Annotated in this window: 53 protein-coding genes (1 of these 53 cut by a window edge); 25 read left to right on the forward strand and 28 right to left on the reverse strand. The window is 71.4% G+C overall.

The annotated features are described in order from the left end of the window. Positions 1-168: 168 nt before the first annotated feature. The 3 genes from ME121_RS19370 (at position 169) to ME121_RS19380 (ending at position 4,229) form a co-directional block, all read left to right on the forward strand. Positions 169-1,308, forward strand: a complete 1,140-nt coding sequence (locus tag ME121_RS19370) for a helix-turn-helix transcriptional regulator (RefSeq protein ID WP_012329695.1) — start codon at positions 169-171, stop codon at positions 1,306-1,308. 59 nt (positions 1,309-1,367) lie between these two features. Continuing rightward, a complete protein-coding gene (locus ME121_RS19375) occupies positions 1,368-2,648 on the forward strand; it encodes a cytochrome P450 (protein ID WP_059409463.1) in 1,281 nt (426 codons plus the stop codon). 198 nt (positions 2,649-2,846) lie between these two features. After that, complete coding sequence (locus tag ME121_RS19380) at positions 2,847-4,229, forward strand: peptidoglycan-binding protein (RefSeq protein ID WP_059409464.1); 1,383 nt, start codon at positions 2,847-2,849, stop codon at positions 4,227-4,229. 27 nt (positions 4,230-4,256) lie between these two features. Here the strand turns inward: ME121_RS19380 and ME121_RS19385 are convergent, their stop codons facing one another. From ME121_RS19385 to ME121_RS19440, 12 genes are all read right to left on the reverse strand, one after another. Next, the gene (locus ME121_RS19385) at positions 4,257-4,457 is read right to left on the reverse strand and encodes a hypothetical protein (protein ID WP_089230950.1); all 201 of its coding nucleotides are present in this window, start codon (positions 4,455-4,457) and stop codon (positions 4,257-4,259) included. Next, positions 4,454-5,662 carry a PepSY-associated TM helix domain-containing protein gene (locus ME121_RS19390; RefSeq protein ID WP_059409466.1) on the reverse strand — a complete coding sequence of 403 codons (1,209 nt, stop codon included), beginning with the start codon at positions 5,660-5,662 and terminating at the stop codon, positions 4,454-4,456. Before ME121_RS19390 ends, ME121_RS19385 begins: the two co-directional genes overlap by 4 nt. 12 nt (positions 5,663-5,674) lie before the next feature. Next, positions 5,675-8,332, reverse strand: coding sequence for a TonB-dependent siderophore receptor (locus tag ME121_RS19395; protein ID WP_059409467.1), 2,658 nt, complete (start codon positions 8,330-8,332; stop codon positions 5,675-5,677). A gap of 116 nt (positions 8,333-8,448) precedes the next feature. After that, positions 8,449-9,396 carry a FecR family protein gene (locus tag ME121_RS19400; RefSeq protein ID WP_012329689.1) on the reverse strand — a complete coding sequence of 316 codons (948 nt, stop codon included), beginning with the start codon at positions 9,394-9,396 and terminating at the stop codon, positions 8,449-8,451. A 72-nt stretch (positions 9,397-9,468) separates the two neighbouring features. Continuing rightward, positions 9,469-9,978 carry an RNA polymerase sigma factor gene (locus ME121_RS19405; RefSeq protein WP_012329688.1) on the reverse strand — a complete coding sequence of 170 codons (510 nt, stop codon included), beginning with the start codon at positions 9,976-9,978 and terminating at the stop codon, positions 9,469-9,471. Positions 9,979-10,259: 281 nt separating this feature from the next. Continuing rightward, positions 10,260-10,442 carry a hypothetical protein gene (locus ME121_RS19410; RefSeq protein ID WP_012329687.1) on the reverse strand — a complete coding sequence of 61 codons (183 nt, stop codon included), beginning with the start codon at positions 10,440-10,442 and terminating at the stop codon, positions 10,260-10,262. Between the two features lie 27 nt (positions 10,443-10,469). After that, entirely contained in the window at positions 10,470-11,171 is a 702-nt protein-coding gene (locus tag ME121_RS19415; RefSeq protein ID WP_012329686.1) for a GntR family transcriptional regulator, read from the reverse strand. Positions 11,172-11,455: 284 nt separating this feature from the next. Beyond that, a complete protein-coding gene (gene oxlT, locus ME121_RS19420; protein ID WP_012329685.1) occupies positions 11,456-12,757 on the reverse strand; it encodes an oxalate/formate MFS antiporter in 1,302 nt (433 codons plus the stop codon). A gap of 997 nt (positions 12,758-13,754) precedes the next feature. Next, positions 13,755-15,173, reverse strand: coding sequence for an FAD-binding oxidoreductase (locus ME121_RS19425; RefSeq protein WP_029358903.1), 1,419 nt, complete (start codon positions 15,171-15,173; stop codon positions 13,755-13,757). Between the two features lie 221 nt (positions 15,174-15,394). After that, complete coding sequence (locus ME121_RS19430; protein WP_059409468.1) at positions 15,395-16,696, reverse strand: MFS transporter; 1,302 nt, start codon at positions 16,694-16,696, stop codon at positions 15,395-15,397. 132 nt (positions 16,697-16,828) lie between these two features. After that, on the reverse strand, positions 16,829-18,001 hold the full coding sequence (locus ME121_RS19435) for an alpha/beta fold hydrolase (protein ID WP_012329682.1): 1,173 nt from the start codon (positions 17,999-18,001) through the stop codon (positions 16,829-16,831). A 188-nt stretch (positions 18,002-18,189) separates the two neighbouring features. Further along, the gene (locus tag ME121_RS19440; RefSeq protein ID WP_012329681.1) at positions 18,190-18,399 is read right to left on the reverse strand and encodes a hypothetical protein; all 210 of its coding nucleotides are present in this window, start codon (positions 18,397-18,399) and stop codon (positions 18,190-18,192) included. A gap of 260 nt (positions 18,400-18,659) precedes the next feature. On the opposite strand from ME121_RS19440, the gene ME121_RS19445 reads away from it, so the two are divergent. After that, the gene (locus ME121_RS19445) at positions 18,660-19,574 is read left to right on the forward strand and encodes a manganese catalase family protein (protein WP_059409469.1); all 915 of its coding nucleotides are present in this window, start codon (positions 18,660-18,662) and stop codon (positions 19,572-19,574) included. Positions 19,575-19,625: 51 nt separating this feature from the next. Here the strand turns inward: ME121_RS19445 and ME121_RS19450 are convergent, their stop codons facing one another. Continuing rightward, entirely contained in the window at positions 19,626-19,916 is a 291-nt protein-coding gene (locus tag ME121_RS19450; protein ID WP_012329680.1) for a hypothetical protein, read from the reverse strand. A 324-nt stretch (positions 19,917-20,240) separates the two neighbouring features. Between ME121_RS19450 and ME121_RS33835 the strand changes: the two genes are divergently transcribed. The 3 genes from ME121_RS33835 to ME121_RS19460 all read left to right on the forward strand — a co-directional run bounded on the left by ME121_RS33835 (position 20,241) and on the right by ME121_RS19460 (position 21,350). Then, the gene (locus tag ME121_RS33835) at positions 20,241-20,408 is read left to right on the forward strand and encodes a hypothetical protein (RefSeq protein WP_012329678.1); all 168 of its coding nucleotides are present in this window, start codon (positions 20,241-20,243) and stop codon (positions 20,406-20,408) included. Beyond that, a complete protein-coding gene (locus ME121_RS19455) occupies positions 20,401-20,748 on the forward strand; it encodes a hypothetical protein (RefSeq protein WP_043074692.1) in 348 nt (115 codons plus the stop codon). Before ME121_RS33835 ends, ME121_RS19455 begins: the two co-directional genes overlap by 8 nt. Before the next feature lie 368 nt (positions 20,749-21,116). Next, positions 21,117-21,350: a hypothetical protein gene (locus tag ME121_RS19460; protein WP_012329676.1), complete on the forward strand. Its 234-nt coding sequence runs from the start codon at positions 21,117-21,119 to the stop codon at positions 21,348-21,350. Positions 21,351-21,991: 641 nt separating this feature from the next. Here the strand turns inward: ME121_RS19460 and ME121_RS19465 are convergent. Then, entirely contained in the window at positions 21,992-24,082 is a 2,091-nt protein-coding gene (locus ME121_RS19465) for a prolyl oligopeptidase family serine peptidase (RefSeq protein ID WP_059409470.1), read from the reverse strand. A gap of 465 nt (positions 24,083-24,547) precedes the next feature. On the opposite strand from ME121_RS19465, the gene ME121_RS19470 reads away from it, so the two are divergent. Both ME121_RS19470 and ME121_RS19475 read left to right on the forward strand, forming a co-directional pair. Next, positions 24,548-25,054 carry a lipocalin-like domain-containing protein gene (locus ME121_RS19470; protein WP_244413350.1) on the forward strand — a complete coding sequence of 169 codons (507 nt, stop codon included), beginning with the start codon at positions 24,548-24,550 and terminating at the stop codon, positions 25,052-25,054. A gap of 66 nt (positions 25,055-25,120) precedes the next feature. Further along, positions 25,121-25,555, forward strand: a complete 435-nt coding sequence (locus tag ME121_RS19475) for a YybH family protein (protein WP_012329671.1) — start codon at positions 25,121-25,123, stop codon at positions 25,553-25,555. Positions 25,556-25,601: 46 nt separating this feature from the next. Here ME121_RS19475 and ME121_RS19480 read toward each other — a convergent pair whose 3' ends face one another. From ME121_RS19480 to ME121_RS19490, 3 genes are all read right to left on the reverse strand, one after another. Next, complete coding sequence (locus ME121_RS19480; protein ID WP_043342480.1) at positions 25,602-27,008, reverse strand: MFS transporter; 1,407 nt, start codon at positions 27,006-27,008, stop codon at positions 25,602-25,604. Between the two features lie 83 nt (positions 27,009-27,091). Then, positions 27,092-28,615 (reverse strand): aldehyde dehydrogenase, encoded by a 1,524-nt coding sequence (locus tag ME121_RS19485; RefSeq protein ID WP_012329669.1) that lies wholly within the window; start codon positions 28,613-28,615, stop codon positions 27,092-27,094. An 84-nt stretch (positions 28,616-28,699) separates the two neighbouring features. Further along, positions 28,700-29,332 (reverse strand): GntR family transcriptional regulator, encoded by a 633-nt coding sequence (locus tag ME121_RS19490; protein ID WP_059409471.1) that lies wholly within the window; start codon positions 29,330-29,332, stop codon positions 28,700-28,702. A 126-nt stretch (positions 29,333-29,458) separates the two neighbouring features. Here ME121_RS19490 and ME121_RS19495 point away from each other — a divergent pair, with 126 nt between their 5' ends. Both ME121_RS19495 and ME121_RS19500 read left to right on the forward strand, forming a co-directional pair. Next, positions 29,459-30,244 (forward strand): alpha/beta fold hydrolase, encoded by a 786-nt coding sequence (locus ME121_RS19495; protein WP_012329667.1) that lies wholly within the window; start codon positions 29,459-29,461, stop codon positions 30,242-30,244. Between the two features lie 96 nt (positions 30,245-30,340). Continuing rightward, on the forward strand, positions 30,341-30,580 hold the full coding sequence (locus ME121_RS19500; RefSeq protein WP_012329666.1) for an Lrp/AsnC ligand binding domain-containing protein: 240 nt from the start codon (positions 30,341-30,343) through the stop codon (positions 30,578-30,580). A gap of 61 nt (positions 30,581-30,641) precedes the next feature. Here ME121_RS19500 and ME121_RS19505 read toward each other — a convergent pair whose 3' ends face one another. Next, the gene (locus tag ME121_RS19505; protein ID WP_012329665.1) at positions 30,642-31,250 is read right to left on the reverse strand and encodes a helix-turn-helix domain-containing protein; all 609 of its coding nucleotides are present in this window, start codon (positions 31,248-31,250) and stop codon (positions 30,642-30,644) included. Positions 31,251-31,465: 215 nt separating this feature from the next. Here ME121_RS19505 and ME121_RS19510 point away from each other — a divergent pair, with 215 nt between their 5' ends. The 5 genes from ME121_RS19510 (at position 31,466) to ME121_RS33840 (ending at position 35,729) form a co-directional block, all read left to right on the forward strand. After that, positions 31,466-32,794 (forward strand): MFS transporter, encoded by a 1,329-nt coding sequence (locus ME121_RS19510; RefSeq protein ID WP_024827310.1) that lies wholly within the window; start codon positions 31,466-31,468, stop codon positions 32,792-32,794. Between the two features lie 93 nt (positions 32,795-32,887). Next, a complete protein-coding gene (locus ME121_RS19515) occupies positions 32,888-33,277 on the forward strand; it encodes a RidA family protein (protein ID WP_024827311.1) in 390 nt (129 codons plus the stop codon). Next, complete coding sequence (locus ME121_RS19520) at positions 33,274-33,843, forward strand: MOSC domain-containing protein (protein ID WP_012329662.1); 570 nt, start codon at positions 33,274-33,276, stop codon at positions 33,841-33,843. Before ME121_RS19515 ends, ME121_RS19520 begins: the two co-directional genes overlap by 4 nt. Positions 33,844-33,857: 14 nt before the next feature. Then, a complete protein-coding gene (locus tag ME121_RS19525; protein ID WP_058606882.1) occupies positions 33,858-34,805 on the forward strand; it encodes a PDR/VanB family oxidoreductase in 948 nt (315 codons plus the stop codon). A gap of 654 nt (positions 34,806-35,459) precedes the next feature. Next, a complete protein-coding gene (locus tag ME121_RS33840; RefSeq protein ID WP_234742334.1) occupies positions 35,460-35,729 on the forward strand; it encodes a helix-hairpin-helix domain-containing protein in 270 nt (89 codons plus the stop codon). Positions 35,730-35,847: 118 nt separating this feature from the next. Here ME121_RS33840 and ME121_RS19535 read toward each other — a convergent pair whose 3' ends face one another. From ME121_RS19535 to ME121_RS19550, 4 genes are all read right to left on the reverse strand, one after another. Next, a complete protein-coding gene (locus tag ME121_RS19535; protein WP_012329659.1) occupies positions 35,848-36,261 on the reverse strand; it encodes a thioesterase family protein in 414 nt (137 codons plus the stop codon). Positions 36,262-36,471: 210 nt separating this feature from the next. After that, positions 36,472-37,251, reverse strand: coding sequence for an alpha/beta fold hydrolase (locus ME121_RS19540; protein ID WP_043074698.1), 780 nt, complete (start codon positions 37,249-37,251; stop codon positions 36,472-36,474). Positions 37,252-37,424: 173 nt separating this feature from the next. Continuing rightward, positions 37,425-38,333 (reverse strand): ABC transporter substrate-binding protein, encoded by a 909-nt coding sequence (locus ME121_RS19545; RefSeq protein ID WP_012329657.1) that lies wholly within the window; start codon positions 38,331-38,333, stop codon positions 37,425-37,427. Positions 38,334-38,336: 3 nt separating this feature from the next. After that, positions 38,337-39,644, reverse strand: a complete 1,308-nt coding sequence (locus tag ME121_RS19550) for an MFS transporter (RefSeq protein ID WP_029358921.1) — start codon at positions 39,642-39,644, stop codon at positions 38,337-38,339. A gap of 272 nt (positions 39,645-39,916) precedes the next feature. Between ME121_RS19550 and ME121_RS19555 the strand changes: the two genes are divergently transcribed. From ME121_RS19555 to ME121_RS19580, 6 genes are all read left to right on the forward strand, one after another. Beyond that, positions 39,917-40,882, forward strand: a complete 966-nt coding sequence (locus tag ME121_RS19555; protein WP_059409474.1) for a LysR substrate-binding domain-containing protein — start codon at positions 39,917-39,919, stop codon at positions 40,880-40,882. A gap of 142 nt (positions 40,883-41,024) precedes the next feature. After that, positions 41,025-41,561: a thiamine pyrophosphate-binding protein gene (locus tag ME121_RS19560; RefSeq protein WP_029358924.1), complete on the forward strand. Its 537-nt coding sequence runs from the start codon at positions 41,025-41,027 to the stop codon at positions 41,559-41,561. After that, positions 41,549-42,145, forward strand: coding sequence for a thiamine pyrophosphate-dependent enzyme (locus tag ME121_RS19565; RefSeq protein ID WP_053622042.1), 597 nt, complete (start codon positions 41,549-41,551; stop codon positions 42,143-42,145). Before ME121_RS19560 ends, ME121_RS19565 begins: the two co-directional genes overlap by 13 nt. 158 nt (positions 42,146-42,303) lie before the next feature. Continuing rightward, positions 42,304-43,443: an NHL repeat-containing protein gene (locus ME121_RS19570; RefSeq protein WP_012329652.1), complete on the forward strand. Its 1,140-nt coding sequence runs from the start codon at positions 42,304-42,306 to the stop codon at positions 43,441-43,443. 155 nt (positions 43,444-43,598) lie between these two features. Next, positions 43,599-44,627, forward strand: a complete 1,029-nt coding sequence (locus tag ME121_RS19575; RefSeq protein WP_029358926.1) for an amidohydrolase family protein — start codon at positions 43,599-43,601, stop codon at positions 44,625-44,627. 383 nt (positions 44,628-45,010) lie between these two features. Next, the gene (locus ME121_RS19580; protein ID WP_012329650.1) at positions 45,011-45,283 is read left to right on the forward strand and encodes a hypothetical protein; all 273 of its coding nucleotides are present in this window, start codon (positions 45,011-45,013) and stop codon (positions 45,281-45,283) included. Between the two features lie 1,075 nt (positions 45,284-46,358). On the opposite strand, the gene repB is transcribed toward ME121_RS19580, so the two are convergent. The 5 genes from repB to ME121_RS19605 form a co-directional block, all read right to left on the reverse strand. Beyond that, a complete protein-coding gene (gene repB / locus ME121_RS19585; protein ID WP_306419124.1) occupies positions 46,359-47,381 on the reverse strand; it encodes a plasmid partitioning protein RepB in 1,023 nt (340 codons plus the stop codon). Next, on the reverse strand, positions 47,366-48,592 hold the full coding sequence (repA, locus tag ME121_RS19590) for a plasmid partitioning protein RepA (RefSeq protein WP_024827318.1): 1,227 nt from the start codon (positions 48,590-48,592) through the stop codon (positions 47,366-47,368). Before repA ends, repB begins: the two co-directional genes overlap by 16 nt. Positions 48,593-48,819: 227 nt before the next feature. Beyond that, complete coding sequence (gene repC, locus ME121_RS19595; protein ID WP_059409472.1) at positions 48,820-49,950, reverse strand: replication initiation protein RepC; 1,131 nt, start codon at positions 49,948-49,950, stop codon at positions 48,820-48,822. A gap of 181 nt (positions 49,951-50,131) precedes the next feature. Further along, positions 50,132-50,356 carry a hypothetical protein gene (locus tag ME121_RS19600; protein WP_012329646.1) on the reverse strand — a complete coding sequence of 75 codons (225 nt, stop codon included), beginning with the start codon at positions 50,354-50,356 and terminating at the stop codon, positions 50,132-50,134. 488 nt (positions 50,357-50,844) lie between these two features. After that, the gene (locus ME121_RS19605) at positions 50,845-51,447 is read right to left on the reverse strand and encodes a sigma-70 family RNA polymerase sigma factor (protein ID WP_245297853.1); all 603 of its coding nucleotides are present in this window, start codon (positions 51,445-51,447) and stop codon (positions 50,845-50,847) included. A gap of 530 nt (positions 51,448-51,977) precedes the next feature. Between ME121_RS19605 and ME121_RS19610 the strand changes: the two genes are divergently transcribed. Continuing rightward, positions 51,978-52,232 (forward strand): hypothetical protein, encoded by a 255-nt coding sequence (locus ME121_RS19610; protein ID WP_024827320.1) that lies wholly within the window; start codon positions 51,978-51,980, stop codon positions 52,230-52,232. 87 nt (positions 52,233-52,319) lie between these two features. On the opposite strand, the gene ME121_RS19615 is transcribed toward ME121_RS19610, so the two are convergent. Then, entirely contained in the window at positions 52,320-52,646 is a 327-nt protein-coding gene (locus ME121_RS19615; RefSeq protein WP_012329644.1) for a helix-turn-helix domain-containing protein, read from the reverse strand. A 365-nt stretch (positions 52,647-53,011) separates the two neighbouring features. On the opposite strand from ME121_RS19615, the gene ME121_RS19620 reads away from it, so the two are divergent. Continuing rightward, positions 53,012-54,775: a type I secretion system permease/ATPase gene (locus ME121_RS19620; RefSeq protein ID WP_059409473.1), complete on the forward strand. Its 1,764-nt coding sequence runs from the start codon at positions 53,012-53,014 to the stop codon at positions 54,773-54,775. Positions 54,776-54,778: 3 nt separating this feature from the next. Then, positions 54,779-55,795 carry the 5' portion of an HlyD family type I secretion periplasmic adaptor subunit gene (locus tag ME121_RS19625; RefSeq protein ID WP_024827322.1) on the forward strand. The gene runs 348 nt beyond the window's last position, so only the first 1,017 of its 1,365 coding nucleotides appear in the window; the start codon lies at positions 54,779-54,781; its stop codon lies beyond the right edge, outside the window.

Consider the following 55,795-nt stretch of genomic DNA (forward strand, 5'->3'; position numbering starts at 1 on the left):
GGCGCCCGCCGCAGACCGAATCTCCACATCACCAGTATTGATTTGCATCTCAACTGCATCCGTAATGGAAGACCCGGGTTCGACACCTATCGGTCCGATCGGAATCCTGGAGATCTGAGGACACTCAAGACGCGCACTCACCACTCGCACTCACCGCGGAGCGTGGCCATGCAGGATCTCGAGGCGTATTCGGTACTGGTGGGGTCGATCTACGACCGCGTCGGCCAGCCGGAGGAGTGGTCGGCGCTCCTGGAGGATCTGACCGACTTCGTCGGCGGCCGGGTCGGGCAGCTCGCCGTGTTCAGCCTCGACGGGAACCGCAAGCCGCTCTGGGCGGTGTCCGGCTTCGAGCGGGCGCGGTACCGCGAGTTCCTCTACCGGCACGCCACCGAGGATCCGCGCCTCCCCTACATCCTGTCGAACCAGGGCAAGGTCATCCGCGCCGAGGAGGGCGTCGACGCGGTGCAGTTCCGCGAGTCGGCCCTGTTCAAGGAGGTCGTGCAGCCCTTCGAGATCGAGCACAGCCTCGTCACCTACTTCGCCAAGGAAGCCGACGTGATGGCGACGCTCGCGGCGATGCGCGGCGAGGACGGCGGCCCCTTCCGGTCCGACGAGGTCCGGCGCCTGGCGATGCTCGTCCCGCACCTGCGCCGGGCCTTCGAGCTGTACGCGCTGATGCGCCAGGCATCCGAGCGCACGTCCGACCTCGCCTCCGCCCTGGACCTGCTCGACGCCGCCGTGATCCTCACCGATTCCGACCTGCGCGTCGCGCACGCCAACCGCGCGGCGGAAGCGCTCGCGCGGTCCCGGGCCGGCCTGTCCTTCGTGAAGGGCAGCCTCGTCCTCAAGGACAGCCAGACCGGGCGGCGGATCGCCCGCGCGGCCGGCGAGGCGCTCGCGGCCGCGAGCGGCGACGTGGCGATCACGCAGGCCGACCACATCGCGGTGACCTGCGGCGAGAGCGGCGTGCCCTACCGCGTCTCGTTGCACCCGCTGTCGAAGCGGCCGGCTGGCACCGGGTCGAAGGTGCGGGCCGAGCTGGCGATCGTGATCCGGACCGGGACCCAGAAGGTCCAGGAGAGCAACGCCGCGCGGCTGCAGAAGCTGTTCGGGCTGACCGTCGCCGAGTCGAACCTCGCCAACGCGGTGGCTTCGGGGCGGTCCCTCGACGCCCACGCCCGGGACCGCGGCATCGCGATCTCGACCGCCCGCACCCAGCTGCGCGCGCTGTTCGCCAAGACCGAGACCCACCGGCAGGGCGAGCTCGTGGCGCGCCTGCGCGAGGGGCTGGACGTCTCGCTCAACTGACCACCGCGCGTCGGGCCGGACGGCCCGCGCCTCTCCGCGAAGAACCTTGGAGGTCGTGCATGCGCGCCGCCGCTCCCGAGACGCCCTGCCTCGCGTTCCTGGAGGCCCTGCCGGTGTCGGAGCGCTGGCAGCGCGCCCGGGACTGGATCGCCCGCGCGCCGCGGCCCTTCTTCGCGCAGCTTCGCGCGCGGCGGACCGCGCTGGATTGCGGCGCGGCCATCCTGGTCGCCGGCCGCGCGGAGGTCGAGGAGATCCTGTCCTTGCCGCAGGTCTTCTCCGTCGCGCTCTACAAGCCCAAGATGGGCGAGTTCATGCTGGCGCTCGACGGCACGGAGGTGAATTACCGCGACAAGGCGGTCATGCGCGCCGTGCTGTCCTGGCGCGACCTCCCGGCCATCCGCGATCTGGCGGGCGCCGTCACCGACGCGGCCCTCGACGCGGGCGAAGGATCCATCGACGTCGTGGCGTCGCTCTCGCGCCTCGTGCCGCTGCGGATCGTGCAGCGGTTCTTCGGCTTCGCGGCCCCGGATGCCGACCTCCTGCGCTGGTCGTACGCGAACCAGTTCGACCAGTTCAACAACCTTCCCTTCGACGCGCGCCCGGATGCCGAGGCGATCCACGCGGCGGCGGATCGGGCGCGCCAGGAGATGCGGGCGGCGTTCGCCAGGATCATCCCGGCGCGCGTCGCGGCGATCGAGGCCGGCGCCGACCTGCCCGACGATGTCCTCACCCGCCTGCTCCGGCTGCACCTGCCGGCGGCGGCCGGCTTCGGCATGGACCGCGTCGTCATCAATGTCGGCGGCCTGCTGATCGGGGCCATCGAGACCACGTCGGAGGCCGTGGTGAACGCCCTCGCCGAGCTCCTCGGCCGGCCGCAGGTCCTCGAAGCCGCGCGCGCGGCCGCCCGGACCGGGCCCGCCGCCTTCGACGGTTACGTGTGGGAGGCGCTGCGCTTCGCGCCGATCGTCGCCTTCATGTTCCGCCAAGCGGAGACCGACCACGTGCTCGGCCGGGGCAGCCCGGCCGAGAGCCGGATCGCGAAGGGCCGGATCGTCCTGCCCCTCAGCCTCTCGGCGATGTTCGACGCGACCGGCGTGCCCGAGCCGGACCGTTTCGACCCGACCCGCCCGGATCAGACCTACCTCCATTTCGGCCGGGGCCATCACGAGTGCCTCGGCCGCTACGTGGCCGGCGCGATGATCCCGGAGATCGTCCGCCGCATCCTGCTGCGCGACGCCGTGCGGGCCGAGGGCGCGGTCGAGGACGGGGGCACGCCGTTTCCGACCGCGTTCCGGATCTCCTACGCCGGACGGTCGGCGGGCGCCGCCGCGCCCGGTTAGCCCGGCGCGCGGGCAGGACGTCGCCGATACCGGGCGCCCGGCCCCTCCGTCGGGAGCCCGCGCCGCGCGACCGCGCGTCCGGATCCGGGGCGTCGCGTGCAGACCCGCCCGATCGGCGCCCGGCCGCGTGGGGGCTCCGGCCGCGCCGCGCGGACCGTCCCGTCAAGGCTTCGTCACCGCAGATCCCGGAGCATCGACATGGCATCCTTCACGGATTTTCAGGACGGCTACGAGCGGACCTGGGCGTCGCTTCAGATCCGGCCGGAGAAGCTCGCGACCGTGCGCGAGCTCGCGCAGCAGCTCGCCGCCGGCAAACCGCGCTACCGGGAGATCGAGGCGCGCACGGGCGTGCCCTGGTGGTTCGTCGGGCTCTGCCACTACCGGGAATCGGCCTTCGACTTCGACACGTATCTCGGCAACGGGCAGACGCTCGGACGACGGACCACGATCGTCCCGAAGGGGCGCGGTCCCTTCACCGGGCCGCAGGCCTTCGTCGAAGGGGCGGTCGACGCGCTGCGCCTCCAGGGCCTGATCGGGGTCGGCGACTGGAGCGTCGCGCGCGCCCTCTACCGGCTCGAGGGCTTCAACGGCTACGGCTACCACGGCCGGGGCGTGAACTCGCCGTATCTCTGGGGCGGGTCGACGGCCTACGGGCCGCCGGGCGCGCGCGGCGGCAAGTTCGTGCGCGACCACGTCTTCGACCCGAACGTGGTCGACACGCAGATCGGCACCGCGGTGATCCTGCGGAGCCTCATCGACATCGACGCCACGGTCGCCCTCGCGGCGCCGCGCGCCGTCGAGGCTGCCGTGTCCCGCGAGCCCGACGACGAGCTCGCCGACAGCACGCTCTGGGTTCAGCAATCCCTCAACCGCCTCGGCGCGGCGCCGCCCCTCGTCGAGGACGGCCGGAACGGACCGCGGACCATGGCGGCCGTGGCGATGTTCCAGGAACGGTGCGGCCTCGACGATACCGGCCTCGCGGATGCGCGCACGATCGCGGCGATCCAGGAGGCGCTGCGGCCGGCGCCGGACAGGGCGGTGCTGGCGCGGATCCAGGACCTGGAGCGCCAGGTCGCCGCGCGGGCGGCCAGCCCGACGCAAACCGCCCCGCTGCACTCCGCACCGCTGCAACCCGCCCCGATGCACCCGGCGGTGATCGCGCCGGCCGCGCCCGTGCCGGCCGCGCCCCCCGCGGATGCCGCGGCACGGCTCGACGAGCTTCTCCAGGCCCTGCGCCGGCAGATCGACGGCGCGCGCCTGCCGACCGCCCAGATCCGGCCCGGCCCGCCGGCAGCGCGCCCCGCCGGCACGGTCCTCGGGCCGGTCAACGGCGCCCTCGGGCAGACGATCGGGCAGCTGCTCTCCGGCAAGAAGTCGGCGATCGGTATCGTCGGCGCGGTCGTCACGCAGATCCTGTCCCAGGTGCCGGCCGGCACAGGTCTGGGCCAGGTGCTCGCCCAGCTCACGCCCGCCTTCGGGCTGAGCCCCTACACGATGCCGATCTTCATCGCGCTGACGGCGTGGGGCGTGCTCGGGAAGTTCGAGAAGTGGAACGCGCGCGCGGGGCAGGCGGCGGCGTAGCGCGCAGGGTCCCGAGAAGGCCGGCCCTCACGAGGCGCCGCGCCGCCGACACTGCCTCCGATAGGCGACGGCCGCCGTGACCGGCGGCAGGGCCGCGAGCACGAAGCCGGCGGGCTTCCACGCGGCCGCGTCGCCGAGCATCACGACGAGGCCCGCGACCGTCAGCGTCGCGAGGCCCAGCGCGAACAGGACCGGACGCCGCTGCCACAGCGCGGACACCCCGCTCATGCGGGACCCGCCTGCGCGCGACCGGCGCGCCGCCCGCGCCCGCGCGTCCACCACAGCCAGGCCCCGTTGCCGGTGATGAACAGGGCGGCCCAGGACAGCGCGCACCAGAGGATCTTGAGCGGCCAGGACCCGTAGTCGCCGAAATGCAGGGGCTGCGACAGCCTGACGATCGTGAGGTACCAGGGGAGACGGGCCACCTCCGAGACCCGGGCGTCGCGGGCGTCCACCAGGGCGATCTCGAACAGGCGCTCCTGCAGACCGGTCGGGCCGGCGAGCAGCACCGTGAAGTGCCGGTCCGTCGACAGCACCGTGTCCGGAACGATCATCAGCGTGGCCCGCCAGCCGGGCCGGGCGGCCTCCGCGGCGGCCCGGACGGCGTCGAGGGAGACGGCGGCGGGCCCGTCGACGCGCCCGGCGGAGGCCGGGGCGTGGGCGCGCACGAGGCGCTGCAACTCGGTCGCCTGCCACGCCAGGAGGCCGACGCCCCCGAGGGCGAGCGCGATCCCGGTGACCGAGACGAGCAGCGTCCAGCCGAGCGTGGCGACGCCGATCAGGTTGTGCAGATCGCGCTGGCGCAGGGCCGCGCCGCACCCGCGCCGGACCGCGCCGAAGGCGAGTCCGCGGATATAGGGCCCGTAGATCACGGTGCCCGAGACCAGGCAGAGCGCGACCAGCAGGGCCACGGCGCCGCCGGCGAGCTGCCCCGGCAGGCCCAGGAACCAGTTCGCGTGCAGCCGCAGCAGGAGGCCGAGGGGCGTCGTCCGCGGGTCGGGCCGCGACAGGACCGCGCCGCTCCGCGCGTCCATCAGCACCGGATCGGCCCCGGCGACCGTGCGGATGCCGGGCGCGGCGAGGTTCACCGTGACCCGCTCCGGATGCTCCGCGTCGAGCGCGACCGCGACGACGCGCCGGCCCGGCGCGCGCGCCAGCGCCGCGTCGGCGAGCGCGGCCAGCGGCCGGAGCGGCGCGTCAGAGGCCTCGACCGCCGGCTCGAAGCCCGCCCAGGCGTCGATCTCCTCGTGGAAGATCAGGACGGTCCCGGTCAGGCAGAGCACGAGGAAGAACGGCGCCGCGACCAGCCCGCTCCAGCGATGCAGCCACAGGCTCAGGCGGAAGGTCCGCGAGGCCGTGAACCGGGGCCCCGACGCAGGGCGGTTCCCCGCCGGGGCCGGTCGCACGGAGACGGTCGGTGCCGCGCGCGTCATCGGCCGGCGACCCTACCAGCGATACGTGAGCGTCCCGAACACGCTCCGGCGGAACCCCTCGAAGACGTAGCCGGTGTAGAAGCCCGACGTGAAGTACCGCTGGTCGAAGATGTTGTTGGCGTTCACCGACAGGACCGCGCCCTTCCAGGCCGGGTTCAGCTGGGCGAGGTCGTAGTTCAGCGAGGCGTCGACGAGGGCGTAGGCCGGGATGCGATCGACGTTGGTGGCGTCCGTCCGTTCGCCGACGTAGCGCACGCCCGCCCCGGCCCGGAAGCCGGCGAAGGGCGAGTTCAGCGGGAAGGTGTAGTCGGCGAAGAGCGACAGGGTGTTGTCCGGCGCGTTCGGCAGGCGGTTGCCGACGAGCGCCGGGTTGGTCGCGTTCCGCGTGACCTTCGTGTTGAGGTGGGCGTAGCCGAAGATCAGGTTGAACCCGTCGAACAGGCTCGCCTTGCCCTCCAGCTCGAAGCCCCGCGATTCCGCCGCGCCCGTCACGATGAAGAAGCCGGGATTGAGGGGGTCGGCGAGGGGGATGTTGGTCTGCGTGATCTCGAAATACGACGCGGTGACGAGCGCGTTGGTGTCGACCGGCTGCCACTTGACGCCGCCCTCGATCTGGCTGGCCTCGCGGGGCGGCAGCGCCGAGCCGTCCGCCCGCTGACCCGCGATCTGCGGGTTGAACGACGTCGAGTAGGCGGCGTAGGGCACGATCCCGGCGGCGAACGCGTAGCCCAGGGCGGCCCGGTAGCTCAGGGCCGAGAAGTTCTGGTTGTCGATCGTCGTCCGGTTGAGGGTCGCGACCGGCAGGTTCGGGAAATTGAAGGTGGTCCGGACCTGCTGCTCGACCCAGTCGTTGCGCAGGCTGCCCGTGAGGATGAAGCCGTTCCACTTCATCTGGTCCTGGAGATAGGCGCCCGTCTGCTGCTGCAGCGCCCGGGTCGCGACGTTCGTTCGCTGCGGGAAGGCGATGCCGAGGTTGTAGACCGGATCGTACAGGTCGATCAGGCGGTTCGCGGCGCTCGTCGGGTAGCCGTTCGGGAAGGTCCGCGCGTCGCGGCGATAGTAGTTCTGGAAGCCGACGCCGAGGACGACGTCGTGCTGGATGTCCCAGGTGTCGAAGCGCCCCTGGACGTAGTTGTCGGTCAGGAGCCCCTGGCTCGACTGGTCGCGCAGGTACGGGAAGACCGAGACGGCGAGGAAGCCGGGCGGCGTGAAGGCCGGGCTGGCGCCGACCGCGTCGAACTTCGAGGTGGTCTCGTAGGCCCGGAAGGCGGCGTGCAGCAGCCATCCCGGCGCGAAGCTGTGGTCGAGGATGTAGCCGATCTCCTTGTTCTCCAGGAGGCCGGTGTTGAAGTTCGGCTGCCCGACGAACGGGCTGCGCGGGAAGAAGCCGCGCGCGCTCGGCAGGATCGAGCCGACGATCGGCAGGCTCTGCTCCGATCCGCCGCCGCGGTACTCGGCGTACTTGCCGAGGACCGTGAGGGCGGTGTCGGCGTCCGGCCGCCAGGTCAGCGCCGGGGCGATGAAGGTCCGGTCGTCCGGCGTGTACTTGACCTGGCTGTCGGCGTTGCGGACGAGGCCGGTCACGCGATAGGCGAATTGCGGCGCGCCCTCGACCGGGCCGGACAGGTCGAAGCCGGCCTGGACGCGCCCGTAATTGCCGCCCTGGAGGAACACCTCGTTGAACGGGACGAAGGTCGGGCGCTTCGAGACGAGGTTGATGATGCCGCCCGGCTGGCCCTGGCCGTAGAGGACCGAGATCGGCCCCTTCACGACGTCGATGCGCTCGTAGGCGTAGGGCTCGATGTTCTGGTCGAACGAGTTGAAGCCGTAGCGCAGGCCGTCCTCGTAGACGCTGTCGAAGTTGTTGGCGTTGAAGCCGCGCAGCGTGAAGGTCGGACCGCCCTGGCCGCCGGGATAGTCGACGGCCTGGACGTTGGGCGTGTAGGCGACCGCGAGGTTGACGTCCTGCACGCCCCGGACATTCAGCTCGTCCCGGGTGATGACGCTGACGGTGGCGGGCGTCTCCAGGATGGAATCGTTGCCCTTCGAGCCCGCCGTGGACCGGGTCGCGACGAAGCCCGTCGTCCCGAAGGTCGGCTGCTGGGCCTCGACCGAGAGCTCGTCGAGGGTGACCGACGCGGCGGCCGCCCCGACCGGCGTCGGCGCATTCGAATCCCCCGGCGACAGGGACGCCTGGGCGTAGCGCGGGTTCACGAGGGTGATCGTCGCGTGCTTCGCGGCGCGGTAGGTCAGCCCCGTCCCGTCGAGCAGCCGCGCGAGCGCCTCCAGGGGCAGGACGTCCCCCTCGACGCCCCGCGTCGCGCGGTTCTCGGTCAGCGCCGTCCGGTAGGCCAGCGACAGGCCCGTCCGCGCGATGAGGCTCGCCAGGGCCGGCTCGAGGGGACCGGGCGCGATCGAGAGCCGGACGCGCCGCGCCGAGAGCGCGCGCGGCGGCCCGGCGTCCCCGGCGGCGACGGGCACGATGTTGAGCCGTTCGCCGGCTCGCACGAAGGTCGGGGTGATCGGCCGTTCCTGCGCGGCCGAGGCCTGCCCGATCGCGATCAGGGACGCGCTCGCCAGGGCCGCCCTGCGCCACGTGCCGCCCAGCGCGCTTCCGAGAGTGCCGCCCAGCGCGCTGCCGAGAGTGCCGCCGAGATTCCACACCGCCATCCGTGCCCCCGTTCCGCGGAGGGCGGCACGCTCGGCGCGCGCTCTGGGCCCTCACGGACACACGACAATCGAGCCGCGCGACTCCTGACCTCCCCGCGCGGGTTTTTTTCGCCCCGTCAGCCCGGCGGCCTGACGAGGACGAGGTACGGGGTCAGGCGCGTGACGCGCAGGCCCATCGTCGCGACCAGCACGTCGAGCGCTTCGTCGGTGTCGCGGATGTCGAGCGTCCCGCTGAAGCGCTGCGCGCCGAGCCCCGAGCCGAGCAGCACGATGCGTCCGCGCCGATAGCGGTTCAGGTCGGCCACGACCGCGGCGAGGGGCTGCCCCGTGACGACGAGCCGGCCCTCCCGCCACGCCGTGGCGCGCCCGACATCGCCGCGCTCGACCATCAGGTGGCCGTCGGCGCTCCGGAGGGCCACCTCGCCGGCCCCGATCGTCACGGCGCCGGCGGATGTCGACGCGTCCACGCGCCCCTCCGCCACACCGACCGGTTCGGCGTCCCCGCCGGCCCGGACGAAGAAGCGCGTCCCCACCGCGCGAACCCGCAGACCGCCGCCGTGGACCACGAAGGGCCGGCCGCTGTCGGGCACGACATCGAACTCCGCCTCCCCGCGCAGCAGGTGGACGTCGCGCTCGGCGGCCGTGAAGCGCAGGACCAGCGCCGTGTCGGTGTTGAGGGCGGCGCGGCTGCCGTCGGGGAGCCGCGTCGTCTCGATGTCCCCGATACCGGTCCAGACATCGGCGCGGACGCGGTCGAGGAGCCCGCTCTCGTAGGCGACGAAGCCGGACAGGCCCAGCGCCGCCGCGAGACCGACGAGGCGCGTCGGCGGCCGCCGCTTGCGCCGGCGGGTATCGGGCGCGCGCCCGGCGACGCGCCGCCACGCCTCCATCTCCGCGTAGGCCTCGGCATGGGCCGGGTCGGCCGCGCGCCAGGTCGCGAAGGCTGCCCGGTCGGCGTCGGTCGCGTCGGGGGAGGCCAGGCGAACCACCCAGAACGCGGCCCGCGCGTAGACCGGGTCGTCCGCGGCCTCGTCGTCGCCCGCGGGCGTCCGCTCCTCCTCCATGTCGACCCGCTGCCCGCTCCGCCCGTCCGACCTATGAAGACCATCGAGGCCGCGAAGTCCTGACGTGCCGGATCAGAAGAATTCGTGGCACGCGCGGCGGATGTGCAGCAGCGCCTTGATGAGGTGCTTCTCGACCATGTTGCGGCTGACGCCGAGACGGGCGGCGACCTCCCCGTTCGAGAGGCCCTCGAAGGTGCTGAGGAGGAACGCCTCGCGGCAGCGCGGCGGCAGCCCGTCGATCGCCGCCGCGACGAGGCGCAGCTGCTCGCGGGCGATCACCTGCGTCTCGGTCTGCGCGCGGCCGTCCACGACGCTGGACAGCTCGAGATCGGTGATGGACCGGAACAGGCCGGCCTCGAACCGGCGGCGCTTGCCGAGATTGGCGGCGACGTTGCGGGCGAGGTGGAACAGGAACAGGCGCGGCTGCTCCAGGTCGGTGGTGGTGAGCGCCTTGACGAGACGGAGATACGTCTCCTGCGCGGCATCGGCGGCATCCGCGGGATTGCCGAGCTTGCGGAGCAGGAACCGATGAAGGTTCAGGTTCTCGCTGCGATGCAGGGCATCCACCGATACCGCCGCCATTACTCCAATCCTCAGATGCTCGCGCCGTGCACAGTCGCGTGCAGCGTCCGACGGATTAAAATAATATGGCCCCGATTGGCGCAAGCGGCTCAGATCTTTGTAGCACCTCTAAACTGCGGTTGCTCTGTTCGGTCAAACGGTTGTCTAGACGCGAGAAATGAATGGCCGGACAGCGGGGCGTTGGACTGGAATAATTCCAGCCCTCCCGGCTGTTTCCGGCGCCTGTTGCAAATCTGCGGCATGGCGAGCCGCAGAGGCCGCCTTGCCCGCGCTGCGCCCGCTCACTCGGCGAGCACGAAGGCGAGGCCGAGGATCGCCACGAGCAGCGCTCCGCCCGCGAGTTCCTCACGCGGCTCCTCCGCGAAGCGCGTCGACCGGCTCGCGCTGGCGATCCCGGCTCCGACGAGCCCGATGATCAGGAAGCCGAGGCCGAGCAGATCGGTCATGTGAACGGACGGTAGCATAGGTCGATTCTCCGTCGGCGGTGGCTCTTACCCCTCTGGCCAAGCCCAGTGCGCCTCGACGTGCGCGATCAGCCCGAGCGCGTGATCGCGCACGAGGACCGCGGCCCGATCCGCGTCGCGTGCCTGCAGGGCGGCGATGATGGCGGCATGCTCGCGCATCGAATCTTCGAGCCTCCCGGCCCGATGGAGGAAGGCCGACCGGAGCGCCCGCATGTGGATGAACAGGTTGGTCGTCATCTCGACCATCAATCCGCAGCCGCCGAGACGGATGATCGTCCGATGAAAGTCGAGGTTGGCCTCGTCATAGGCTTTCAGATGATCGGGTAAAGTGGATATCTCGAAATCTTCGAACGCCCTGCCGAGCGCGCGAAGTTCGGAATCTTCGGCGTGCCGCGCGGCGGCATGGGCCGCCATGCCCTCGAGCGCGGCCCAGACGGTGATCATCTCGACGATCTCGCGCTTGGTCTTGCGCGTCACGAAGAGGCCGCGGCGCGGCACCGTGCTCACGAAGCCTTCCCGCTCGAGAAGCGTCAGGGCTTCCCGGACTGGCGTGCGGCTGATGCCGAGATCCTGCGCGATCTGGTGTTCGTGCAGCCGGATCTGCGCTGAGCCGTCGTAGAGATCCATCGCCAGGATCGATTGCTTGATGCTGTCGTAGGCCTGCTCGCGCAGGCTCGCGGTCTGCCCGATCGAGGCCAGACCCAGGGAGGTCTCGGGAGGCTGCAGCACAGTCGATCTCCGAAAACGCGGGAACTGGTTCCGGCCTCAGATCTCGGGCGGGCGCCGGAGCGCGGCTGGAATGTCGCGTGAGAGCGAGGCGCCGACGAAGCACGGCATGATCGGAGGTGTACGCCCGAGGATCCGCAGGTGCCCGCTGCGACGTGCGTCCCGAAGAGACGCCGCGACGGTGCCGGCGGCGCGCAACCCCCTCGATCGTCTCTGCCCCGGCTCCGAGATTCCGGAGCCGGGGCGTCGCGGGTCCGGCCCGGCCGCGGAGCGGCCGAGCCGGTCACTCAGGCGTGCGCCAGCGTCAGCGCCGGCGCCGCGGCGTCGTTGTTCGCCGCGTGGTGCTGCTTGAGCATCGGCCGCAGCACCGCGATCGCCAGGATGGCGGCGATCAGGTCCATGGTCGCCACCGTGTAGAGGACCGTCGCCCAGGTACCGGTCGCCTGCATGATCAGGTTGCCCACCGGCACGAACAGCGCCGCGAAGCCCTTGGCGCAGTAGAGCACGCCGTAGATCTTGCCGATGTGCTTCGAGCCGAAGGTGTCGGCGGCGGTGGCGCTGAACAGCGAGTAGACCTCGCCCCAGGCCAGGAACACCACACCGGACAGGATCACGAAGGCCCACGGATTCGAGCCGAAATAGCCCAGGGCCACGATGCCGATACCCTCCATCGCGAACGCGATGAACATCGTCTTCTCCCGTCCGATCCGGTCCGAGACGAAGCCGAAGAGCGGGCGCGAGATCCCGTTCATGATCCGGTCGAGCATCAGCGCGAAGGGCAGCGCCGCCATGGCGAAGAAGTACAGGTTGACCTGGAAGTTCTTCACCCCGAGATCCTGCGCGATCACGCCGAGCTGGGCCACAGCCATCAGGCCGCCCGTCACCGTGCAGGTGAACATCAGCAGCATCACGTAGAACACGGGGGTGCGCAGCGCCTCGCCCAGCGTGTAGTCGCGCCGCGACTGCAGGACCTTGGTGGAGAACGGCACCTGATCCTTGCGCGGGGCGCGCATGGCGATGGCGGCGGCAATGATGATGGCGCCCTGGATCAGGCCGAAGACGAAGAAGGCCTGGGCGTAGTTGCCACCGTCGATCATCTTGGCGATCGGCAGGATGGTGAGCGCCGAGCCGGCGCCGTAGCCGCCCGCCGTGAGGCCGACCGCCAGGCCGCGCTTGTCCGGGAACCACTTGAGCGCGTTGTTGACACAGGTGGCGTAGACGCAGCCGACGCCGATACCGCCGGCCACTGAGCCGAGGTAGAAGCCGCTCAGGCTGGTGGCGTAGGAGTTGATGACCCAGGCCAGGCCCGTCATCAGGCCGCCGAACATCACGACGCGGCTAGGGCCGTACTTGTCGATGAAGTAGCCCTCGATCGGGGTCAGCCAGGTCTGGACGACGACGAAGATCGTGAAGGCGACCTGGATCGCGGCGCGGTCCCAACCGAAGGTCTTCTGGATCTCGGGAACGAACAGCGTCCAGGCATACTGGATGTTCGCCGCGGCAACCATGCAGATCACGCCGAGCACGATCTGCAGCCATCGATTGGTACTGGGTATTGCCGTAGCCGGCGTGGCGTTTGGCATGGCCATGAGCTTCCTCCCTCGTCCCTGCGCTGACATTCGGCGACGTGCTATAGGATTGGCGTGCACGTCGGCGCATCGCCGGCCTCGCCGAAACCTCGTGTCGGGTTCCGATATTGGCTTTGCGGCATGCATTATTCTGTGTGCCAGGATCCTATGGCAAGCAAAATAATTCACACGCCGCGGTCGACGGAGCGGGATTATAAGGCGGCGCCGCGCGTGCAGCCTCGCTGCGCGACCGCCCTCCCCTCGATCCTCGCCGGTTCGGGCGAGGCCTCGCGGCCGGTTCCGGGTTTCGCGGACATCCGTCCCGGCTGTGCCGGTGAAGCCGGCTATCCGCGACGCAGCGTCCGGTAGATTCCCGAGCCCGGTGCCGCCGCGTTGACGGGCCGGTCCCGGATCGTGCTGGCCGGGAGGATCGGCCGGGACCGGACGAATCGGCGATGAAGCGCGGGGAAGGGGCGAACGATGGGCCGGCCGTGCCGACGCCGCGCCAGATCGGAGAACCGACGACGCACCGACATCGCCGCAGCCCGTGAGGCGATCGATGTCTCCGGTCCGAGATCCTGTCGTCGATGCGAAGCGTATCGCGGACCGAAGGTCGGTCAGGCCCGGACGATGGAGGGCCCTGAGCGCGGGCACACCCGCCCGCGCCGGCTCGCGACCGGGAGCGTCCGCTCACGGGACGCTGTGAAGCCATCTGATCGTGGCTCCGGGAGCGGGCGGGCACAAACCGATCCCGCCCTGTCGCCGGATACGCCATCCACCGACGCCGTTCGAGCCCGATCTCCGTATCCGCGCGAGCGGCCAACGGTGCTGATGGGCGCGGGCCGCCTTGAGGGGATGGCGCAATCGACGACACGGCCGCGCGGTCACGGCCAGGGCCGTGCCGAGCTCGGCGGTCCGGGCCCCGAGCGCCCGCGGGTCGAGCCCGACGCGGTCGGACGACGCGAGGCCCGCGAAGGGGCGGCCCTCCGGGGCCGGCGGGTCGCGGACCGCGTCCGCGTCAGGGGATCAGCTTGCCGGGGTTCATGAGGTTCCGGGGATCGATGGCGCGCTTGAGGGTCCGCATGAGGCCGAGCGCCTCCGGCCCGTGCTCGCTCTCCATGAAGCGCATCTTCTTCTGGCCGATCCCGTGCTCGCCCGTGCAGGTGCCGCCCAGGTCCAGCGCGCGGGCGACGAGCCGGTCGAGAAAGCCGGCCACCGCGGACATCTCCTCGGGGCTGTCGGCATCGACGAGCGGGAGGGTGTGGAAGTTGCCGTCGCCGACATGGCCGGCGATCGGCGCCGTGAGCCCGGTCGCGGCGATGTCGCGCTTCGTCGCCTCCACGCATTCCGCGAGCCGCGAGATCGGCACGCAGACATCGGTCGACATGTTCTTGATCGTGGGACCGGGCCGCAGCGCGACCGCGGCCCAGTAGACGTCGTGGCGCGCCTGCCAGAGGCGCGCGCGCGCGTCGGCCCCGGTCGCCCAGTCGAACGGGCCGCCGCCGAGCTCGGCGGCGATCTCGCCGAACCGCTCGGCCTGCTCGCGCGCGCCCGCGTCCGTGCCGTGGAACTCGACCAGGAGCAGCGGGGTCTCCGGCAGGGTCAGCTTCGAGTAGCGGTTGCAGGCCGCGACCTGCACCTCGTCGAGGAGCTCGATGCGCGCGACCGGGATGCCGGACTGAATCGTCAGGATGGTGGCGTCGCAGGCCGCCTTGATCGAGGGGAACGGGCAGATGCCCGCCGAGATCGCCTCGGGGATGCCGTGCAGGCGCAGCGTGACCTCGGTGATGATCCCGAGGGTGCCCTCCGAGCCGACGAGGAGCCGGGTGAGATCGTAGCCGGCGGACGACTTGCGCGCCCTCCGGGCGGTCGTGACGATGTCGCCGTTCGGCATCACCGCGGTGAGCGCGAGCACCGCGTCCTTCATCGTCCCGTAGCGCACGGCGTTGGTGCCCGACGCCCGCGTCGCCGCCATCCCGCCGATCGTGGCGTCCGCCCCGGGATCGATGGGGAAGAACAGGCCGGTATCGCGCAGGTACGCGTTCAAAGCCCTGCGGGTGACGCCGGCCTCGACCGTGCAGTCGAGGTCATCGGCATTGACCGCGCGGACACGATTCATCGCGCCCGTGTCGATCGAGACGCCGCCGAACGGCGCGTTGACGTGGCCCTCGAGGGAGGTGCCGACGCCGTAGGGCACGATCGGCACGTCGCGCTCGGCGCAGGCGCGCACGACGGCCTGCACCTCCGCGGTGGCGTGCGGGAAGACCACGAGGTCCGGCGGCTCGCACGGCGCCCAGGTGAGCTGGTTGGCGTGCTGCTCGCGCACGGCCCGGCTCTCCGTCACCCGGTCCCCGAGCACGGCCCGCAAGGCCTCGGTGAGACCCGCGATCGTCGCCGCGTCCGGGCGGGTGCGGGGGGCGGGAGCGGGTGCGTTCATGGGCTGCTCCGATGGGTTCGAGCCGGCGCGTCGCCGGCGACGGCGTGTCCCCGGGCTCGCGCGGCCCCGCAACACGGCCTCCGCCGGGAGGACAGTCCGACGCTGCCATAAGTCGATCGGCCGCCGGCCGCCACCCGCCGCCCCCCCCGGGCGCGGCAGGGCGGCGGCGCGATCCCCTGCCCCCAGATCGCGTCTCCTGCGCCGCGTCTACTCCGCCGCGTCTACTCCGCCGCCTGCGCACCGCGCGCCGCGGCCTGCTCCAGGTGTGGGTCGTGGGTGAGGCAGAGGACCGTCACCATGGCGGCGAGCCCGGCCGCCGCGATGAGGAGGAGGCCGCCCGTGAAGGTGCCGGTGGCATCCTTGATCGCGCCGACCGCGTAGGGGGCCGCGAAGCCGGAGAGGTTGCCGAGGGCGTTGACGATGGCGATCCCGCCGGCCGCCGCGGCGCCGGACAGGAAGGCGGTGGGCAGCGTCCAGATCACCGGGAGGCCGCCGAAGACGCCGAAGGCCGAGACGCTGAACAGGACCATCTTGGCGTAGGGATCGGAGACCAGTGCCGCCCCGGCCGTGCCGCCGGCCGCGAGCAGGAGCGCGAAGGCCGCGTGCCCCTTGCGCTCGCCCCGGCGGTCCGAGGAGCGTCCGAGGGCGAGCATGCCGACGATCCCGATCGCGAAGGGGATGAGGCTGACGAGACCGGTCTGGACGTTCGTGAGGTCGAAGCCCTTCACGATCTGCGGCAGGAAGAAGCTGAGCCCGTAGAGCAGCGCCACGTTGCCGAAATACACGAAGGCGACGGCGAGCACGCGCCGGTCGAGGAGCGCGTCCCGGACGCTGTAGCGGCGGGCGGATTCGCGCGCCCGCCGCTCCTGCGCGAGGCGCTCGGTGAGCCAGGCGCGCTCGTCCGCCGGCAGCCAGCCCGCCTGCGCCGGCCGGTCCGTCAGGAAGCCCAGGACGATGCCGGCGCAGATGACGGCCGGCAGGGCCTCGAGGACGTAGAGCCACTGCCAGCCCCTGAAGCCCCAGACCCCGTCGAGGCCCAGCAGCGCCCCCGAGACCGGCGCGCCGACGACGCTCGACAGCGGGACCGCGACCATGAAGGTGCCGATGATCCGCCCGCGGTAGCGCGCGGGGAACCACAGCGTGAGATAGAAGATGATGCCGGGAAAGAAGCCGGCCTCCGCGGCGCCGAGCAGCAGGCGCACGGCGTAGAAGCTCGTCTCGCCGACGATGAAGGCCATCGCGCCCGACAGGAGCCCCCAGGTCAGCATGATCCGGGCGATCCACACCCGCGCCCCGACCCGCTCCAGGATCAGGTTCGACGGCACCTCGAACACGAAGTAGGTCAGGAAGAAGATGCCGGCCCCGAGGCCGTAGGCCGTGGCGGAGATGCCGAGGTCCTCGTTCATGGTCAGCGCGGCGAAGCCGACATTGACCCGGTCGAGGTAGGAGATGAAGTAGCAGGTGATCAGGAGGGGCAGCAGCCGCCTGCTGACCCGCCGGACGGCGCGCGCTTCGACATCCATCGGTCGGCCTCCCTCGAGGATCCGGAACGGACGCCGTGCGCCCGGTCCGACCGGTTCTCCGGCCGGTTCGCGGGAGACATAGCCGGGCGGCGGGCGCCCCGATAGCCGAGGACGCGGTGCGGCGGCGGGCGCCTACGCGCCGGTGCGGTGCCCGGCCCCGCCGCGTGCGAGCGCGTCGAGCAGGAGGTCGACGACGGCTTGGGGCCGCTCCTGCTGCACCCAGTGCCCCGCCCCCGCCACGAAGTGGCAGCCGAGCAGGCCCGCGCCGGCGGCCTCCTCCATGCGCCCCAGCGCGCCCGGCACCTGGAACGGCCCCCAGTCGCGCGCTCCGGACACGAACAGGAGGGGAACCTCGATCCGCCGGCCGGCGAAGCGCGCGAGGTCGCGGTCGATGCTGCCATCCATGCGGCACCGGTAGCCCTGGAGCGCGCCCTGGAAGCCGGACCGCGCGTACTCGGCGGCGTAGACGGCGAGCTCCGCGTCCGTCAGCCAGGCGCAGTCCGCGCCGTCCCGCGGCGGCATCTCCGGCGCCACCGTCGCGGGCATCGTCCGGCCCTGATCCATCACGTAGTAGGTCGGCATCTCGGCGAGGGTCTCGGCCGTCCAGCCGGCGAGCGCGCGGGGTCGGTTGTCCGGCCAGTCGGCGCTCTTGTGGTGGAAATAGGCGCGCAGGAAGGCGGCGAGACCCTGGGGGCTGCGCTCCATGTCGGCGGCGGCGCGTCGGGACGCGTAGTAGCGGTGATAGTGCGTGCGCGGGCGCGGCAGGGCGGCCAGTGCCGCGTGGATCGGGTCGTCGGCCGGCGTCCGGAGGCCCCGGGCCAGGGCGTCGAGCCCCGGCGCCCCCGCGAAGGGCGCGCTCATGAGGGCGACCGTGCCGAAGAGATCGGGCCGCGCCAGGGCGCAGTAGCCGCAGACCCAGGACCCGTAATCGTGTCCGACGAGCGCCGCGACCCTGTCGCGCGTCAGGGCGCTCATCAGGCACAGCAGGTCGAGGAGATGGTTGTGCAGGCGGTAGGGCGCGAGGTCGTCCGCGAAGGCGACCGGCGCGTCCGCGGTGCGGCCGTAGCCCCGGAGGTCGGGGGCGACGACGTGGTAGCCCGCCGCGGCCAGGGCCGGCATGACCTTCCGCCAGGAATAGGCGATCTCGGGGAAGCCGTGCACCAGCAGGATGAGGGGGCGGTCGGGGCCGGCCTCGCCCGCCTCCAGCACGTGCATGCGCAGGCCGTTGACGCCCTCGACGAAGCGGGCGCGGATGCCGGCCGGGAGCGCGGCCGGATCGAGCGGGGGCAGGACGTTCGTGACCATCGCCGCGCGCTCCCGAGTCGATCGTTCGACGGCCTCTGAACGTACCCGATCCCCGATCCGACCGCGAACCGCCGGGACGCGCGGGGACGGGCAGGCTCGAAGCCGCGACGCGCGCCGGCCTGCCTCGCTCGCCGACCCGCGGGCGTCCGGTCCCGCGTCGGGCGCGCGATCGGCGCGCGGCCGAACCGTCAGGCCATCAGGGCGGCGCGGCCCTCCCGGTGCCCGGCCTCGGCCCGCCACGCGTCGCGCTCGGCCTCCAGCCCCTGGATCCGGGCGTGGAGCTGTCCCGCATCGATGGCCGTCTCCATCAGCATGTCCTGCGCGCTGGCGAGCTGCTCGCGCAACTCGGAATTCTCGGTCACGAGGGTCAACAGGATCGCAGCCACGTCGTCGCCCATTCGTCCACCTGCCTCACCGTCCGGGGTCGCGGCTGGTAGGACCGGCATGGTTACCGCCCCGGAAAGGATGGCGGCCGGGCGGCCGTGCCGGAGCCGCTGTCCACAGCAGGATTGCGCCGACCGCCGGCACACCGCCCGCGGCCCGCGCCGTCACGGCCGCGCGGTGAGCCCGACGCGCGCTGTCGCGAAGCGGCCGCAGGAACAATCGTCCGTGCGGGAAGATGCCGTCATGCGCACCCCGCGCGAACGGAGCTGCTCGCATGTTCATGAAGCTCGACCGCCTTCAGGCCGAACTGCCACAGCCGAAGAAGCCCGATCCCAACGCGGCGGCCGCGCTGCAGGAGCTGCTCGGCGGCAAGTACGGGGAGATGTCGACCCTCGGGAACTACATGTTCCAGAGCTTCAACTTCCGCAACAAGTCGAAGCTGCGCCCCTTCTACAGCCTGGTGTCGAGCATCTTCGCCGAGGAGCTCGGGCACGTGGAGCTGGTCTCGACCGGCATCGCGATGCTCAACAACGGCCCCGGCGACGACACCGAGGAGGTCGACGTCTCGAAGGCCCCGTTCCACGACATGCAGGACATCCGGCTCGCCGGCAGCTTCCTGAGCAACGGCGGCGGCGCGACGCCGGTCAATTCCAACGCGCAGTCCTGGAACGTCGACATGGTCACGACGACGGGCAACATCATCATCGACCTGCTGCACAATTTCCACCTGGAATGCGGCGCGCGCCTGCACAAGCTGCGCGTCTACGAGACCCTCAAGGATCCGACCGGCCGGGAGGTCTGCGGCTACCTGCTTGTGCGCGGTTCCGTGCACGCGCACGCCTACGCGCTGGCGCTCAAGAAGCTGACGGGCGTCGAGATCGAGAAGATGCTGCCGACCCCGAACATCGTTCTCGACAAGATTCCGGAATGCCAGAAGTATCTGCAGGAGGGCTCGCATCGGCGCCTCTACCGCTTCAGCCCGGACGACTACAAGGAAGCGGCCGGCGTCTGGTCGAACGACGAGGTCGCGCTGCCGGGCGATCCGCCCGGCAACCTCGAGGTCGTCGACGGCCTGCCGGAGGGCGGCAAGGTCCCGGAACTCGACGGCAATTACGGGGCGTTCGCGCCCAACTACGCCCCCGAGGAGATCTTCGAGATCGCGAGCAAGCTCTACAAGAAAGGGCGCTGAGCCGCGCGCGGAGCCCCGCGGTCTCAGGGCCGTGGGGCACGCCGTCCTCGGTCAGTACCAGTCGTCGTCGTCGGCGGGCGATCCCGGCGGCAGGGGGCCGTCACCCATCACCCCGGGATCCCCGTAGTTGAACGGAGGTCCGTCGAAACCGACGACGCCGTCCGGATTGTCCGGCGTCACGTTGGGATCGACCTTCAGCTCGGTATCCTCGCGCCCGAGCCGTTGATCGAGGCGATCCACGCGCTTGAGATCCCGCTGGATCGGGATGTCCTGCTGGGCCTGCGCGACGATGACGGGGCTCGTCAGAGCGAATACCAGAGCGGCGACGGTCAAGCGTGTCATGGCAATCGGCCTTTCGCGTCCAGGCGCGCTCATGGCGTCGATTCATACCGTACACGCGCCATCGAGCATAGCATTGACGGCCGTCAACACTAATCGCGCGTGCATGTCGGCCGGACACGCCCGCGGCGAGATCGCGTCGCCGTCCGGCGCGGGCGGGCCGAGGTCTGCCGCCGCGCCGTGGAGCGCGCGCACCCGTCGAGCCCTCGCGGCACGCCTGCGGGCGTGTCGGCCGGGCGTTCGCTTTCCGTACTCATGTGGCACCGGAGCGGCAGTCAGCGCGTGGCGGCTCCGCTACGGTGCGGACGTCTCCACGAGGCGCCCTCGATGCTCATCTCCGCCCTGACCATCCGCCGCGTCCTCCTGCTGGGGCTCGTGCTCGTCGCCCTCGTCGCGCTCGCGGACGGCGTGGCCCGCCATGAGCTGCGCACGGCCACGCGCGCGATGACCCTGGCCGACGCGGCCCCGCAGGCGGATCGCGCGTCCGATGAGTAGGCGGTCGCCCTTCGCGGCGGGCCTCGCGCTCCTCGCAGCCCTCGCCGGTGCCCGGCCCGCCGCGGCGCTGGAAGCGGGGCCGGGCGACCTGCCGGGCCTGGAGCGCGCTTGGCACGGCTGCGTCCGCGAGGCCTTCGACCAGCAGCCCGCACACAGGAGCAAGCCCGGACGGGAGCGGGGTGCCCTGGACATGTGCAAACCGCAGGAGGACGCCTACGTGGCCGCCCTGATGGCCGCTCGGCCGATCGACGCGAACCGCCCGGCCCTGGCCTGGGCGCGGACCTGGATGGCCTACGTGGTGGATCCCCTGAAGGACTGGATCGCCGCGCTGCATCGCTGAGCCGTCCCACCCGCGGTCGGCCAGGCGCGCCGGTCCCCGAGCGTGTGGCGAGAGGCGCTGCCGCGAGCCCGCGACCGATCGCGGGCTTCCGGCGACCACATCGCGCGCCCGTGCGGGGCGAGATGCCCAAAGGTCTCGCGCAGCTCTATCGAAGGCGCGCTTCGAGCATTCGCGCCAGTCATGTGCATCCCTTCGCATTGTTCGTGCGTTCCATCCTCGAACCAGCCGATATTTCGGTGCGATTGTCGACATAGAGGAGGCGCGAATGCTGCGCGGTGGATTGCTGTGGCTGCTGGGAATCCCGCTGCCGATCATTCTGTTGTTGTATTTCCTCGGCGTGTTCCACTAGGCACCGGCAGGCGGACGTCGTGCCCTACACGGTCGAGATCACAACGCCGCCGGTTCAGATCGACGGCGCCGAGCAGGCGTCGCGGATGTACCAGCTGCCGGATCCGTTCAGCACGCTGGCCGAGGCCAAGGAGGCGGCGATCACGCATATCGCGGGACTGGGCCTCGATCCGGCCGGCGTCCTCTACACAGTCTTCGACCGCGAGGGCTTCACGGTCGCCTCCAACGCGGATCAGCGCGCCGAGGCCGGATAGATCGGGCCAGCAGGTCCGGGTCCGGTCCCGCTCTGCGGGGTCCTCCGAGCCGGGAGGCGGCCGTCCTGCCCGCCTCCGGCCGGTGCGCAGCCCGAGATCCGTGCGCGAACAGCGGCTCCGCAGGTGTTCTCGGACACGCCGGGCCTGAAAGCTCGGGCGTACATCGGGATCACACCGCGAGCACGGTCGCGAACCCGATGGAGACGACGATGACCTGGACGAACCGCATCACCCTGGCCGCGACCCTGATCGCCGGCGCCATCGCCCTCGTGGCCTACGCGCAGGCCCTCAGCCTGCCGGCGCATTTCGCCTAGACCGACGCCGGCCCGGCGGCTGTCTCGCTCATCGGGGCAGCCTGAACCCGCGCCCGGTTCCGCCGTGCAGCGTGCCCCTTCGCGCCGCACCCGCCCGGCCGATCCGGCCTCTCGTTGCAGGTGGTGGTCCCGGGTCTCGCCCGAGACCCGGGGCTCGATGAGAGGCGTGCACGACATGGTTCTGAAGGGCTTCTCCTACGCGATGATCGGCGCCTTCCTGAGTGGCCTCGCGATGACGGTGGGCGGCTCGGCCGGCGTGCTGATGGGCTTCTGAACCGCGCAACGCGCTGGTCCTCGGGTCCGCCCGAGCGCAGGCCGAGGCCGCGCTCACGCGACCGGGTCCTCCCATCCGATGGCGCGGCGCAGGAAGGTGAGCCCCAGCGCCCTGAACGCCGCCGTCTGCTCGCTGTCCTTGCCGGCGCCGTGCCCGCCCGTCGCGGGCTCGTAGAAGGCGACGTCGCAGCCGAGGACGCGGAGCTTCTGCGCCATCTTCCGCGCGTGGCCGGGATGAACCCGGTCGTCGCCGCGGCTCGTGGCCAGAAGGATCGGCGGGTAGGGCCGCCCCGCTTCGGCGGCGTGGTAGGCGGAGATGCCGGACAGGAACGCCCAGTCCTGCGGATCGTCCGGATCGCCGTACTCCCCGATCCAGCTCGCGCCGGCGAGGAGCTTCGTGTAGCGGCGCATGTCGATCAGCGGGATCGTGCAGGCCAGCGCCCCGAACCGCTCCGGGTAGCGGGTGAGCATGTTGGCGATCAGCAGGCCCCCGTTCGAGCCGCCCTCGGCCGCGATCCGCCTCGGCCGCGTCACGCCGCGGGCGACGAGGTCGGCGGCCACCGCGGCGAAGTCGTCGTGCGCCCGCGCCTTGCCCTCGCGCCGGCCCGCGTCGTGCCAGCGGGTGCCGAACTCGCCGCCGCCGCGGATGTTGGCGGTCACGCAGGTGCCGCCGCGCTCCAGCCAGAGCTTGCCCAGCACGGGCTGGTAATCCGGCAGGCGCGAGAGGCCGAACCCGCCATAGGCCGTCAGGTAGACGGGGGCCGCACCGGTCTCGGCCTCCGGCCCGACCTGGACGTAGGGCACGCGCGTCCCGTCCGCCGACCGGGCCTCGTGGCGCGTCACCCGGATGCCGCGCGCCTCGAAGGCCGGGGGCGCCTGACGCAGCACGGCCGGGGCGTCGAGCGCGGGCGGGAAGGCGAGTAGCGCCGGCGGCGTCACCGGATCGTGGGCCAGCGCGAGCAGGGCTCCGTCCGCCCGCTCCGGATCGCCGTCGAGGGGCCAGAGATGGACGGAGCCCAGCGCGGGCAGCCCGGCGACGGCCCGCTCGGTCCATCCCCCCGGCCCCGGCTCGAAGACGCGGTAGGTGGGACGCAGGTCCTCGAGCACGTCCACGATCAGCCGCCCGGCCGACCAGAACACGCCCTGGAGGGCGCGCCGCTCGTCCGGCCGCCACAGGACCGTGAACGCGCGGCGGCCCGCCAGAAGATCGGGCAGCGCGATCGCCAGCACCGTGTCGGTGTCATGCGCGACGCCGTCCACCGTCCAGGGCCGCCGCGGCCGCACGGACAGGTGGTTCCGGTGCAGCTGGACCCCGGCATGCGTGGGCAGGTCGAGGCGCACGTGCACGCCGGTGCGGTCGCCGATATGGATCGCCGCGTCGAAGAAGCCGAGCCGCTCGACGACGGTGATCCGCTCCGTCCCGGTCTGCCGATCGGACGCGCCCCAGACATCCATGCTGGTCTCGGCGGTCTCGAACAGGACCGGCGCGTCGCGCGGATCCGTGCCGCGCGGCCAGAGCCGGACGGTGCGCGCGTATCCGGACCGCGTGGCCATGCCCGGCCCGAGGGCGCTCGACAGGAGCACGGTGTCGCGATCGAGCCACGTGGCGCCGCCCTTGCCCTCGGGCAGGACGAAGCCGTCGGCCATGAAGGTGCGGGTGTCGAGATCGAACTCGCGGATCACGGCCGCGTCCTTGCCGCCGCGACTGAGGCGCACCAGGGCGCGATCGAGATCGCCCTTGAGGATCGCCGCCCCGGCCCAGACCCAGTCCTCGCCCTCGGTCGCCGCGAGGCTGTCGAGATCGAGCAGGATCTCCCAGTCCGGGACCGCGGCGCGGTAGCCGGCCTCGTCGACGCGCCGCCACAGGCCGCGCGGATGCGCGCCGTCCGTCCAGAAATTGTAGAGCCAGGCGCCGAAGCGCTGGACGAACGGGATCCGGCCCGGCCGGTCGAGGAGGTCGCGGGCGATGTCGCGGTCGCGGAGGAAGACGGCATCGCCGTAGCGGGCGAGCGTCTCCGCGTTGCGCGCCTCGACCCAGGCCAGCGCGTCGGGCCCGTCGACCGCCTCCAGCCAGAGGTAGGGATCGTCGTCGGGTCGGGCGAGCGTCGGCCTGGGATCGGGGTGGGGGTCGGTTGCCGCGGACATGGCCGGGAGCGTAGCCCGTGCGCGCCGTCCTCAAAAGTCGCGCGGTGCCCCTCCGATCAGCGGTCAATCGTCCCGGACGCGCAGATCTTCGCGCGCGTCGCGCAGGTCGAGCGGCGGATCCGGTCGCGCGGATCAGGGATGTTCCGCGCGCGCGCGGCCGATCCCTCCCCCTGCAACGTCGCCCGCTCGCCCGCCATCGTCTCGGCCGGCGGGGCGCACACGTCCTTCGTGCGAGAATATACTGGTCTTATCGCCGCCATTCAGATCATCTCATCGCTTTGACTGTTTTGATTTTCGGCATTTCAGCACATTGGGCTTGCGCGCACCTCGATTATGGTCTTCTATGACGGTTCGGTGGCGTACGTTCCGGTTCGTGCTCTGAGTCCCCATGCCGTCTCGGGGGTCGCAACGATGCGCATCGGCGAGCAAGGGTCACGCGGTTCTCGCCGGGAGGGCCTCGGCCACGTGGCGACGATCGCCCTCGTGGGCGCCGCCGTCCTGGCCTCGGGCGCGCTCGGCGTCTCGGCCGGACGGGCGCTGGACGGGGACGCGGTCGTCGGGACCTGGCGCCTCGTCACGGCGACGCGCCGGATCGTGGACACGGACGAGACCATCGACGCCTACGGCGGCCCGAAGCCGACCGGATGGATCCATTACGGCCGCGACGGGCGCATGATGGTGGTCTGCGCCTACGAAGGCCGGGAGAGGCCGATCGCCAACGACAAGATGTCCGACGCGGACCGGGTCAAGCTCCACAAGACCTTCTTCGCCTATGCCGGGACCTACCGGTTCGAGGGCGACCGGATCATCCACGACATCGACACGTCGTGGAACGAGGCCTGGACCGGGACCTCCCAGGTCCGGCACGTCGCGCAGGAGAACGGGCGGCTCATCCTCCGGACGGTGCCGTTCAAGTTCAACCTCGACGGCAGGATGAGCATCATCACTCTCATTTGGGAGAAATACCCTTAGTCGAAGCCCGCAGACCCCGTGCCGTCACGCTCTCATCAACCAGAACACTTCACGATGGAGGAAGACATGCTGCGCCCTCACGTCCTGCACGCGACCGTGCTCGCCGTGGCCCTGATGACGCCGAGCCTGTGCCGGTCGGATACCGTGCAGGCCGACGCGCAGAGCGCCGCGAGCCGGTGGGACGCGGCGTATAACGGCGGCGACATGGACACGCTGGCCAAGCTCTACGCGCCCGACGCGATCGTCGTCACGAAGGGCGCCCCGCAGACCAGCGACGGCATTCAGAAGTTCTTCGCCGGGCTGAAGGCGAAGGGGTGGGACGAGCACAAGACGACGGTGAATTCGGCGCTGCCCAAGGACAACCTGCTCATCGTCTCCGGACGCTGGGAGATGACCGGCCCCGGCGACGGGGGCGCGCGGAAGAAGTTCGAGGGCAACTGGGTGAACGTGCTGGAGAAGCGCGACGGCGCCTGGCGCACGGTCCTGCACACCTGGAACTGATCGCTCCGCCCGGCCGGGAGACGGCCGGGCGGCGGGCCGCCCGGTCTCAGAGGATCGGCCGCGGGACCGCGTCCCGCGCCCGGTCGGCCGGGCCGCCCTCGGCCGGCGCGACGCCCGCCTCCAGGCTCTCCAGGCTCTGGCTGCGCGGCTCGACGCCGAACGCCGCGACCGCCACGATCTGCAGGGCGAGCAGCCCGATCATCAGGCCGGTCACGCCCGCGATGCCGTAGGCCTCGAACAGGGTCACGACCAGGAAGGGCGTCACGATGGTCGCCCCGCGCCCGACCGTGTTGCACAGGCCCGAGGCCCGCAGGCGCACCTCGGTCGGGAACAGCTCGGGGATGTAGATCCCGAACAGCAGGGCCACCAGCACGTAGATCGGCACCGTCAGCCCGAACCCGACCAGCGGCAGCAGCACCGGGTCGAGGGTCATCGGGTAGAGGATCCCGAACAGGATGGCCGTCGCCGAGGCGCCGACGATCGTCGGCTTGCGACCCCAGCGGTCGGCGGTCAGGGCGCCGATGGCGCTGCCCACCGGCGCGCCGAGCCCCATCAGCAGCGCGTAGCCGAAGGAGGTCGCCACCGAGAGTCCCTGCCGGATGAAGAAGGTCGGCAGCCAGGTCACGAAGCCGTACAGCAGGGTGTTGATCACCACGAGGCACAGGCAGCCCAGCAGCAGCCGCGACAGCAGCGGCGGCCGGAACAGGGCGGCGAGCCCGAGCTGCGTGACCGGCGCCATCGCGGCGGCGGGCGGCAGGGGCGCGCCGCGGGCGGCCTCGGCCTCGATCGCGCGCATCAGCGCCTCGGCCTCGGCGTGGCGCCCCACGGCCTCGAGCCAGCGCGGCGATTCCGGCAGGCTCTTGCGGGCGTACCAGACGGCGAGCGCCCCGAGACCGCCCAGCGCGAACATCGCGCGCCATCCGAAGGCCGGGATGATCAGGTAGCCGATCAGGGAGGCGGCCGGCAGGCCCGTGACGACGAACACTGCCATGAGGCCGAGGAAGCGCCCGCGCGAGCGCGCCGGCACGAACTCGGTCATGGTCGAGTAGCCCACGACGTTCTCGGCCCCGAGCCCGACGCCCATGATGAAGCGGAGCACGATCAGCACCGTCATGTTGGGCGCGAAGGCCGCCCCGAGCGCGGCCAGCCCGAAGACCAGCAGGTTGGCCTGGTAGGTGAAGCGCCGCCCGTAGCGGTCGCCGAAGAAGCCCGTCAGGAACGAGCCCGCCATCATGCCCACGAAGGTGGCCGAGACGAACCACGCGTTCTGCGGCAGGGTCGAGAAGCCGCTCTTCAGCGTCGCGCCGAGCACGGTGGCGGCGATGTAGATGTCGAACCCGTCGAAGAACATGCCGATCCCGATCAGCCACATGATGCGGCGGTGGAACGGCCCGATCGGCAGGCGGTCGAGGCGGCCTCCGGCGTTGACCGCCGGGCTCACGGCTTCGGACATGGGGCGTTTCCTTCCTCGGGTTCGGGGCCGGCGCGGAAGGGGTCCGTCTGGCGCGGACCTCGTATCCCCCGCGCCGTAGGTCGTCAGTTCAGGCGGCGCTGGCCGGCCGTGTCGCGGTACCAGTCGAAGGGCCCGTCGCCGGTCGCGACCATCACGCTCTTCACGTCGAAATGGTCGTTGAAGCTCTCGATGCCGCACTCGCGGCCGAGGCCGCTGTCGCCGACCCCGCCCCAGGGCGAGGCCGGGTCGAGGCGGTGGTGGTCGTTGATCCAGACGATGCCGGCCTTGACCGCGTGCGCCACCCGGTGGGCCCGGGCGACGTCGCGGGTGCGCACGGCCGCGGCGAGGCCGAACGGCGAGTCGTTGGCCAGCCGGAGCGCGTCGGCCTCGTCCTCGAAGCGGGTGACGCTGGTGAAGGGCCCGAACACCTCCTCCTGGAAGATGCGCATGTCGGCGGTGACGTCGGCGAACACGGTGGGCTCCACGTAGTAGCCGCCCTCGAAGCCCGGCACCCGGGCCGCCCGCCCGCCCGCGACGGCGCGGGCACCCGCGTCGCGGCCGTAGCCGGCATAGGCCAGCACCCGCTCGCGCTGGCGCTCGGAGATGACCGGGCCGAGCTGGGTCGCCGGGTCGAAGGGGTCGCCGAGGCGGATCGCGGCGGTCTTGGCGGCGAGCCGCTCCACGAACTCGTCGTAGATCGAGGCCTGGACGAGGTGGCGGCTGCCGCAGACGCAGGTCTGGCCGGCGCCGATGAAGGCGCCGAAGGCCGCGTAGTTCACCGCCCGCTCGACGTCGAAGTCGTCGAACACCATCACGGGGGTCTTGCCGCCGAGTTCCATGGTCTGGTGGGCGAAGACCTTCGCGGCCGCCGAGCCGGCGATCCGGCCGGCCTCGGTGCCGCCGGTGAGCACGAGCTTGTTGATGTCGCGGTGCTCGGCCAGCGCCTTGCCGGTGGAGGCGCCGAGCCCCAGCACGATGTTGAACACGCCCGGCGGCAGGCCGGCCTCGGTGAAGATCTGCGCGAGCTTCAGGGTCGTGAGCGGCGTGTACTCGGAGGGCTTGACCACCGTGGTGCAGCCGGTGGCGAGCACGACCGCCAGCGACTTGCACAGGATCATCAGCGGGTGGTTGAACGGCGTGCAGTTCGCCACCACGCCGATCGGGGTGCGGCGGGTGTAGTTGAGGTAGTTGCCCTCCACGGGGATCACGTCGTCGCGCCGCGCCAGCGCCACGCCCGCGAAGTAGCGGAAGAAGTCCGGCAGCCGCGAGAGCTGGGCCCGGGTCTCGTTGACCGGCCGGCCGTTGTTGGTGGTCTCCAGCCGGTAGAGCGTGTCGAGACTGGCCTCGAACGCGTCGGCGAGCCGGTTCACCAGCCGGGCGCGCGCCCGGATGTCCATCCCGCCCCACTCCCGGCCCTCGAAGGCGGCGCGGGCCGAGCGCATCGCCCGGTCGACGTCGGCCGGCCCCGAATTCGGGATGCGGGCGATGACCGCGCCGGTGGCCGGGTTGCGCACGTCGATCAGCGTGCCGTCCCCGGCCTCGACCTCGCGCCCGTCGATGAAGTTGCCCCGGGTCTCGACCGTCGGTTCCGGCGCGTGCAGGGTCATGGCGTCTCTCCCGTGTCGGGCCCGCTGTCGGGCCCGTGTCGTGTTCGACCGCGTCCCTCGGCTCCGCGCCGGGCGCGGCCTCGTTCAGAGGACGATCGCGCTGCGCTCCAGGGCGGTCAGGATGCGGCGCTCGGCCTGGGCGACGTGCGCGCGCACGAGGCGCCGCGCGCCGCGCCCGTCGCGCCGTTGCACGGCGTCGATGATGGCGGCGTGCTCGTCCACCAGCTGCGCCGGATCGCGCCCGCGGATGCCGTCGAGGCTGACGCGCACCAGCCGGTCGGCCTGCTCGACGAGGTCGCGCACGGTCGCGGCCATGCGGCGGTTTCCCGACGCCTCGGCGAGGGCGATGTGGAACGCGCGGTTCTCCGCGATGAAGTCGGCGCCGTCCGCGACGGTGCGGAACGCGTCGAGGGACGCCACGACGGAATCGGGCGCGCCGGCGGCGGCCTCGGCCGCGCAGGCCGGCTCCAGGGCGAGGCGCATGCGCAGCAGATCGCGGGCGTCGGCCACCGAAATCGCGTTGATCTGATATCCCTGGCGGGCGTGAACCGTGACGAGGCGCTCGCGCTCCAGGCGCAGCAGTGCCTCCCGGACCGGCTGCCGGCTCACGGCGTAGCGCTGGGCCAGCTCCTGCTCGCGCACCTCGGCGCCGGGACGCAGGATGCAGGCCAGGATGTCGGCGCGGATCGCCGCGTAGATGTTGTCTCGGAGCAGCACGCGCAGCCTCGTTCGGTCGACACATGCTGCCATCCGTGAAATATCACGTCAACCGGATTGCGAGCGAACGCGTCGGATGCGACAGCGTCGTGGAGCCGCCGGCAGAGGCGGCGGGGGAGGTCTCGGATGCAGGCGATGTTCGCGGATGGCCAGGTCGCGGTGACCGCGTGCGGCGAGGGCCCGCCCCTCGTCCTGCTGCACTCGCTGCTCGCCGACCGGACGAGCTTCGACCGGGTCACCCCGGCGCTCGGCCGCGACTTCCGGCTCCTCCTCCCCGACCTGCCCGGATTCGGCGCCTCCGCGCCCGCCCCGGGCGGCCTCGAGGCCGTCGCCGACCGGGTCGGCGCGGCCTTGCGCGCGGCGACCGGGGGCCGGCCGGCGGCCGGGCTGGGCAACGGCTACGGCGGCTTCGTGCTGCTGCTCTGCGCCCTGCGCCACCCCGACCTCTTCGACCGGCTCGTCTTCGCCGATTGCGGCGCCTGCTTCCCGGAGCCCGGCCGGGCCGCGTTCCGCGGCATGGCCGGGGCGGCGGCCGAGAAGGGGCTCGCGGCGATCGCCGACACGGCCATGCGCCGCCTGTTCGCGCCCGCGTTCCAGGCCGCGCACCCGGACCTAATGGCCGAGCGCCGGGCCGCCTTCCTGCGCACGGACGTCGACGTGTTCCGGGCCGCCTGCGCGGCCCTGGCCGGCCTCGACCTGCGCGCCCGCCTCTCCGAGATCCGCGCGCCGGCGCTGGTGCTCGTCGGGGAGGAGGACGAGGCGACCCCGCCGGCCATGGCGCGCGAGCTCGCGGCCGGCCTGCCGGACGCGCGGTTCGTGACGCTGCCGGACTGCGCCCACGTCCCGCAGCTCCAGGCCCCCGAGATGTTCGCCAGCGAGGTCCTGGCGTTTCTCCGGCCGGGCGCCGCCTGACCGGGCGCGCGGAACGGTGCTAGGTTCGGCCGCTCCGGCGGGGTCGGTGGTCCCGATCCGCGCGGCCGCGACGGCGCGCCATCCAGCGAGACGGACATGAAGACATTTTTCGTGCAGATCAAATGCGAGATCGGCAAGACTTACGCCGTGTCCGACGCGCTCGTCGCGATGGAGATCGCGTCGGAGATCTACTCCACGGCCGGGCGCTTCGACATCATGGCCAAGTTCCACGTGGACAACGGCGTCGATATCGGGCTGTTCGTGAACGACTTCCTCCTGCGCCTGGACGGCGTGAAGGATTCCGAGACGATCATCGCCTTCAAGGCCTTCCACTGACGCGCCCGACCGGGACCGGCGCCCGGAAGCCCCGCGCCGCGGACGTCCGGGGCGGCCCGGCTCAGCGGACGCGCGACGGGTCGATCACCAGGAAGTACTCGCACGCCTCCGTGCCGACGTTGGTGAAGGCGTGCCCGGCATCGGCCTCGAAATACAGGCTGTCGCCGGTCTCCATGATGACCGCGCGCTCGCCGATCACCGCCCGCAGGCGGCCGCGCAGGACGTAGATGTACTCGGACACGCCGCGGCGATGGGCGGTGAACTCGCCGGTGCTGGCGCCCGGCGGCAGCGTGTTGAGCACCCAGTCGATGCCGCGCCCGGGCAGGACCGGCGAGATGCAGCGCCGCAGGTAGCCGGACGCCTCGTCGCGCAGGATCGGCTGGCGGCTCGCCGGGATCAGCAGGATCTCGCGCTCCGTCGCGGGCGCCATCAGCCGCGAGAAGGTGACGCCGAGCGCCTCCGCGAGGCGGGACAGCACCACCGTCGACGGCACGGCCTCGGAGCGCTCGATCTTCGAGATCATCGAGCGGCTGACCCCCGAGCGCGCCGCCAGCGTCTCCAGCGACAGGCCCTGCTCCCTGCGGCGCCGCCGGATCTCCTCGGCGATGTGGATCTGCGGGGACGTCTCCGTCGCTGCCGGGTCCGCCCCGATGATCGTCCTCGCCGTCATGCCCCGTCATCCGCGCCCGCGACCGGCCCGCGCGACCGGGGCGCGGCACCGAGAGAGTCGCCCCCGCCTAACGCAGGGGCGGCCGAATTGCACCTTGCGCCGCACTGCGCGCCGCACTGCGCGCCGGGTCGGCCGCCGGGCCGCTGCGCGCCGGGCTGGCACGCCGCTTGCCTCCACAAGAATGGATTTTCATCCATCACAGTGGAGGATGTGCCGTGGCCGATACCGCGTTGCCCCTTGAGGCGTCCCCGGCTCTCGAGGCCGGCCCGGTGCCGGTCGCCGACCGGCGCCAGATCGTCTGGTCGAGCGTCATCGGCACGACGGTCGAGTGGTACGACTTCCTGATCTACGGAACGGCCACGGCGCTCGTGTTCAACAAGCTGTTCTTCCCGAGCTTCGACCCGCTGGTCGGCACCATCGCGGCGTTCGGCTCCTACGCGGTGGGCTTCCTGGCGCGCCCCCTCGGCGGCGTCATCTTCGGGCATTTCGGCGACAAGATCGGCCGCAAGGCGATGCTCTCGCTGACCATCATCATCATGGGCCTCGGCACGTTCCTGATCGGGTGCCTGCCGACCTACGCGCAGATCGGCCTGTGGGCCCCGATCCTGCTCGTGGCGCTGCGCCTGGTCCAGGGCATCGGGATCGGCGGCGAGTGGGGCGGCGCGGTCCTGATGGTGGTCGAGAGCGTCCCGGCGGAGCGGCGCGGCTTCTTCGGCAGCATCGTCCAGCTCGGCTACCCCCTCGGCGTCATCGCGTCGATCGGGGCCTTCGCGCTGTGCGGCTTCCTGCCGGAGGCGGACTTCCTCGCCTGGGGCTGGCGGATCCCGTTCCTGGCCAGCGCGCTGCTGGTCGGCCTCGGGCTGTTCATCCGCCTGCGGCTGCACGAGACGCCGGCCTTCCAGCGGGTGAAGCGGCAATCCGCGGTGGCGCGCCTGCCGGTCATGGAGATCCTCACCGAGCACCCGCGCACCTTCCTGAAGGCCGTGGGCCTCAAGGTCTCGGAGATCGCCTACGTCAGCGTCGTGACCGTGTTCTCGATCTCCTACGTGACCGGCCAGCTCGGGCTGTCGCGCAGCATCATCCTGAACGGGATCCTGGTGGCGGCGGTGATCGAGCTCTTCACCCTGCCGGCCTTCGGCTGGCTGTCGGACCGCTACGGCCGCCGGACGCTGTTCGTCGCCGCCTGCCTGTTCTCGATCGCCTTCGCGTTCCCGCTGTTCACCCTCCTCGACACGCGCGACCCGATGGTCATCACGCTGACCGTCGCGGTGGCGCTGAGCTTCGGCCAGGGGATCATGTTCGGCACCGGCGCCGCCTGGATGTCCGAGCTGTTCGACGCGCGCCTGCGCTACAGCGGCGCCTCGCTGGGCTTCCAGGTGGGCGCGGCCCTGAGCGGGGGCTTCACGCCCCTGATCGCCGCGGCCCTGCTGGGCTGGAGCTCCGGCGCGACTTGGCCGATCTCGGTCTACCTGATCGCCCTCGCCTGCATCACGCTGACCGCCACGCTCCTCGCCCCGGAAACGGCGCGGAAGCCGATCGACTGACCGGTCGGCCGGCCGTCCCGAAGGCGCTCGGACGCTTCCCATAGAGTGGATTATCGTCCACTATCTGAAACAACCCTGCGAGAGACTGACCGCATGACGAAGCACACCATCCGCACCGAGAAGGCCGCCCCGGCAGTCGGGCCCTACGCCCAGGGAATCCGGGCCGGCGGGCTGGTCTTCGCCTCCGGACAGCTGCCGATCGATCCCGCCACCGGCGCGTTCCCGGAGGGGGTCGAGGCGCAGACCCGGCGCTCCCTCGCCAACCTCGCCGCCGTGCTCGAGGCGGGCGGAGCCAGCCTCGCGAGCGTCGTGAAGACGACGGTGTTCCTCAAGGACATGAACGAGTTCGCCGCGATGAACGCGGTCTACGCCGAGCACTTCCCGGGCGAGGCGCCGGCCCGCTCCACCGTCGAGGTCGCGCGCCTGCCGCGCGACGCCCGGGTCGAGATCGAGGCGATCGCGCTTGCCACGGAGGCCGCATGACCAGCGAGACGGCACCCCGCATGGTCGAGGCGTTCGCGCACGCGGCGGGATCGGCCGCCGTTCGGGTTCCGGGCGGCGCCACCGGCTGGGTTGGCACCCTGACCCACATCCACATCGCCCCCGCGGCGAGCTTCGAGATGGAGGCGCTGTCCGAGGCCGTGTGCGTGGCCGGCCGCGGGATCGAGGGCGACCGCTACTTCCTCGGCACCGGCACCTACTCGCCCAAGCCCGACGTGCGCGAGGTCACGCTGATCGAGCAGGAGGCCCTCGACGCCCTCAACCGCAACGACCCGCCGCTGCAGGAGGGGCCGCTGCGCCTCCTGCCGGGGGATCATCGGCGCAATCTCACGGTGCGCGGCGTGCCGCTCAACCACTTGGTCGGCCGGCGCTTCCGGGTCGGCGCCGTGATCCTGCGGGGTGGGCGCCTCAACTTCCCCTGCCGTTATCTCGAGGAGCTTCTCGGGATGCCGGTCTACCTGCCGCTCTACAATCGCTCGGGCCTGAACTGCGGGATCGAGAGCGGCGGCGTGATCCGGCCCGGCGACGCGATCGAGCTGCTGGACTGACGGAGCTGCGCGCGATGACGGCCCGCCTGATCATGAAGCTGCGCGTCGCCGAGGCGGTCGCGACGACGCCGGAGGTGCTGCACCTCAGCCTCGTCCATCCCGCGCGCCCGGAACTCCCCGCCTGGACGGCCGGCGCCCACGTCGACCTGCGCCTGCCGGATGGTCGGGTCCGGCAGTACTCGCTGTGCGGCGACCCGGCCGACCGGGGCCGTTACGAGATCGCGATCAAGCGGGAGCCGGTCGGCCGGGGCGGCTCGGCCTGGGCACACGACACGCTCGCGCCGGGCGCGTTCGCCCACGTCTCCGCGCCCCGCAACAACTTCCCCCTCGAGCCCGACGCCCGCCGCCACCTGCTCGTGGCCGGCGGGATCGGGGTGACGCCCCTGCTCGCCATGGCGCGCGCGCTCTCCGCGTCGGGGGCCGAGTACGCGTTCCATCTCTGCGCCCCCTCCCCCGGGCAGGCGCCGCTGCTGGCGGAGGTGCGGACGGTCTGCGGGCCGCGCCTCAGCTGCTGGTTCGGGTCCGAGGGGCGGCGCCTCGATCCCGGCGCCCTCGGCCCGGCCGAGGCCGGGACGCACGTCTACGCCTGCGGGCCGCGGCGCCTCATGGACGCGGTGCAGACGGGCCTGGTCGCGCGGGGCTGGCCCGTCGAGCGGGTGCACAGCGAGCATTTCGAGCCGCTGCGCGACGAGGGCTTCGTGCCGGAGCCGTTCGAGGCGCGCATCGCCTCCACCGGCCAGGTGCTCCACGTCCCCGCCGACCGGTCCCTGCTCACCGTCCTGCGCCGCGCGGGGTTCGACCTGCCGTCCTCCTGCGAGCTCGGCGTCTGCGGCTCCTGCGAGTGCGGCTATCGCGACGGCACGGTCATCCACCGCGACGCGGTGCTGCCGCTCACCAAGCGCCGGAGCCGCATGATGGCTTGCGTCTCGCGCGCGCGGGACGCCGTGACACTCGACCTCTGACCACGGGATCCGCGAAAGGGCATTATCAGACGTACCGCCTCGCGCGGGCGCCCTTCCAGGCTCGGACCGGGCCGCGCGGGTCCAGATCACGGGCCCGTCCACCTGCCGGAGCGGCGTCTCCGGCCGACCGCTTCGCCGCACGGCCCGCTCCAGCCTGGAGACTGCGCCGGTTTGGTGGCTGCGCCAGCGCGCCGCACGATTCGGATCAGCGAACCTCGCGCGGCGGATGGCGATGCCGCTCGGGCTGGGTTAGCCCGCCTCGATCGTGCCATCGCCGTGGGGCAGTCCCCAGCCCGCCAAGAGGAGGTCGTGAGAATGAGCCGATCCACGCTGTCCATCAGCGCCGGTCTGGCGGTGGCCGCAGTCGTCCTGGCGGGCCTCTGGGTTTCCTACGGACCCCGTCCTCACGCGAGCCGCGACAGGCAAGCGTCCACGACGATACCCGTGTCCAAGCAGGACCGATCCGGGATCGATCCCCAGGGAGAGAGCATCCGCTCCGTGTATCCGGGGCCGAGTTCCGGATCTGCCCAGCGCGTCGCCCCGGCGCCGCGGACCGGGGCGGCGGCCCCCCCGCCGTCCTCGGCGGCAATCTCGGCGGCTATCCCGGCAGTACCGCCGGATGCTCCGACCGCGGGCGGGGCGGCGGCGAGGCCGATGCCGCCGCAGCCGGCCGACAGCGCGTCCGGCTCGGGCCAGCCGCCGGCCTCTCCGGGTCAGGGCGTCGACCTCAACACGGCGTCCGTCGAGGAGTTGAACGCCCTCGGGGCCGGCATGATCGGACGCAGGATCATCGCGTTCCGGCCCTACGCGTCCCCTGAGGATCTCGTGACCCGGCGTGTCCTGAAGAAGGCCGATTACGAGGCGATCAAGGCTGCCGTCGCGGTGCGGCAGACCGATGCCGCGGGCGCCGGCCGCCCGGATTGAGCGTCGCGATCCTCGGGACAGAGCTTGGCTCCGCCGAGCCGTCAGGAGTGAGCCCTCCAGGGGACGCGCGTTCTTCGCCCTGAATGCGCGTCCGGCGGCGGTGCCGAGCCGCGCCGGACTACACGCGCCGCGACGGCGCGGCCTGCTTACCGGCGAGCCGTTTGCCGAGCCGCTCGATGTCGACGATCATCCGCTCGTGCGTCCCGGCCCCGATCTGCTCCGTCTCGTCCCAGGCCGCGACGCGGAACTGGATCTGGCGTCCGGCGACGCCGACGACCTCGGCCTCTGCCCGGACGCGGTGGCCGACCGGCGTCGCCGCCATGTGGGTCACGTCCACCTTCGTTCCGACGGCGCTCTCACCGGGATCGAGGTATTGGCGAACGGCGTTCAGCGCCGCGTTCTCCATGATCAGGACCATCATCGGCGTGGCGAAGACCGGCGGCAGGATGTTGTCCTTGAACTGGCTGGCCAGATGTGACGGCCCGACCAGCATGGCGAAGCTCCCCTTCGCACCCAACGGGATGTCCTGCATGCGCGCGCTCCAGATCCGTTTCAGCCCGACCACCGATAGGTAGGGCCGCGCGACCGCGTCCGGCCAGCCTCGGGCCTTCGCCGCACGCAGCCCTCCCCTCCCCTGCCCCCCTCGACCCGCCAAGGGATCGCCAAGGGATCGCCAAGGGATCGCCAAGGGATCGCCAAGGGATCGCCAAGGGATCACCGTAGCACCGCGGAGCGCGCCCGGTCAGCGCCGGCGGCGGGGCTGGCCGGCCGCCTCCAGGATGAGGTCCGCGATGTCCGGAGCGCGCGAGATCAGCGACAGGTGGCTCGCCTTGAGCTCGACGGTCCGCGCGTTCATGCGCTTGGCCATGAACCGTTCGAGGTCCGGGTCGATGGTCCGATCCTCGGTCGACACCGCGTAGAAGCTCGGCTTCGAGCGCCAGGCCGCGTGGGTGGTCCGTCCCGTCAACAGGGCCTTGCGGAACGGCTGCTGGACCGCGAACAGCACCCGGGCCTTCTCGGCCGGCAGATCGCCCGCGAAATCCCGCAGGAACGCTGCCTCGCTCAGGCGCCCCTCGTCACCGTCGAACACGATTCCGGCCGCGGCGGGCGGTGTCGGGTAGGTCCTGGCCAGCGCCGCGTAGTCCTCGTTCGCGTCCGGCGCCCGGGCCGCGACGTAGACCAGGGCCGAGACCTTCGGGTCGATACCGGCCTCGGTCACGATCATGCCGGAGAATGAGTGACCGACCAGCACGGTCGGCCCTTCCTGCCGTGCCAGCACGCGCTGCGCCGCGGCCACCGCCTCCTCGAAGGTGGTCAGCGGGTTCTGCACGGAGGTGACGGTGAGGCCGGCCGCCTGCAGGTGCGGGATCACCTCGGACCAGCACGACCCGTCGGCGAACAGCCCGTGCACCAGCACGACGTTGCGCGCCCGCGGCGGGTCCTGGGCCTCGGCCGCGCCGGAAAGCAGCGCGGCCGCCGCGCTGGCGGCGAGCGCGCGGTTCAGCGTTCTGCGCGTCATCATGGGGGCCTCCGTCTGGACGCGTCGGTGCGGGACGTCCCGTCCCCGTTCGCCGTCGGCGCGGGAAGGATACACCCGGTGACCGGCGAGGCGCACTTCTCGGCGCGGGCCCCGGCGCGCTCTGCCGGGCGGACGGCAACCGGTCGGGCGGGCCGGGTCTCAGGCGGGTGCGAGCGTCACGACGACAAGGAGCGGTGCGCCGCGCGCAGGTAGCGCCGGTCGATGTAGCGGTCCGCCTCCGAATGACGGCGGTTCGGCAACGCGCGGATCAGCGCGCTGACCTCGATCAGGGCCTGGACCGCGGCCGTGCTCGCGTCGCCGTCGCGGGGGAAGATCGCTTCGTCCGTGTAGGTCTGCCACGCCCTGGCGAGGTAGGCGGGCGCCACGCCGGTCTCGATCGCCGCGACGCGGGTCGCGGTGTCCGGATCCCGGTAGAACAGCGCGTGGGCGCGCACGAACGCCCGCAGGAAGCGCGTGAGGATCGCCGCGTTCTCCGCGGCCCAGCGCGCGTCGACGTTCAGGGACGTGAACTGGAAGTCCGGAACGTCCGCGCGGGGGTCGCACACGACGCTGAAACCCGCGTCGATCGCGACGGCGTCGAGCGGGGCCCCCTGCAGGCCGGCGTCGATCGCGCCGCTCTGGAGCAGCTCCCAGCGCGCCAGGATGGGTCCGACGGCCCGCAACGCGTAGTCGCCGGGATAGGTGAGCCCGCGGGCGGCGAGCAGCTTCATCACCAGGGACGAGCTGCCTGCCTCCAGGGACGAGACGCCGATCACCTTGCCGCGCAGGCCCGACACGTCCCGGATCTCCGGGCGGGCGATCAGGGAGAACGGCAGCTTGTTGACGTTGCCGCCCACGATCGTGAGGTGGCCCCCGGCCTCCCGGTCGAGGACGACGTGCTCGGTGATGCCGTAGGCGAGGTCGACCCGCCCGTCGCGCAACCGCTCGGTCACGGCATCGACGCCCTCGTGGAGCTCGATCGCCACGGTGAGGCCCTCCTCGGCGAACAGGCCGGCGTGCTGCGCGATCCAGACCGGGAGGTTGAAGTAGTTCCGCGACACGGCCGCGAAGGTGAGCCCGGTCATCGGTCAGCGGCTCGCGGCGCGCAGGGGAACCGGCGCGGCGGGCAGCGGCGGGGCCGCCCCGCGGATCGGACGGCGCGCGCCGAGCAGGACGATCAGCGCCCCCGCCAGGAGCAGCGCGCCCGCGATCAGGAACGCGCCGGCGAAGCCGCCGGTGCCCGCCACGACGTAGCCGGTGACGATGGGGGCGGCGAGGCCGAACGTGTTCCCGCCGACGATGAGCAGGCTGACGGCCGCGCCGTTGGCGGCGCCGTCCTCCAGGAGGTCGGCGGTGAGGGCGATGTTGAGGCCGGCCACGGTCCCGACGCAGCTCAGCGACACTCCGAACAGGCAGAGGATGAGCCAGACCGGCTGGACGAGCGGCGTGGCGAGGATGACCGACGAGGCGAGGAGGAGTCCGGCGATCAGCTTGCGCCGGTCGGCGGGCGTCGCTCCGGGCCGGCGCAGGAGCCGGTCGCTCAGGGCGCCCACGGCGAGGCCGACCAGCGCGGCGATGCCGTAGGGGATCGCGGTGAACAGGCTGCTCTTCAGCACGTCGAGGCCGCGGCTCACCGCGAGGTAGTTCGGCAGCCAGGTCATGAACAGGTAGCTGGTGTAGACGGTGCAGCCCTGCGTGATCGCGAGCGCCCACATCGACGGGCTGCGCAGCAGACGCGTGACGGGCAGGCCGGACGCCGCGCCCGCGGTCCGCCCCTGCGGGCCGCGACGGCTCAGGATGTGGGCGCGCTCCGCGTCGGTCAGCCACGCGGCCGCCTCCGGCGCCCGGTACAGGGCGAACCACGCGGCGGCCAGGACGAGCCCGAGGCCGCCGGCGATCCAGAACGATTCCCGCCAGCCGAAGACCGTGACGAGCCAGCCGACGAGGGGCGCCCCGAGGCACAGCCCCGCGTAGGACCCGCTGTTCAGGCAGGCGGTGGCGAGGCCCCGCTCGTCCCGCGGGGCCCAGGCGCAGGCGATGTGGCCGCCGGCGGGATAGTTCGCCGCCTCGCCGGCCCCGAGCGCCAGCCGGGCCAGGTACAGGGCCGGCAGCGAGGCGGCGAGCCCGGTCCAGACCGCCGCCAGCGACCAGACGGCCAGCGCGGCGGCCGTGAGGGTGCGGCCGCCGAACCGGTCGGCAGCGATGCCCATCGGGATGAGGAGCAGCACGTAGGTCCAGAGGAACGCCGAGAACACGTAGCCCAGCTGGATCGGCGACAGCCTGAACGTGGCGGCGATCGGTGCCGCCGCGACCGAGAGGTTCACGCGGTCGACGTAGCTCACGAAGGTGAGCAGGAAGAGGCCCCCGTAGACCGCGAACCTGCGCGAGCCGATCATGGCGCATCCTCGTTGACCGCGGCGGCGATCGCCGCCCGGACGCGCCGGGCGGTCGTCGTGCCTGCAGGTGTGGGTCCGAGGCCCGGCGCTTCGGTCCGGGAGACTCGGACGTGCGGACCCCTTATCGAGCCGCGGCGGCGGTCAACGGTAAGACCCTTTCGGTATACCTGCTATCGCCCGGGACGATACCGGCGCGCGGTCGCGATCGGCCGGGGAACGCGCCCGGAGCCCGGCCGGTAATGCTGCAGGACCCGGCCGCCGCGTGGATCGCCATGGACATTGCGCAGCTCAGAACGCTGATCCACGTCGCCGAACTCGGCAGCGTCAGCAAGGCGGCCGACCGGCTCAACATCGCCCAGCCTGCCCTCAGCCGGCAGATCCGCCAGCTGGAGCAGGAACTCGGTACCGACCTATTCGAGCGCCACGGGCGCGGCATGGTCATCACCGAGACCGGGCGCGCGGTGCTGGTGCACGCGAGCCGCGTGATGGCCGAGATGGAGGCGATCCGCGACACGGTCGCGTCCGGTCGCACGTCGTTCCGGGGCACGGTCTCGGTCGGCACCACGCCGACCGTCGCCGAGATCGTGACGGTGCCGCTCGTCACGGCGCTCCGGCGCACGCATCCCGACCTCGCGGTCCGGCTGAGCGCGGCCTATAGCGGGCACATCCTCGACTGGCTGCAGCGCGGGCAGATCGACGTGGCCGTGTCGTACAACCCGCGCCGCCTGCACACGCTGCGCATCGTCCCGATCATGATCGAGACGCTGCTCCTCGTCGGCCCGGGCGGCCGGGAGGAGCCGGGCGCGCCCGTGCCCTTCGCCCGCCTCGCCGGCATGGACCTCGTCCTGCCGAGCCCCGGTCACATGCTGCGCGACATCGCCCACGACTGTGCCCGGCGGGCCGGCATCGAGCTCCGCGTGGTCGTCGAGGCGGACTCGTTCCAGTCGCTGATCAACCTGGTGCGCGCCGGAATCGGGGCCACCGTGCTGCCGCTGGCGCCGGTCCACGCCATGGTGGCGGCGGGCGACCTCACGGCGGCGCCGCTCACCGATCCCAGTCCGACCCGCGAGCTGGTCGTCGCCTATCCCGCCGACCGGCCGGTGAGCCGCGCCGCGCGCCTCGTGGGCGAGACGGTGATCGGGATCGCGGCCGATCTCGCCGCGCGCGGCGTCTGGATGGGCCAGGTGCTGGACGCGTCGCGGGCGGCCCACGCGTCCGGCCGGGACGCTCGAGCCTAGCCGCCCGAGCTAGACATCCGCGGCATCTCTCGTTTCGCCGATTGCTATTGGCCCGGGCCGGGCCGGCGCCTCTACGATCCATCCCGAACCGGCGGGGGTCGGCCACGACCGACGGGTCAGGGCGGCAGGGATGAGGGGGGCGATGACGGGCCAGGAACCGGACCACGCGGCGGACTGGCGCCGCGACGTCTTCCGCGGACTCAAGACGGCGGGCGTCCGGCACGTGGCCTACGTGCCCGACGCGGGGCACGCGACCGCGATCCGCCTCGCCGAGGCCGACCCGGATCTCAACGCCGTCGTGCTGACCACGGAAGAGGAAGGGATCGGCTACCTCGCGGGAGCCTGGCTCGGCGGGCAGCGCGGGGCGCTGCTGCTGCAATCGAGCGGGGTCGGCAACTGCATCAACACCCTGGCGCTGCCGGCCTGCGGCGGCTTCCCGCTCCTCATGGTCGTCACGATGCGCGGCGACTGGGCCGAGTTCAATCCCTGGCAGAACCCCATGGGGCAGGCCACCGAGGCATCCCTGAAGCTCATGGGCGTGATGACGTGGCGGGCCGACGCGCCGGACGCCGTCGCGCCGCTCCTGCACGGCGCCGCCACCATGGCGTTCGAGGGCAACGCCGCCTGCGCCCTGCTGCTGGGGCAGCGACTGATCGGAGAGAAGTCGTGGCTGAAGTGAGCGCGGGCGGGCCGCTGGAGCGCCGGGAGGCCGTGGCGCGGCTCCTGGCCGGCCGGGACGATCTGCTGGTCATCACCGGGCTCGGCTCGCCCTCCTACGACGTTATGGCGGCGGGCGACCATCCCGGAAACTACTACCTGTGGGCGGCGATGGGCTCGGCCGCCACGGTCGGCCTCGGCCTCGCCGTCGCCCAGCCGGCGCGACCCGTCCTGGTGATCACCGGCGACGGCGAGATGCTGATGGGGCTCGGCGGGCTCGCGACGATCGCCCTGCAGCGACCGCCGAACCTGACCGTCGCGGTCCTCGACAACGGCCATTACGGCGAGACCGGCATGCAGGCGAGCCACGCCGGCCGCGGCCTGGCGCTCGAGCGGGTCGCGGAGGCCTGCGGCTTCCCGTGGAGCCGGGCGATCGCCGACAGCGCCGGCCTCGACACCCTCCGCGACCGGGTCGCCGCCCGGGCGGGCCTGACCTTCGCGGCGATCAAGATCCGTCCCGAGAACCCACCGCGCGTCCTGCCGCCGCGGGACGGCGTCCACGTCAAGAACCGCTTCCGGGCCGCGCTCGGCTACCCGACTTCCTAGAGCGCGCCCCGGCGGCGGCCGGGACCGCGCGACCGGGAACATCCCGGCGGAAGCGTCGCGCGATGTCACCCGGATATGCTGCTCGATGCTGGACGAGGCCCGCCTTTCAGCCTCTGATGGTGCTGCGAATTGAATAAAAGCCGGGAGAGGAAACCGAGATGCTGCGACGCGTGCTGCGTCAGCTGACGGCTGCGGCCGCCCTGACATTCGCCGGTCCCGCCGTCGCCGAGGAGCCGCTGCGCTTCGAGGTCGATCCGGCCTGGCCGCAGCGCCTGCCGAACGACTGGATCATGGGCCAGGCGGCGGGTGTCGCGGTCGACGCGCAGGACAATGTCTGGGTCATCCAGCGGCCGCGCACCCTCACCGACGACGAGAAGGCCGCGAGCCTCGATCCGCCCCGCACCCGATGCTGCAAGCCGGCACCGCCGGTCCTCGTCTTCGATCAGGCCGGGCGCCTGGTGAAGTCCTGGGGCGGCCCGGGCGAGGGCTATCAATGGCCCCAGAACGAGCACGGCATCCACATCGACCACAAGGGCTTCGTCTGGCTCGCCGGCAACGGCGACACCGACGGCCAGATCCTGAAATTCACGCCGGACGGCAAGTTCGTCCTGCAGATCGGCAAGCAGGGGCCGCAGACCGACAGCCGGGACACGAGCCGCCTCGGCAAACCGGCCGGCATGATGGTCGATCCGGAGACGAACGAGCTCTACGTGGCCGACGGCTACTACAATCACCGCGTCATCGTGTTCGACGCGGAGACCGGCGCGTTCAAGCGGATGTGGGGGGCCTACGGCAAGCCGCCGACCGACGACAAGCTCGGCCCCTACGATCCGGCGGCGGCCCCGTCCCAGCAATTCGCCAACCCGGTGCACTGCGTGCAGATCGCCCGCGACGGCCTCGTCTACGTCTGCGACCGGACCAACGACCGGATCCAGGTGTTCAGGAAGGACGGCACCTTCGTGAAGGAGATGTTCGTCGAGAAGAACACCCGGGCCAACGGCTCGGTCTGGGAACTCGCCCTGTGGCCGGACGAGCGCCAGACCTACCTGCTCAACGCCGACGGGGCCAACAACGAGGTTCGCACCCTGAGCCGCGACACCGGCGAGGTCCTCGGCCGCTTCGGCCGCAACGGCCGGATGGCCGGCGACTTCCACTGGGTCCACAACCTCGCCATCGACTCCAAGGGCAACGTCTTCACCACCGAGGTCGACACCGGGAAGCGGGCGCAGAAGTTCCTGTTCCGGGGCGACATGGTGCTGCGCAAGCGCGCCGCCCTGCCGGAGGACGGCGCGCGATGATCGGCGCGGCGGATCATGGAACGGGCGGACCGGACGCCGGCGCCCGGTGCGCGTGCTGCCTGCCCCGCCGCGGCTTCATGGGCCGCCTCGCCGGGCTGGGAGCGGCGGCGATGACGGCCGGCGCGGCGCGTGCCGAGCCGTCGCGCTACACGGGTTTGGTCATCGACTGCCACGGGCATTACACCACCGAGCCGGCCGCCCTGCTGGACTGGCGCAAGCGCCAGATCGGCGCGCTCAACGACCCGGGCCAGTCCCCCGCGCCGTCGGACCTGCGGGTCAGCGACGACGCGGTGCGCGCCAGCGTGAGCGGGCGGCAGCTCAAGCTCCAGTCCGAGCGCGGCATCTCCCTGGCGCTGTTCTCGCCGCGGGCCGGCGGGATGGGCCACCATATCGGCACGGCCCGCACCAGCCTCGACTGGTCGATCGTGTCGAACGACATGATCCACCGGGTGACGAGCCTGATGCCGCGGAACTTCGTCGGCGTCTGCCAGCTGCCGCAATCGCCCGGCGTCTCGCCGAAGGCCTGCGTACCCGAGCTGGAGCGCTGCGTCCGGGAGCTCGGCTTCGTCGGCTGCAACGTCAACCCGGACCCGTCCGGAGGTTACTGGACCGACCCGCCGCTCTCCGACCGGTTCTGGTACCCGCTCTGGGAGAAGATGGTCGAGCTCGACGTGCCGGGCATGGTGCATGTCAGCGCCTCGGCCAATCCCAACTTCCACGCGACCGGCGCGCATTACATCAACGGCGACACCACCGCCTTCATGCAGTTCGTCACCTCGGACCTGTTCAAGGACTTCCCGACGCTGCGCCTGATCATCCCGCACGGCGGCGGTGCCGTGCCCTATCACTGGGGGCGCTACCGGGGGCTGGCCCAGGACGCGAAGCGGCCGCCGCTGTCCGAGCTGATGCGCAACGTCTTCTTCGATACCTGCGTCTACCACCAGCCCGGCATCGACCTGCTGCTCAAGGTCGTCCCGCGCGAGAACGTGCTGTTCGCCTCCGAGATGGTCGGCGCGGTGAACGGGATCGATCCCGAGACCGGCCACGCCTACGACGACACCAAGCGCTACGTCGAGGCCGCCGCGATTCCGGACGCGGACCGGGCCAAGATCTATGCCGGGAACGCGCTGCGCGCGTATCCGCGCCTCGCCGAGCGGCTCCGGTCAGTCGGCGTGACGCCGTAGCCCTTCCGGCCCTGCCGGGCACGACGCGCGGGATCGGGCGGGACCGGAGGACCCTATCGGGTCGGTGGCGGCTTCCTGCCGACGCGGGAACGCCGATTGCGCGAGCCCCGCGTGGCCGCGTATCCGGCCGCCCACTCCGCCGTGCTCGTCTGGCAGACACCATCACGGTCTGCAGTGCCGGGGCGCCCCCGCCACGTGGCCCCGGCACTGGCCGTCCGGCGCCGCGTCGTCAAGCGCGACGCCCTCAGGGGTCGCATGCTCGCCGCCCATGGCTGCCGCCAAGCCTTGGAACGAACTCTTCGCTAAGCCGGGCGGCCCGGGGCGGTCGCAGCCCGCTGCCGGCCGAGATCACTCTAGCGCGCCTGGATGCCGAGACACCGATCATGAGAACGCTCATCGCCTTCACGTCGGTCATGATTGTGTGCGCTGGTCCCGCCCTCGCCCAGACTGGTCGGCCGGGCGGAAACTGCGGCGACGATCCCGAGACGACAGGTGCCCTGCCCGCCGACCCGCGCAGCCTCTATCTGCCGGGCGAGCGGCCTGCCCGAGACCAGGACACGGTCGAGATCACGCCGCCCGAGGAAAGCTGGCAGGCGGCGGCCCGGGAGGATGCCGAGCGGCGGCGGCGCGCCATCCTCGCCTGCGGCGTGGACTGAGGCACCCGTGCGTCGGAATCAGCCGCCGTGGCTCAGTTGACGGCCCGACCGAGAGCGGCCGCCGGAAGGAGGGTCCAGCCGTGGGCAGTGGCCAGACGGATGTCCCCCTGCCCTGCCGGCCCAGGATACGACACGGCCGGCGTCACCGACCCGCGCCGTGCCGCGACAGGTCCCGAGAATCCGGGCGCGTCGCGCAGCCGTCAGCAGGCCCCTTCGACGGGTGTGATTCCGAAGGCGCGGCCACGGATGTCGTCACGGTGCCCTACCCCGGGCGTGTGCGCCTCGATGATCGTGGCCGGCTTCCGAGCGGCACGGCGGGTCGCGGAACATGGCTAACAATCCCTGAACGACCGCCCCTCCGCGTCCGGGGTCAGCTTCCGGCGTCGCGGCGAGCACCGTCGCCTCCCCGGGTCGGGGGTCGCCCAAGAGGCCGAAGACGGGGTCGGCAGCTCCTCCCGGCCGCCGTCGGAGATCGCGCTCCGGCGCATCGGCCGTTGGCGCCCCCTGCCCTCCGAAGCCTCGCCGTGCCGGCGTCGAGAGACCGCGCGGCGCCAGTTCTCAGGCTCTCCCGCAGCTAACCACCGCGAAGGCCGGCTCCACCGGAAATGCGCCAGGGATCGGGCCGACGCACCTCACCCGAGCGGCCAATGCAGCAGCCCGTTGTCCGATATCGGGAGCCGCTCCGGCCAACCAATCGGTGAGGCCCTCCCCTCGAATCGGAGGGGCCGCCGCCCGATGATCCGGCCCTCGAGATCGGCGACGGCCGACGTGTCCGGGCATCCCCTGCGCGTCCGGCGCTCGTCGGCGCAGCGCCCTCCCCTCCGGGCGAACCGCCTTCCGGCGAGCGGTGAGGGCGCGATCCCCTTTGCGACCAGGCGCGGAACGATCGCGCCCGTCGGAGACATCACGGCGCTGATCCTGACCGGCCATGCGGCCGCGCGTCACTCGGAGAGAAGACGCTCGGTGCGGCTTCCGCCATCGTCGCCGGCAAAGCTTCGGGAGATCGGCTGTGCATCCGGCACAGCCGATCTCCAGATCTCCCCAACGCCGCCTCGGTCTGCGGCGCCTGGGGTGGTCAGCCTCGGCTCGTTCGATAGGCTGCGAGGAGTTCGGGCAACCGGTCGGCCAGGTAATCACCGAAGCCGGGCGCGATCGACTCATCGAGCGTCAGGCGCAGACCGGTCGTGCTCCGCTCTACGCGGGCGAATTTCAGGCCTCTGGGATCCTTCAGCGTCTCGGCCTTCGGCTTCGCCTTCTGCGGCTGCGGCGCGGCGAGTTCGGTCAGGATCACGGCGAAGCGCTCATCGGAGGGTCTGCCGACCAGCTTCGGCGAGGCGAGGACGGCGGCGATCCGCTCCGGGCTCGCCGCTCGGATCCGGTCGGCGAGCGTCAGCCAGCGCGGACGACCGACCTTCGGGGCCGGACCGATGATCGTCAGAACCGGGGCAGGGATGCTCTCCGCGATGTCGAGATAGCGGTCGAGCTCGGTCCGATGCACGGCCATCGCCTTCAGGATCAGGTCGCGCGCGATGCCGGCCCGCTCCATGTTCCGGGCGAAATGGGCACGCTCGATGTAGCTGAGATCCTCGCGCGCCAGATTCTCTGAGCCCTGTGCGATCACGAGCTCGGCGTCGGTCAGGTCCTGCACGACGGCGCGCACGGGCTTGCCCAGCGCCGTCGCCGCCCGCGTCCGTCGCCGCCCGTAAGCGATCTCGTAGCGGTCGGGCTTGGTCGGATGCCGGCGAACGAGGATCGGGGTATGCTGGCCCTCCTCCCGGATCTGATCCACGAAGGCCTCGAACGTCGCGTCCGTCGCGTCGGGCACCCGGTCGGCGATGGCGGATGGCTCACACAGACCCGGATCGAGTTCCACCACGGCCCCGTCCTGCGCGGCTACAGGACGGGCCGCCGCCCACATGGCGGCGATCGAGCGCGCCGCCGCGGGCCGCTTCTCCGCCACCGGGGGAGGGGGTGTGACACCTGTCACAGGGGGGTAAGCCGTTGAAGAATCGGGATGCGCGGGCGAAGCCACATCCGTCTGGATCGGCGCGCCCATGATCGCGCTCAGGCGCTTCTTCTGGCTCATACCCGGCCCCATGCACGTGCGATCAAGGTCTCGATCTCACTGTTGACCGCGTCGAGCGCGTCGAGCGCGCGGCGGTAGGTCGAACCCGTCACCTCGTCGCGACGAAGCGGTGTTTCATACACGGTCTGGCCGCGCAGGCCCGAGTTCGAAACCGCGGCCGACTGCAGCATGGCTTTGGTCAGAACGCGCTCGCCGAACAGGCCGCGCAACATCGCGACCACCTCGGTCTGCGGGGTGTCCTGCGGCTCGAAGCGCGTGACGAGGTAGCGGAACCAGTCGTGGGTGCGCACGCCCCCCTGCTCACGCACCGGCTCCATCAGCTCGTCCATCATCGTGAGGAACTGGCGCATGCTCGAGACGTCGAGCATCTGCGGATGGATCGTGATGAGGAGCGAGGTCGACGCGCACAGAGCCGCGATGGTGAGGTAGCCGAGGCGCGGCGGACAATCGATCACGACGACGTCGTAGCGATCCGCGACCTCCTCCAGTGCGAGTCCGGCCCGCACGAAGAACGGCGGCTCGGGATCGTTCGCCTTCCGCCGCGCCATGTGGTTGGGCGCCTCGAACTCAAAAACCTCAAGTTCCAGATCGGCCGGCACCAGGTCCAGTCCCGTGAAGTAGGTCGGCCGGATGACCGCGCCGAGGCCGCACCGCTCCTCGCCGTAGCGGATTGCATCATAGATGGTGCGGTAGGGCTCGCGCTCGTTCTCGGGTCGGACGCCGAGCAGCGTGGAGAGGCTGGCCTGCGGGTCGAGGTCGACCGCGAGCACGCGGTAGCCGCGCAGCACGAGCGACTGGGCGAGATGCGCGGCGGTCGTTGTCTTGCCTGAACCGCCCTTGAAGTTGACGCAGGCGATGATCTGCAGATGCTCACCTCGGTCGGCATCGCGGTGTGGCAGGTAGCGGCGTCCCACGCGGTCGATTTCATCGAGATGCGCGCGCAGGGCGTGGATGTCGGCCAGCGTGTACATCCGTCGTCCACCCGGCGCGACCTCGGGCTCGGAGACGAGAAGGTCGGGGGAGAGTTGCCGGATTCGGCTGTCGGTGACGCCCAGGATGCGCGCGACCTCACCGGAGGTGAAACGCCGGAGCGTCTTGGCCTCGGACGGCGAGAACACGACGGACGCGATCTCCCGCAGTTTCGCACCGAGCAGCCGAGCATCGTCGCCGGCGGTCTGATTTGGCGCAGGCACGAGCCGCCCGCCGGAGAGATGCTGGTTCATCGGCCCTATCTCGTTCACGGTGAAACGGTTGAAATGCCCAGATCACCGCAAGCGATAGGATGAGCCCGATTCGCGCGGACCTGTCCAGCCCCGGGCGGCCGGGCCCTGCGCGGCGGACGATTCCTGAATGCGCCTCCTGAAAGCAGGGCAGGGGACGCGGGTGGGAACGTCGCCCCACACCGATACCGGTCCGCGACGCGCGGGAGCCGGCCACCAGCCCGCTCGGCTCACGTCATCTTCCTCCGCCGCATCGCCATGAGTTCGGCTTCGAGTCCGTAGCGACCTTCGGAACACAGGCGGACGAGCTGCCTGAAGTAGCCCCCCGGATTCCGGATTCGAATCTCACCCCGCCGCACGTCGTCGTCGTGCAGCTGCGCGACGATCAGTACGAGCACCGAGGCCCGGAACGGACCGAGGGCCTCACAGGCCTCACCCCAGGCGGAGGGATGCGCCCCGATCCCGCCCCGCATCAGACGGCCGACCTCGATGACGTCCGCCTCCGTTCTGAGTTTAACGCCGAATTCACCAGCCACCGGGCAGGCAGCCGCGATGAGACCCGGTTCGGGCAGGTGGATTGGCCCAGGCTCCTTCTCGGGAGCCCTTGCACAAGGATCGGTAGGAGATCCGGTGTCTTGTTCTAAGTGGCGGCTGGATATGCCGGCAGAGGCGGCTTGATAGAACCGTTCCTCCGTCATGATCTGAAGTTCCCCCCAAGCCTCAAGGACGAGATCCGGTTCGGCGTTCGACGCTCTGCGGCTCGGCGTACTCAGCTCCAGCGATTCCTGCGCTGCGAGCAGATCGGCCACGTCCGTTCTCGGAAAGCGCGTGCGGAGGGCGGTGAGGGCCTCCGACACAGCGCGGCGGCGGACGGTCAGGAGATCGAACGACCGACGTCTCCGGACTTCTCGCGCGGTCGCCTCGGCGAGCACCTCTGTCCATTCGCCCTGTCGGGCAACGATCGGCGTGAGGTCGAAGCCGTAAGCGTCGATGATGGCGCCGCCCGGTGCCCGGATGGCGAAGCGCTTGCCGTTCGCGCTGTCCCGGGGCGTGATGACCTCCAGGGCCACGAGGTCGCGCAACCCGTAGCGGAGCGCGCGCTCCGACAGCCCGGTCATTCCGCATAGGTGCTCGTTCGACGGCCAGACCACGAGGCGCTCCCACTCCTGCTCGCCCCACACGGCGCAGAGCGCCGAGAGGATGGCGCGCAGGGCAGGGCGCAGGCGCAGGGCCTTGGCAGCGTCCCGGCCGGCGGCCGAGAGCTCCCTGCGCGAGATCGTTCGCCCGGCCTCGAGCGCGCGTCTCCGACCGGCGAGCGCGGCGCGCGTGAGCGGCCGGCCACCGGAATGAACTGTCTCCACCTCAACCGCCTCCTCTCAGGAGGCAAAGCGGGACCGTTCACCCCGAAGGGTGTTCTTGACGACGGCCTGGGGGAGGGGGCATAAAGGGGGTGCGAATCGCCTGTCGCGCCCCATCCCAGGGTATGTCAGGTCCAAAGGCCTCGAGGTTCCCGCCTCGGGGCCTTCTGCTTTGCCCGTTACGTCATGCCGATTTCTCCTCGAAGGCAGACGCGAGCGCCCACTCGATCGCCTCGGTGCGGCTCTTGAACCGACCGTTCTGGATCGCTTGGTCGATGACAGCCTTGACCGACGGCTTCAGCCACACGTTCTGCTGGGTCATGCCCTTCTGCTTGAGAGCCTCCCTGCGACGTGTCTGACGGCGAATATCCGCCGCCTTCAGCTCTGCCAGCCGTTCCTCTGCGGTCATCGGTCCCCGCCCGATTCTGCCAACGTGACTGTTCATGTGGACCGATTCTGCAAACCGAGTCCAGCGGCGGCAGAGATTCGTGCGGGGATGGAGGGGTTTGTTAAGGGCGACCTGCTCCGCAGCCTCACCCGCGATGACCTGTGAATCGGCCCGGGACGCGCGGCCAATCTCGCGGCGGTCAACACCGGGCGGGCTCGAACCTTGCCGAAGGGTGAGCGCTGGACCGCGGGACGAGCGATCGAGCATCACGGCCGCGATGTCGCGGTCGGCGCCCCCGACAGACGCCCGTGCGGTTCGAAGCGGGCGGGGGAGGGGCGTGCGCCAGGGTACCCGTATCAGCGGCGAGGGCCGGATGTCTTTCCGAGACCTCCGAGGGCTTCGCGCGTCGCGCGCCTCATCTCACCGCTCCGATCCGGCCAGGCGACGAGGATCCCGGTGGCGCCGAGGTTCGGCGCCTTCCGTGATCCCCTCGGAGCAGCACGCCGCTCTCAGGCGAGATGCGCGACGAGCAGGGCACGGGCGCGGCTCACCCGGCTCTTCACGGTCCCGGTCTGGCAGCCCATCACCTCAGCGGCCGCCTCGTAGGTCAGGCCCTGTGCCCCGACCAGGAGCAGGGCCTCCCGCTGCAGTTCCGGCAGCTTGCCGATGTGGGACCAGACGACCTGCAGATCCGAACCGTGCTCCTGAGCTGCCGGGGCGGTGAGTTGCGCCGCGACAGCGCCGTTCACGTCCTCGATCTCGCGCTTCCGCTTGCGGCATTCGGTGTAGAACTGGTTGCGCAGGATGGTGCACAGCCACGCCTTCAGGTTGGAGCCCGGTATGAACAGCTCCTGTCGCGCCCAGGCCCGGAGCACCGTCTCCTGGACCAGATCGTCGGCGCGCGAGGCATCGCCCACGAGCGAGAGGGCGAAGGCGCGCAGGCCGGGGAGTGCCTCGGTCAGGCCGTCGCGAAAAACGGCGGCGTAGTCCCGTTGCGGTCCCTCCAGCGCCGCATCGAGCTGCGCGACGAGCTCCAGCAAACGCGGCGGTGTCTGTGCCCGTGTCACGGCCTCGTAGGCGACGCGCAACTGCAGACCGAGATGATCCCGCACGCCGGCCGGTAGAGCGGCCAGTTCCGGGGGATCCTGCCGGCTCGGCCGACGGGCCTCTCCGTCTTGAGCAACCAACGTGTCCGTCAAGTCACGTCCTTTCAAAGCGCTCGTCGCACGCCCCGATCCCGGCCCGCCCTGGGGCCCGCTCGGCGGCCCGCAGCGGCATCGGGCCATCCGACGGGACCGACCCGGATGCGCGCGTCATCGAGCGTTCATCTCCGCAGATAGGGCCAGCCACCTGACTGTACAGTGAACATCTAACCCTGCAAATGCGGGATCGTTCTCGGCGGCCCGAGCGTTGGGCCTCGCTTCGATCGGATGGGAGGTGTCAATGATGAAGTGAGCGGGTCCCGAAGATCTTCGCGTCCAGGGCGGCTCGAACGGCGATGTTCCCCGAGTCCGAGCGACGAATGTCGTGTCACGGTGAACGGAATACGGCGTCGGGAGCGGTGCGCGATTTCCACGAGACTGCGAGCTGCGCGCGCGGCGCCGCTGTGGCCCGCCAGATGAGGAACTTCAGAGCAGCTTCGATGCCGCAGAATGTAGAATATTGGATCACGGACAGACCGGATGGCCGGTTCGATGTTGTCGTGAAACTTGAATCCGGAAAAACCTTTCGCCGCACCGGGTGTGTCTCCCGAGCGGAGGCCGATACATGGATCGAAGGGCTGCGAATGCTGATGGCGGCGATCGGCGCACCCGTCTCTGCTGCCGACGCGACCCCTGAGGACGCCTCGGCCTTCGGGTCACAGACGATGCACGATGCGGGTCACTCCACGTCCTGAGCCCGCGCGGCTGGTCGTCTCCTTGCCGGGAACCGTCACGCGCGCCTCGCTCATCCGAGCGATCCTCACCTTGAGAGCGTCGATGGCCTACGCCTCGCCGGTCCCGGGCTTCCCGGCCGGATCGCCGAACAGGATCTCGTGGGTGATCGGGTCGTAGAAGCGCATGACGCTCCGGACGAACGCTCTCGGCTCGATCGCCAGCGCCTCGGCCCAGGCGCGGTACCGATCCGGAGGTATCCGGCCGCGCCCGGTCTCCAGCTGCGAGATGAAGGTGTAGTAATCCGCACCGACCAGCGCTGCGAGCTGTCGTTGCGACAGGCCGCGTGCCTCCCGAAGTTCCTTCAGATAGCGCCCGCCCTCCCGACGCAGCTCCAGCACCTCCTCGGAGTCCAGGCGTTGCTGATGAGCATACACGGAGTCTCGCCTTCCTGCCGACCGACGCCACTCAGCGCGGCGCTTATACAGCAAAAACCATATAGCCGACCCGGCGTCGCGCTGTCCAGACACGCGCCGTCGACCGTCGCCCCCGAACGCGACCCGATGCTTGGCAGGTATCCGACCAGCGCTATCATCATCCCGTAGGAAACGGTTTGAACAGAGGCGCGGAATGCCGCAATACCGGTCAGTGTCTCCAAATAGCGGCCCATGATTGTCGAGAATCGGACACGTGACCCACGCTCGCTGATCTGAGCGCCCGCGGGTCACGGACGCGAGCAGGACGGGAATCTGAGCCACCGGGTGTCGCCGGTCGTGCCGAACGATCGCAGGAAGAGGGCAGTATGGGCGATCATGCGCTGCAATCGGCACTGACCGTCGGCCTGCGCTCCCTGCGGCCGGTCCTGACGACCGCCGTGTTGTTCGGGCTCTTCATCAATCTGCTGCTGTTCGTCAGCCCGCTCTACATGCTCCAGATCTACGACCGCGTGATCCCGAGCCGGAATGAGACAACCCTGGCGGGGATCACGCTGATCGCGGCGTTCGGCCTGGCCGTCTACGCGATCTTGGAGATGCTGCGCGCCCGCCTCCTGGTACGCGGCGGCGTCGTGTTCGATCAGAAGATTGCCACGCCGATCTTCGATGCTGCCCATCGCGGCACGTTGGTCAAGCCCGGCGCGCAGCACGACACGGCGCTGCGCGACGTGGACATCCTGCGGGAGTTCCTGACCGGCAGCGGCATGCTGGCGTTCTGCGATCTGCCCTGGATCCCGATCTTCCTGCTCGCCTGCTTCATCTTACACCCCTGGTTCGGCTGGATGGCGCTCGTGGGCGGCGGCACGATCCTCGGCCTCACGCTGCTCAACGAGATCGCGACCCGCCGGACGCTCGACGCCGCCAGTCAGGCCTCGCGCGAGGCGGGGCAGAGCGCCGCGACGGTCTTTCGAAACGGTGAAGTGCTCCAGGCCATGGGCATGGTGGCGTCCATGCGCGGGCTCTGGAGCCGGCGTCACGACGATGTTCTGCTCCTCCAGGCGCGCGCGAGCGATCGCGCGGGCCTGATCGTCGCCGCCACGAAGTTCATCCGCATGCTCCTGCAGACCCTGGTGCTCGGCATCGGCGCGTATCTCGCGATGCACCGCGAGATCTCGGCCGGGTCGATGATCGCCGCGTCCATCATCATCGGCCGCACCCTCGCGCCGATCGAGGCTGTCGTCGGAAACTGGAAGGGCTTCACGGCGGCGCGGGCCAGCTATCGGCGACTGACCGATCTCATCGCCGTCGCCGGCTCGGAGACGCGCCGCCTCGTGTTGCCGCGACCGCGCGGCCTGATCGAGGCCGAGACCATCTCGGTGGCCGCCCCCGGAGCGTCGCGAGCCATCCTCGAGGACGTGAGCTTCCGGCTCGAGCCCGGCAGCGTCGTCGGGATCATCGGCCCGAGTGCCGCCGGCAAATCGACGCTCGTGCGCGCGCTCACCGGTGTCTGGCCCTTGCTGGAAGGCACGGTGCGCATCGACGGCTCCGACCTGGGCCACTGGGACAAGGCTCTGCTCGGGCAGCATGTCGGTTACCTGCCCCAGGACGTTGAGCTGTTCGACGGGACCGTCGCGCAGAACATCGCGCGCTTCGCCGCCCTGGACGATGCGCGCGTCATCGAGGTTGCCCGAAGGGCTGGCTGTCACGAGCTGATCCAGTCCCTGCCGGAGGGTTACAACACGGTGATCGGGCGCGGGGGACACGGTCTGTCCGGAGGGCAGCGGCAGCGCATCGCTCTGGCCCGGGCCCTCTACGGCGAGCCGAGCCTGGTCGTGCTCGACGAGCCGAATGCGAGTCTCGACCAGCACGGCGAAGCGGCGCTGATGCGCGCCGTCGCGGCCCTGAAGCAGTCCGGGGCGACGGTCGTGATGGTGACCCACAAGATGAGCCTGCTGGAGGAGGCCGACCATATCCTGCTCATGGGCGAGGGCCGCGTCCAACTCTCCGGACCGCCCAATCAGATCCTCGGCCACATCACCGGCCAGAGGCCTGTCCCGACCCTGGTGCCGCCCGTCGGCCCCACGACGTCCCAGAGCCACCGAGGCTCCGACGGGCAGCGGAGCGCGGGGTAAGCGATGACCGTCCCGCGCGCCGCGATCTTGAGCCCGTCACCTGTCCAGAAAGCGCCCGATGGAGAGCGGCCGGGTGTCACCGGCCTGACGAACTGGCGCGCCTACGCGGTGGCCGGCTACGCGCTCATCTTCGCGACGTTCGGAGTAGTCGGCACCTGGGCCACGTTCGCGCGCCTCGACCGGGCGGTCATCAGTCCCGGGGTGGTGGTCGCGGAAGGCAGCCGCAAGGTGGTGCAGCATCTCGAAGGTGGCATCGTCCAGGAGGTGCTGGTCCGGGACGGACAGACGGTCCGCGCGGGCGATGTCCTGCTCCGCATCGATCCGGTGCAATCGCGTGCCAGCAACGATCTCCTCCGTGGCCAGCTCGACGCGGCCCTGATCCTCGAAGCCCGCCTCCGTGCGGAGCAGAGCCAGGCGCAAGACCTGCTCCTGCCGCCGGAGATCGCGGCGCGGCGCGCTGAGCCGGCCGTCGCCGGGATGATCGACGATCAGGCCAGCCAGCTGTCGGAGCGGCGCGGGTCCTTCCAGGCGCAGCTCGCCCTCATCCAGGCGCGCGTCACCCAGTTGAGGACGGAGATTTCCGGGCTCGCGGTCGAGAAGGCCTCGGTCGAGCAGCAGGTCGCCCTGATCAAGCAGGAGCTGGAGGGCCTGCGCGGCCTGCGCGAGAAGAACCTCATCCCGCTCTCGCGCGTCCTGATGATGGAACGCGAGCACGCGCGCCTGGAAGGCGTGATCGGGCGGTCCGTGGCGGAGACCGCCAAGGCGCAGAACGGCATCAACGAAGCGGGGATGCAGACCGCGCAGCTTAAACAGAAGCTACAGGAGGCGCTGACTGCACAGCTCTTGGACACGCGGCAGAAGATCGCCGAGCTGCGCGAGAAGCTCATCGTGGCCCAGGATGTCCTCCGTCGGCACGAGGTCCGGGCCTCGCATCAGGGCGTCATCCAGGGCTTGAAGGTCTACACGATCGGGCAGGTGGTCCGCTCGGGCGAGCCGCTGATGGAGATCGTTCCGACGAAC

Source organism: Methylobacterium sp. ME121, assembly GCF_000974725.1.
GTDB classification, from domain to species: Bacteria; Pseudomonadota; Alphaproteobacteria; order Rhizobiales; family Beijerinckiaceae; genus Methylobacterium; species Methylobacterium radiotolerans.

What these genes read in the sequence shown, in the direction of transcription:
- ME121_RS19395 (WP_059409467.1), bottom strand. Translation starts at nt 8,332, where the DNA reads ATGGCGGTGTGGAATCTCGGCGGCACTCTCGGCAGCGCGCTGGGCGGC.
- ME121_RS19465 (WP_059409470.1), bottom strand. Translation starts at nt 24,082, where the DNA reads ATGTCCGCGGCAACCGACCCCCACCCCGATCCCAGGCCGACGCTCGCC.
- oxlT (WP_012329685.1), bottom strand. Translation starts at nt 12,757, where the DNA reads ATGGCCATGCCAAACGCCACGCCGGCTACGGCAATACCCAGTACCAAT.
- ME121_RS19450 (WP_012329680.1), bottom strand. Translation starts at nt 19,916, where the DNA reads ATGACACGCTTGACCGTCGCCGCTCTGGTATTCGCTCTGACGAGCCCC.
- ME121_RS19515 (WP_024827311.1), top strand. Translation starts at nt 32,888, where the DNA reads ATGACGAAGCACACCATCCGCACCGAGAAGGCCGCCCCGGCAGTCGGG.
- ME121_RS19555 (WP_059409474.1), top strand. Translation starts at nt 39,917, where the DNA reads ATGGACATTGCGCAGCTCAGAACGCTGATCCACGTCGCCGAACTCGGC.
- ME121_RS19400 (WP_012329689.1), bottom strand. Translation starts at nt 9,396, where the DNA reads ATGGAGGAGGAGCGGACGCCCGCGGGCGACGACGAGGCCGCGGACGAC.
- repA (WP_024827318.1), bottom strand. Translation starts at nt 48,592, where the DNA reads ATGAACCAGCATCTCTCCGGCGGGCGGCTCGTGCCTGCGCCAAATCAG.
- ME121_RS19370 (WP_012329695.1), top strand. Translation starts at nt 169, where the DNA reads ATGCAGGATCTCGAGGCGTATTCGGTACTGGTGGGGTCGATCTACGAC.
- ME121_RS19475 (WP_012329671.1), top strand. Translation starts at nt 25,121, where the DNA reads ATGCTGCGCCCTCACGTCCTGCACGCGACCGTGCTCGCCGTGGCCCTG.
- ME121_RS19485 (WP_012329669.1), bottom strand. Translation starts at nt 28,615, where the DNA reads ATGACCCTGCACGCGCCGGAACCGACGGTCGAGACCCGGGGCAACTTC.
- repB (WP_306419124.1), bottom strand. Translation starts at nt 47,381, where the DNA reads ATGGGGCCGGGTATGAGCCAGAAGAAGCGCCTGAGCGCGATCATGGGC.
- ME121_RS19375 (WP_059409463.1), top strand. Translation starts at nt 1,368, where the DNA reads ATGCGCGCCGCCGCTCCCGAGACGCCCTGCCTCGCGTTCCTGGAGGCC.
- ME121_RS19445 (WP_059409469.1), top strand. Translation starts at nt 18,660, where the DNA reads ATGTTCATGAAGCTCGACCGCCTTCAGGCCGAACTGCCACAGCCGAAG.
- ME121_RS19580 (WP_012329650.1), top strand. Translation starts at nt 45,011, where the DNA reads ATGAGAACGCTCATCGCCTTCACGTCGGTCATGATTGTGTGCGCTGGT.
- ME121_RS19440 (WP_012329681.1), bottom strand. Translation starts at nt 18,399, where the DNA reads ATGGGCGACGACGTGGCTGCGATCCTGTTGACCCTCGTGACCGAGAAT.
- ME121_RS19550 (WP_029358921.1), bottom strand. Translation starts at nt 39,644, where the DNA reads ATGATCGGCTCGCGCAGGTTCGCGGTCTACGGGGGCCTCTTCCTGCTC.
- ME121_RS19540 (WP_043074698.1), bottom strand. Translation starts at nt 37,251, where the DNA reads ATGATGACGCGCAGAACGCTGAACCGCGCGCTCGCCGCCAGCGCGGCG.
- ME121_RS19570 (WP_012329652.1), top strand. Translation starts at nt 42,304, where the DNA reads ATGCTGCGACGCGTGCTGCGTCAGCTGACGGCTGCGGCCGCCCTGACA.
- ME121_RS19600 (WP_012329646.1), bottom strand. Translation starts at nt 50,356, where the DNA reads ATGACCGCAGAGGAACGGCTGGCAGAGCTGAAGGCGGCGGATATTCGC.
- ME121_RS19560 (WP_029358924.1), top strand. Translation starts at nt 41,025, where the DNA reads ATGACGGGCCAGGAACCGGACCACGCGGCGGACTGGCGCCGCGACGTC.
- ME121_RS19455 (WP_043074692.1), top strand. Translation starts at nt 20,401, where the DNA reads ATGAGTAGGCGGTCGCCCTTCGCGGCGGGCCTCGCGCTCCTCGCAGCC.
- ME121_RS19480 (WP_043342480.1), bottom strand. Translation starts at nt 27,008, where the DNA reads ATGTCCGAAGCCGTGAGCCCGGCGGTCAACGCCGGAGGCCGCCTCGAC.
- ME121_RS19535 (WP_012329659.1), bottom strand. Translation starts at nt 36,261, where the DNA reads ATGCAGGACATCCCGTTGGGTGCGAAGGGGAGCTTCGCCATGCTGGTC.
- ME121_RS19385 (WP_089230950.1), bottom strand. Translation starts at nt 4,457, where the DNA reads ATGAGCGGGGTGTCCGCGCTGTGGCAGCGGCGTCCGGTCCTGTTCGCG.
- ME121_RS19380 (WP_059409464.1), top strand. Translation starts at nt 2,847, where the DNA reads ATGGCATCCTTCACGGATTTTCAGGACGGCTACGAGCGGACCTGGGCG.
- ME121_RS19425 (WP_029358903.1), bottom strand. Translation starts at nt 15,173, where the DNA reads ATGAACGCACCCGCTCCCGCCCCCCGCACCCGCCCGGACGCGGCGACG.
- ME121_RS19410 (WP_012329687.1), bottom strand. Translation starts at nt 10,442, where the DNA reads ATGCTACCGTCCGTTCACATGACCGATCTGCTCGGCCTCGGCTTCCTG.
- ME121_RS19520 (WP_012329662.1), top strand. Translation starts at nt 33,274, where the DNA reads ATGACCAGCGAGACGGCACCCCGCATGGTCGAGGCGTTCGCGCACGCG.
- ME121_RS19610 (WP_024827320.1), top strand. Translation starts at nt 51,978, where the DNA reads ATGCCGCAGAATGTAGAATATTGGATCACGGACAGACCGGATGGCCGG.
- ME121_RS19545 (WP_012329657.1), bottom strand. Translation starts at nt 38,333, where the DNA reads ATGACCGGGCTCACCTTCGCGGCCGTGTCGCGGAACTACTTCAACCTC.
- ME121_RS19495 (WP_012329667.1), top strand. Translation starts at nt 29,459, where the DNA reads ATGCAGGCGATGTTCGCGGATGGCCAGGTCGCGGTGACCGCGTGCGGC.
- ME121_RS19405 (WP_012329688.1), bottom strand. Translation starts at nt 9,978, where the DNA reads ATGGCGGCGGTATCGGTGGATGCCCTGCATCGCAGCGAGAACCTGAAC.
- ME121_RS19390 (WP_059409466.1), bottom strand. Translation starts at nt 5,662, where the DNA reads ATGACGCGCGCGGCACCGACCGTCTCCGTGCGACCGGCCCCGGCGGGG.
- ME121_RS19435 (WP_012329682.1), bottom strand. Translation starts at nt 18,001, where the DNA reads ATGGTCACGAACGTCCTGCCCCCGCTCGATCCGGCCGCGCTCCCGGCC.
- ME121_RS19430 (WP_059409468.1), bottom strand. Translation starts at nt 16,696, where the DNA reads ATGGATGTCGAAGCGCGCGCCGTCCGGCGGGTCAGCAGGCGGCTGCTG.
- ME121_RS19505 (WP_012329665.1), bottom strand. Translation starts at nt 31,250, where the DNA reads ATGACGGCGAGGACGATCATCGGGGCGGACCCGGCAGCGACGGAGACG.
- ME121_RS33835 (WP_012329678.1), top strand. Translation starts at nt 20,241, where the DNA reads ATGCTCATCTCCGCCCTGACCATCCGCCGCGTCCTCCTGCTGGGGCTC.
- ME121_RS19620 (WP_059409473.1), top strand. Translation starts at nt 53,012, where the DNA reads ATGGGCGATCATGCGCTGCAATCGGCACTGACCGTCGGCCTGCGCTCC.
- ME121_RS33840 (WP_234742334.1), top strand. Translation starts at nt 35,460, where the DNA reads ATGCCGCCGCAGCCGGCCGACAGCGCGTCCGGCTCGGGCCAGCCGCCG.
- ME121_RS19525 (WP_058606882.1), top strand. Translation starts at nt 33,858, where the DNA reads ATGACGGCCCGCCTGATCATGAAGCTGCGCGTCGCCGAGGCGGTCGCG.
- ME121_RS19500 (WP_012329666.1), top strand. Translation starts at nt 30,341, where the DNA reads ATGAAGACATTTTTCGTGCAGATCAAATGCGAGATCGGCAAGACTTAC.